Origin of the sequence: Enterobacter soli ATCC BAA-2102, assembly GCF_001654845.1 — a bacterium.
Lineage (GTDB): Bacteria > Pseudomonadota > Gammaproteobacteria > Enterobacterales > Enterobacteriaceae > Enterobacter > Enterobacter soli.
The window spans coordinates 1-56,445 of sequence record NZ_LXES01000012.1 but is presented as its reverse complement, the minus strand read 5'-3'; the positions used below and the strand labels follow the sequence as shown (position 1 = coordinate 56,445).

Here is a 56,445-nt window from a genome sequence, read left to right as displayed (position 1 = left end):
GGGCTGTACAAAGCCTACCGCGACTTGCGCGATGGCGATCACTATGCGTCACTGAATACCGCGCAGAAGAAATCCGTGGATAACGCGCTGCGTGATTTTGAGCTGTCCGGTATTGGTCTGCCAAAAGAGAAACAGACTCGCTATGGCGAAATTGCCGCGCGTCTGTCTGAGCTGGGCAACCAGTATAGCAACAACGTGCTGGATGCCACGATGGGCTGGACGAAACAAGTGACCGACGAAGCCGAGCTGGCCGGGATGCCGGAAAGCGCGCTGGCGGCAGCGAAAGCACAGGCCGAAGCGAAAGAGCTGGACGGTTTCCTGTTAACGCTGGATATCCCAAGCTACCTGCCGGTAATGACCTATTGCGACAATCAGGCGCTGCGTGAAGAGATGTACCGCGCGTACAGCACCCGCGCGTCCGATCAGGGCCCGAATGCGGGCAAATGGGACAACAGCCCGGTGATGGCTGAAATCCTCGCCCTGCGTCACGAGCTGGCGCAACTGCTGGGCTTTGAAAGCTATGCCTTCAAATCTCTCGCCACCAAAATGGCGGAAAACCCACAGCAGGTGCTGGATTTCTTAACCGACCTCGCAAAACGCGCCCGTCCACAGGGCGAGAAAGAGCTGGCTCAGCTGCGCGCCTTCGCGAAAGCGGAATTCGGCGTGGATGAGCTACAGCCGTGGGATATCGCTTACTACAGCGAAAAACAGAAACAGCATCTCTACAGCATCAGCGATGAGCAGCTGCGCCCGTACTTCCCGGAAAACAAAGCGGTTAACGGCCTGTTCGAAGTGGTGAAACGTATCTACGGTATTACCGCCAAAGAGCGTACTGACATCGACGTCTGGCACCCGGACGTGCGTTTCTTCGAGCTGTACGACGAGAAGAACGAACTGCGCGGCAGCTTCTACCTGGATCTCTATGCGCGTGAAAACAAACGCGGTGGGGCATGGATGGACGACTGCGTGGGCCAGATGCGTAAAGCCGATGGTTCTCTGCAAAAACCGGTCGCTTATCTGACCTGTAACTTTAACCGCCCGGTGAATGGCAAACCTGCGCTGTTCACTCACGACGAAGTGATCACCCTGTTCCATGAGTTCGGTCACGGCCTGCACCATATGCTGACCCGCATCGAAACCGCAGGCGTTGCCGGTATCAGCGGTGTGCCGTGGGATGCAGTCGAGCTGCCAAGCCAGTTTATGGAAAACTGGTGCTGGGAGCCGGACGCGCTGGCGTTCATCTCTGGTCACTTTGAAACTGACGAACCGCTACCAAAAGAACTGCTGGATAAAATGCTGGCGGCGAAGAACTACCAGGCGGCGATGTTTATCCTGCGTCAGCTGGAGTTCGGCCTGTTCGACTTCCGCCTGCACGCTGAATTCAGTCCGGAACAAGGGGCGAAAATCCTCGAAACCCTGGCCGAGATTAAAAAACAGGTCGCGGTTATTCCTGGGCCAACCTGGGGTCGTTTCCCGCACGCGTTCAGCCATATCTTCGCGGGTGGTTACGCGGCAGGTTACTACAGCTACCTGTGGGCCGATGTGCTGGCAGCAGATGCCTTCTCTCGCTTCGAAGAAGAGGGGATCTTCAACCGTGAAACCGGCCAGTCGTTCCTGGATAACATCCTGACGCGTGGCGGCTCTGAAGAGCCAATGGTGCTGTTCAAACGCTTCCGTGGCCGTGAGCCGCAGCTGGATGCGATGCTCGAGCATTACGGGATCAAAGGCTGATTGTTACGTGAAGATCTGCTTAGTAGATGAATCAGGCGCCGGAGACGGCGCCTTATCTGTTCTGGCCGCCCGCTGGGGACTGGAGCACGATGACGAAAATCTGATGGCGCTGGTGATGACGCCAGAACATCTGGAATTACGTAAACGCGACGAGCCGAAGCTTGGCGGGATCTTTGTCGACTTCGTGGGGGGTGCCATGGCGCACCGGCGCAAATTCGGCGGTGGTCGTGGCGAAGCGGTCGCTAAAGCGGTTGGGATCAAAGGCAGTTATCTGCCGGATGTGGTGGATGCCACGGCGGGATTGGGGCGCGATGCCTTTGTGCTGGCGTCGGTTGGCTGTCGTGTGCGGATGCTGGAGCGTAATCCGGTTGTGGCGGCGTTGCTGGACGACGGGCTTACCCGTGGCTATGCAGACCCGGAAATTGGCTCGTGGTTGCAGGAGCGTTTGCAGCTTATTCACGCCTCCAGCCTGACGGCGCTGACGGATATTACGCCGCGTCCGCAGGTGGTCTATCTTGACCCGATGTTCCCGCATAAGCAGAAAAGCGCGCTGGTGAAAAAAGAGATGCGTGTGTTTCAGTCGCTGGTGGGGCCGGATTTGGATGCTGATGGTCTGCTGGAGCCTGCCCGTCTGCTCGCGACAAAGCGTGTGGTGGTGAAGCGCCCGGACTATGCGCCACCGTTGGCGGATGTTGCTACGACCAATGCGGTGACCACCAAAGGGCACCGGTTTGATATCTACTCAGGTACGCCGGAATAAAAAAAGCCGGGTGGCGGCTTCGCCTTACCCGGCCTACGTCCTCGATCTATCCCCTCTCCCTTTGGGAGAGGGTTAGGGTGAGGGGAATTTAACGCACTTACTCTTCTTCTTCGTCACGCAGTGGAACAATCAGCATATCCACGTGAACGGTGTTGATCAGCTGACGCGCTGAAGACATCAGCTTGCTCCAGAAGTCCTGGTGATGACCGCAAACCACCAGGTCCATATCGTATTTCTTGATTGCATCAACCAGTACCTGACCCAGATCGCCGCTACCGCTTAAGGTTTCGGTGATAGGGTAGCCCGCATTGGTAGACAGCTCGCTCAGCGCATGGTGAGTCTCTTCGGAGATACGCTTTTGCATATCACCCAGATTCACATCGATCAGACCGGTATAGAGATCGGAGTAATTCACATCAACGTGAATCAAAGAAACTTTCGCGTTATAGGGACGCGCCATGGATACCGCTTTATCAACCAGCACTTTGCTCTCTGGGGAGAGGTCTACCGCGATGAGAATGTGTTTGTAAGCCATAGTGTTACTCCTTCCTTAAGTTATCGATGACTAAAAGAGAAAGCCGTCGTCTATTGCTTTCATTACGGCCCAGTTCAACAAATTTTTCAAGCCTTCGTGTTGATAACGATTAACCTTGTGGCAAAAAAATTAACGGATCTCCTACACTATTTAATGAGCCGTTCGGATATTAAAACGCGAACCGGATCGACTTTTGAGTCATTCTTTCACTGAACTGTCTGTCAGGGCATTGGGGTGCGGTAGCTCAGGAGCCTTGCTTCGTGGGTGGACGCCGGGGAGGATGTATGATTAGCACCGTCGCATTGTTTTGGGCGTTATGCGTAGTTTGCATAGTGAATATGGCGCGCTACTTCTCATCGTTACGTGCGCTGTTAGTGGTACTTCGTGGTTGCGATCCGTTGCTTTATCAGTATGTGGACGGTGGAGGGTTCTTCACCGCGCATGGACAGCCCAGCAAGCAGATGCGTCTGGTGGGGTATATCTATTACCAGCGCTACCGCGATCATCACGATGAAGAGTTTATCCGTCGCTGTGAGCGCCTGCGTCGTCAGTTCATTTTAACCAGCGCCCTGTGTGGCCTGGTCGTGGTCAGTATGATTGCATTGATGATTTGGCACTGAGCATAAAAAAAAGCGGGCCAGTTTCCTGGCCCGCTTTTTTGTTGCGCTTAACGAATTAAATCAGCTTCAGCGCAATCCAGTACAAACCACCAGACAGCAGGATGGATGCCGGGAGTGTGAACACCCAGGCCATCAGAATGTTGGTCACAGTTTTGCGTTGCAGACCACCACCGTCAACAATCATGGTACCCGCCACGGAGGACGAAAGTACGTGGGTCGTGGACACTGGCATCCCGGTGTAGCTCGCCAGACCGATAGAAACTGCCGCTGTCATCTGCGCGGACATACCCTGCGCATACGTCATGCCTTTCTTACCAATCTTCTCGCCGATTGTTGTCGCCACACGGCGCCAGCCAATCATCGTACCGATACCCAGTGCCAGCGCAACCGCCATGATGATCCAGATTGGCGCGTACTCAATGGTATTGAGCATATCGCCTTTCAGTTTCTTCAGCAGTCGCTGGTCGTCAGCGCTTGTGCCAGGCTGTTTCGCCACTTTATCCGTCACATCAGAGATGCAAAGCATAATGCGGCGCAGCTGACCACGCTGCTCAACGGTGAGTTTGTCGTAGCTTTCGATATCGCCCAGCATACCTTTCGCACGTTCCAGCGCATTAATCGCATTTGCCGGGTGGCAGTGGAACTCGCCAGGTGCGGTGGTTGCGCCCGCTTCAGGTGAAGGGATCAGCTGGTCAACACCGGTCGCTTGCTTCAGCAGCTCAGGGTGCTGCTGGAAGTAAATTTCGACGTTGTTCACGGCATCACGGGTACGCGTGATTTCGTAACCGGAAGCATTCATGTTGACCACAAAGCCTGCCGGAGCAACACCAATCAGTACCAGCATCACCAGACCAATGCCTTTCTGACCATCGTTCGCGCCGTGTGAGAAGGCCACGCCGATAGCGGAAAGGATCAGGGCAATACGCGTCCAGAATGGCGGTTTTTTCTTGCCGTCTTTCTTCTCACGCTCTGCCGGTGTCAGGTGAATACGGGAGCGTTTTTTGGTATTGCTCCAGTAACGACGCAGGATGAAAATCAATCCACCTGCTACCACCAGACCCACGATAGGGGAGACGATAAGTGAGGCAAAAATCCCCATCACTTTCGGGATGTTCAGCGCATCAACAACCGATGTACCGGTCATCAGGGCGTTCGTTAACCCAATACCGATAATCGCGCCGATGAGGGTGTGAGAACTGGATGCAGGCAGGCCGAAATACCAGGTACCGAGGTTCCAGATAATTGCAGCAAGCAGCATTGAGAACACCATAGCAAGGCCATGGCCAGAACTAACGTTAAGCAGCAGATCCGTTGGCAACATATGCACGATGGCATACGCAACGCTCAGTCCGCCCAGGAGGACACCAAAAAAGTTAAATACCGCCGCCATAACAACCGCAAGTTGCGACTGCATTGCGCGAGTGTAGATAACCGTTGCTACTGCGTTTGCAGTGTCGTGGAAGCCGTTGATTGCTTCGTAAAACAGAACAAAAACCAGTGCAAGCAATAATAAAAGCCCGGTATGTAAATCCAGGCCAGCAAACAAATGTAGCATAGGACGTTACGCCATTTTGAGGACATGAACGCGGCGCATTATCCAGGACAAATGCGCAACGGGCAAAGTGAAATATAGCTTTTTTTTGATATTCCTTCGGCTTTGTTGGGCTTAGGTAAAGAAATATATTTTATATTTCAAATATATGACTGATATCTGGCTTATTTGCGCTGGTGCGACCACAGCGGAAACTTTACAATCCGCGCAGTTAACGAAGAGGGTTTTGACGTGGAAAGGTTTGATGCCGTTGTGATTGGGGCCGGTGCGGCGGGTATGTTTTGTGCGGCAATGGCCGGGCAAGCGGGCCGTCGGGTGCTGCTGCTGGATAATGGTAAAAAACCCGGACGCAAGATCCTGATGTCTGGCGGTGGCCGCTGCAACTTTACCAATTTGTATGTCGAACCCGCGGCGTATTTGAGTCAAAACCGTCATTTTTGCAAATCTGCGCTGGCGCGCTACACCCAGTGGGATTTTATCGATCTGGTGGGTAAACACGGCATCGCCTGGCACGAAAAAACACTGGGGCAGCTGTTCTGCGACGACTCCGCTCAGCAGATTGTCGATATGCTGGTGGCCGAGTGCGAAAAAGGTGCTGTGGTGACGCGCCTGCGTACGGAAGTGCTGGAAGTATCGCGCGATGAGCAAGGCTATACGCTGCAACTGAACGGGGAAACCGTCAGCGCGGATAACCTGGTGATTGCCAGCGGTGGGCTGTCGATGCCGGGGCTGGGGGCATCACCGTTTGGCTATAAAATTGCTGAACAGTTTGGCCTGAAGGTGCTGCCTACACGCGCCGGACTGGTGCCGTTTACGCTGCATAAGCCGTTACTTGAACAACTTCAGACGCTCTCAGGTGTCTCTGTTCCCTCCGTTATCACTGCCGAAGATGGCACGGTATTTCGTGAAAACCTGCTCTTCACCCATCGCGGGCTCTCCGGCCCGGCGGTGTTGCAGATCTCCAGCTACTGGCAGCCGGGCGAGTTTGTGACGGTCAATCTGGTGCCTGATTGTAACCTGGAAAGCTTCCTGGACGAGCAGCGCAATGCACATCCTAATCAAAGCCTGAAAAATACGCTGGCGATGCAGTTGCCGAAGCGTCTGGTTGAGTGTTTACAGGTGTTAGGGCAGGTGCCGGATGTGTCCCTTAAGCAGCTTAACAGCCGCGATCAGCAGGTGCTGGTCGATACCCTGACAAACTGGCGCGTGCAGCCCAACGGTACCGAAGGCTACCGTACCGCAGAGGTGACGCTTGGTGGCGTGGATACCGATGGGCTTTCCTCGCGCACCATGGAAGCGCGTAACGTGCCGGGTCTCTATTTTATTGGTGAAGTGATGGATGTCACCGGCTGGCTTGGCGGGTATAACTTCCAGTGGGCCTGGGCGAGCGCATGGGCGTGCGCACAGGCTCTGGCAGAGAAATAATCACCCTACGCAATTATTGCACCAACATTTCCCCGGCTTTCCACTAAGCTTCGACTCAGAAAAGCAGTTTCAGGTGCCCCGGCGCGTTCAGCGGGGCAATCTTCTCTTTCTCAGTCCGAGCCCTTTCCATGCAGCTACTCAGCATCATTATTTTGCTCACGCTTACCGTGGTCATCCATTCGCTGTGGATGTTTTGCGTTTTAAAATTCATAAACCTGGAAGTCGATTCCGCGGTGCGTGTTGTGCTGCGCAATGTCGGCATTGTGATTTCAATGATTTTCGCCCACCTTCTCGAAGCTGGGTTATTTGCCGCTTTTTATTTTGTGATAGATGCGTTTAAGGACTGGAACACCAGCTTCTACTTTTCGCTGGTGAGCTACGCCACGGTGGGATATGGCGATGTGACGTTACCGCAACACTGGCGGCTGATTGGCGGGCTGGAAGGGCTGGTGGGCGCCCTGATGGTGGGCTGGTCAGTGGCGGTGCTGGTGGCCGTGCTCCAGCGCCTCCGTGGCATGAGCGCCTAATCGAAAGATGCGCCTACCCCTTGGAGTAAGGTAAAGTACGTTTCCTTGCGCAGCCGATTAGGTTGCGGCTTTGAGGGTGAAAGGCTGATAAACAGCCCGCCCTTTTCTACTTCTGGTTTTAACCAGTCTGCATGGTTAGTGTTTTGTCTTCAAAAAGGGTTGTTTATGTCTTCTGCTCATCTCGGTTTCCCGACTGAAACCGTTGTTGTCTTTGTCGTGATGGCTGTCGGGGCGATGTTTATCGACCTCTTCATGCACCGTCACGATAAACCTGTCTCGCTGAAAAGCGCCGCCATGTGGTCTATTTTCTGGGTCCTGATGGCGATGGCGTTCGCCGGGTTCCTCTATGTGCATCATGGCGCGGAGATGGCGAGCCTGTTCCTGACCGGTTATGCGCTGGAAGAGGTGCTGTCGGTCGATAACTTGTTTGTCATGATGGCAATTTTTGCCTGGTTCGGCGTGCCGGATAAGTACCGCCACCGCGTGCTTTACTGGGGCGTGCTGGGAGCGATTGTCTTCCGCGGTATTTTCGTCGCCATTGGGACCAGCCTGCTGAGTCTGGGGCCCTACGTTGAGGTTATCTTTGCGCTGGTCGTTGGCTGGACGGCACTGATGATGCTCAAACGTAATGAAGAGAGTGATGAGGTTGAAGATTACTCCGGCCATCTGGCCTACCGTCTGGTGAAACGCTTTTACCCAGTCTGGCCGAAAATCAGCAGCAATGCGTTTATCCTGACCCAGAAAGAGGTGGATGCCGAGCTTGAAAAGCCGGAAAACCAGGATGTCATGGTCGGGCGCGTGAAGAAGGCGAAGCGTTACGCAACACCACTGCTGCTCTGCGTGGCGGTTGTGGAGTTGTCTGATGTGATGTTCGCGTTTGACTCGGTCCCGGCGATTATCGCCGTCAGCCGTGAACCGCTCATCATCTACAGTGCGATGATGTTCGCTATCCTCGGTCTGCGTACGCTCTATTTTGTGCTGGAAGCGCTGAAACAGTACCTGGTGCATCTGGAAAAAGCGGTGGTCCTGCTGCTGTTCTTTGTCGCGTTTAAGCTGGGCCTTAATGCTACCGATCACTTCTGGCACCACGGTTACAGCATTGGCGCAACCGCCAGCCTGTTTGTGGTGTTAGGGGTGTTAGCGTTGGGGATCATTGCGAGCGTGATGTTCCCGGGCAAACGTGAGGACTGATGTCCTGTTTTCTCCCTCTCCCTGTGGGAGAGGGCCGGGGTGAGAGCACCAGAGCGCACTAACCCTTAATCGGTGAATTCCGGCGCTTGCGCGGATGGTGGAAGTGTCGCCAGTGCGGATCCTGCGCCGCCGCCAACAGTTCGTGGTCACCACGCGTGTCGCCCCAGGCGCGCAGATGGTAATCGTTCAGATTGCCATACACTTTTTCCAGTCTGGCGACCTTCTGCGCACAGCGGCAGTTGTTACCGGTGATCCGCCCGGTCAGCTTGCCGTTTTTCACTTCAAGCTGTGTCCCGATAAGCTTAATGCCAAGCTTATCGGCCCATGGCTGCAATACCAGCGCCGGAGAGGCTGAACAGATAGTCACTTCTGCACCGGAATTGACCTCTGCGGCAACCGCCAGCACACCCGCCGGGCGCATCAGCTTCGTCCAGTATTTCTCGCAAAACGCTTCAGCCTGCTGGCGCAGCCAGTGTTCATCTACGCCGGTCAGGAAGGTTTTGATCAGCACTTCTTTCAGCTCATCGCGCGTCAGCTTGCGGCGCACACAGTGGAGCGTCGGCAACGCCATACGCACCAGGCGCCCTGCAAAGTAACGTTTACCAAAGGCAAAACGCAGGAAAGGGATAAAGCTGTCGTGGTGCGTCAATGTTCCATCAAAATCAAAGACAGAGAGCACGTTGGACTTGGCCACTGCCTCGTCGGCAATCATATTGGTCATAAATACGTCTTAGCTGAAATACACATTCTGCTCATTAGTTTACCTGCTTTACCCCGTCAGTCCTTCTGTAACGTGCATTTTTTATCAATCTTGCGACCTGAAAGTGAGTCCATTTTTGGCTTCGATAAAGATTGGGTAAAAAGTGAGCTGTCTATATTATCGCCACATCGAAAGATATTTCGGGGGAACATTGGCCCCACGCGTAAGGAAAAATTCACTCACTGCTTCTTTCTTGATATGACTCTTAGATCGCTAATTTCAATACTCTCGTTAAGTTTTGCTTCATTTTCTGCCTTTAGTTTTCAACTGCCCGCGTCGATGTTATCCATGAACAGCGAGCTGGCGACCTCTCCGGCGAAAGCTGCGCTGGTGCATCAGGAAACGGGTCCGCTGCGCTCACGTATTCTTGATCAATATCAGAAGTGGAAAGGGACTCACTATCAGTGGGGCGGCACCACGCATCACGGGGTGGATTGCTCGGCGCTGATGCAACATCTGTTCAGCGATGCGGCGCACCTTGACCTGCCGCGCACCACGGGCGAGCAGATCCATCGCGGTGTGCAGGTGGCGCAATATCGCTTAAAAGCCGGGGATTTGGTGTTTTTCCAGACCAGCCCGACCCGTAAGCATGTTGGCGTCTATATCGGTGACAGCCTGTTCATTCATGCTTCGAGCAGCCAGGGCGTCACGGTTTCAGCGTTGACCGACAACTACTGGCAAGAGCACTTTATTACTGCCCGCCGGGTAGCAGGCAGTTCGGCCTGAGCAAGTCAGATAATATCGTCCACCACGCCGCCATCCACGCGTAATGCCGCGCCGGAGGTGGCGGAAGCCTGCGTTGAACAGACATACACCACCATATTGGCCACCTCTTCAACCGATGCGGCGCGCTGGATAACCGAGCTGGGGCGGTTGGCCATCACAAACTCTTTCGCCAGCTGTTCCAGCGATTTGCCGGTCCTTTCGATTTCGTCTTTCATCATTTCAGCAAAGCCATCGGAGATCGTTGGCCCTGGCAGCACGCTGTTCACCGTCACGCCACTTCCCGCCACGAATTTCGCCAGGCCGCGCGCCAGTGAGAGTTGCGCGGTTTTGGTCACGCCATAGTGGATCATATCAGCCGGAATATTGCAGGCCGATTCCGATGAAATGAAGACCACGCGACCCCAGCCTTTTTGCACCATACCCGGCAGCAGGGCGCGGGAGAGCCGTACACCTGACATCACGTTGGTTTGCCAGTAGCGCTCCCAGGTGGCATCGTCGGTGTCGTAAAAATCCAGCGGGCCGTAAATCCCGGCGTTGTTGACCAGAATATCGACACTGGATGCGACTTTCAGCAGGGACTCAACCCCTTCAGGGGCGCTGAGGTCGGCAATGGCAGCCCGCACCTGGACACCCGGCACTGCCTGCTGGAGTTGCTGTATTCCGTTATTGACCGATTCGGTGCTACGCCCGTTGATGATCACTTCCGCGCCGCCTTCGGCCAGCCCTTTGGCAATGGCAAAACCAATGCCGCCCGTGGAGGCCGTGACCAGCGCAACTTTCCCCGTAAAATCAATTTTCATTGTCTGCTCCTCGTGGTTTTCAAAGTTCAGACCTTAAAGCGTAGCAGTTGGGGGTTACCGGGGTTGGCTAAAAAGGCGCAGTAGTGTTTCAACCTGTTCGTCCAGCGGCGTCAGGGCACGCTTCACGATCAGATGCAGAGGCGTGGCACGGCGCGTGCCGTGGCTCAGCGGCAGTATTTTTAGCACGCCCTGTTCAAGCTGGGTCTGAATGCGTTCTTCCGGCAGCCAGCCATAGCCCACCTGATACATCACGGCCTCAATGGCGGCATCGATGGTCGAAAATGTCCAAGACTCTCCGGCAGCGCTGGCGGCAGGCTGGTTATCTACAATATGAATTAATGGCCACGGACGCAGCATCTCGTCATTTAACGGTGTATTGAGCGCAAATAAGGGGTGATCGCGATGGGCGACGGCAACAAAATCAATGTTCATCAACCATTCGCCAAGCCCGGTGATGTCCTGACGGCGGGTTAACACCATGACATCGGCTTCATTATTGACGATATCTGAGCTGGCATTTTCCAGCACTTCCGTCAGCCGTACCTGTGTCTGCGGGTAAATTTGCTGGAACTGGCGCAAAATGGCGAACAGGCGGCGGCGCGGAAAAATGTTGTCCACGACCAGGTCTAACCGCGTGCGCACCCCGTTGCGCAGCGTTGCGGCTCGTGTTTCAACATATGAAAAGGCCTTGAGCAGGGGTTTTACCTGGTTGAGAAGTAATTCTCCGGCAGGGGTTAATACCGCACGTCGACCTTCCGGCGCCAGAAGCGCGACTCCCAGCCGCTCCTGCAATAAAGACAGGTTATAACTCACGGAGGACTGGCTGCGGGCCGTCTCTTCTGCCGCTTTGGCAAAGCTACCAAGCTCTACCACCTTCTCCAGTAACGACCACTGTTCCAGCGTTGTCTTGTGCATAACGTATCTAAAATTTGAATGAATTTGATTCAAACATAGCGTTATTCATTCATTTTTTGAAGGGGTACGATCGTCTCATCAAAACAGAGGAGACACATTATGAGCACCTTCGACAAACATGATTTGAGCGGTTTTGTGGGTAAACACCTGGTCTACACCTACGACAATGGCTGGAACTACGAGATCTACGTGAAAAATGACACCACACTGGATTACCGCATTCACAGCGGCATCGTGGCGAACCGTTGGGTCAAAGACCAGCAGGCGTATATCGTGAGGGTGGGTGAGAGTATTTATAAAATCTCCTGGACTGAACCTACCGGCACGGATGTTAGCCTGATTGTGAATCTGGGCGACAAACTCTTCCACGGTACGATTTTCTTCCCACGCTGGGTGATGAATAACCCGGAAAAAACGGTCTGTTTCCAGAATGATCATATCCCACTGATGAATACATACCGTGACCAGGGGCCGGCGTATCCTACTGAAGTGATTGATGAGTTTGCGACCATTACCTTTGTACGGGACTGTGGTGCGAACAATGATTCGGTGATTGCCTGTGCTGCCAGTGAATTGCCGGATGATTTCCCTGCTAATCTTAACTAAGCGCGACAATTCACTTATTTAAAAAGTTCCCGGGTGATTTCGTCTTTCAGGCGAAATACCCGGGATTTTTATTTTGGTTGAGATTTCATTTACTTTTCTTATTATTTTCACTGCAATCAAGTGAAATAAAACCGTAATTTGTCGTGAGCATAATCACAAAAAAATTAAAAAAGCAGAGAATTCATCTATCTTGCTGTTGATAAACGGTTTTTTCACTCCCCCTTCTTGCTCGTCTCATTGTAATTTTGCTGTGTCTTAATTTTTTCCTAAGAAAAGAAGACTACTTTGCCTTAGTTGATGGTTTGTTGACATAAGTGAAGCAACGACTAAATTTTATTTGGTCTTTATTTAAAATCTATCTTGCATGATCCCATTGAGCTGCCCATTACGACAGCGCAGTAAAAGATGACGCCTTTAATACAGCAAGGAAATTAATAATGAGTGATTTTCTGCCTTTTTCGCGACCGTCGATGGGCGCTGAGGAAATTGCGGCGCTTCAGGACGTTTTGATGTCGGGCTGGATCACCACAGGGCCGAAAAATCAGGAGCTTGAAGAAGCATTTTGTAAGCTGACGGGGAATCGCCATGCAATTGCGGTTTGCTCTGCAACGGCTGGGATGCACGTCACGCTGATGGCGATGGGCATTGGTCCTGGTGATGAAGTCATTACCCCTTCTTTAACCTGGGTGTCGACCCTCAATATGATTGTGCTGCTGGGCGCAACACCCGTGATGATCGATGTCGACAAAGACACGCTGATGGTAACGCCTGAAGCCATCGAAGCCGCGATTACCCCACGCACCAAAGCTATCATCCCCGTGCATTATGCGGGGGCACCTTTTGATATCGATGCGGTTCGCGCGATTAGCGAACGTCATGGTATCCCTGTGATTGAAGATGCTGCCCACGCAGCAGGTACTTACTACAAAAATCGCCATGTTGGCTGGCAAGGTACCGCTATCTTCTCTTTCCACGCGATCAAGAACATGACCTGCGCGGAAGGCGGATTAGTGGTGACGGATGACGAACAACTGGCGCAACGCATTCGCAGCCTCAAGTTCCACGGGCTCGGTGTTGATGCCTATGACCGCCAGACTCACGGACGTGCGCCACAGGCGGAAGTTATCTCTCCGGGTTATAAGTACAACCTCGCGGATATCAACGCCGCGCTGGCGCTGGTCCAACTGGGTAAATTGAGCGAAGCCAACGCGCGTCGTCGCGAAATTGCTGAACGTTATCTGACCGAGCTTGCGGATACGCCTTTCGAGCCGCTGCGCATTCCGGCCTGGCCGCATGTCCATGCATGGCATCTGTTTATCATTCGCGTTGATGAAGCCCGATGTGGGATCTCACGTGACGCGTTAATGGACGCGCTGAAAGCAAAAGGCATTGGTACTGGCCTGCATTTCCGTGCTGCCCATACGCAAAAATACTATCGCGAGCGTTTCCCTGATGTGTCGCTCCCGAACTCCGAATGGAACAGCGCGCGTATTTGTTCACTCCCTCTTTTCCCGGATATGACGCATGACGACGCAACGCGCGTCATTACCGCGCTCCATCAGCTAGCAGGAAATTGATATGTTCAGCGCACCACCTGTACAAAAAGTCTCAGTCGTAATCCCGGTTTACAACGAGCAGGAGAGCCTGCCTGAACTTATCCGCCGCACCACGGCTGCCTGTGAAACCATGGGCAAGGCCTACGAAATTCTGCTGGTAGATGATGGCAGCAGCGACAATTCTGCTCAGATGCTTACCGATGCCGCTGAGGTTGAGGGAAGCCACATCGTTGCCGTGTTGCTTAACCGTAACTATGGTCAGCACTCCGCCATTATGGCCGGCTTTAGCCATGTAACGGGCGACCTGATCATCACGCTGGATGCCGATCTGCAAAACCCGCCGGAAGAGATCCCGCGCCTGGTAGCGAAAGCTGATGAAGGCTATGACGTGGTCGGCACTGTTCGTCAGAACCGCCAGGACAGCCTGTTCCGCAAGCTGGCGTCGCGCACCATTAACCGTCTTATCCAGCGCACGACCGGTAAAGCAATGGGCGATTACGGCTGCATGTTGCGCGCCTACCGTCGCCACATCGTTGACGCCATGCTGCATTGCCACGAGCGCAGTACGTTCATTCCTATTCTTGCTAATACCTTTGCCCGCAGAGCGACTGAAATTCCGGTACTGCACGCAGAGCGCGAGCACGGGGAATCGAAGTACAGCTTTATGCGCCTGATTAACCTGATGTATGACCTGATCACCTGCCTGACCACCACGCCGCTGCGTTTGTTAAGCGTTTTCGGCAGCGTTATCGCGCTGGCCGGGTTTGCGATTTCCGTTCTGCTGGTCGCGTTGCGACTGATCTTCGGCCCTCAGTGGGCGGCGGAAGGGGTCTTTATGCTGTTTGCCGTACTGTTCATGTTCATCGGTGCCCAATTTGTTGGGATGGGCTTACTCGGTGAGTACATCGGCCGTATTTATAACGATGTTCGCGCACGTCCGCGCTACTTTATTCAACGTGTTGTCCGTCAGGAACACAAAGCATCTCAAGAGGAAATTCACCCATGAAAGCTGTTGTATTTGCCTATCACGATATGGGGTGTACGGGCACGCTGGCCCTGCTGGAAGCGGGTTATGACATTGCTGCAATCTTCACTCACCCGGACGCTGCCGGAGAAAATAACTTCTTTGGTTCCGTGGCGCGTATTGCCGCAGAGCGTGGCATCCCGGTGTACGCCCCTGATGATGTAAACCATCCGTTGTGGGTTGACCGCATTCGTGCGCTTTCTCCTGATGTGATTTTCTCTTTCTATTATCGCAATCTGCTGAGCGACGACATCTTAAGCCTGGCGCCAAAAGGCGCGTTTAACCTGCACGGCTCCCTGCTGCCAGCATACCGTGGCCGCGCGCCGCTGAACTGGGTGCTGGTGAATGGTGAAACGGAAACCGGCGTGACCCTGCATCGCATGGTGCGTCGCGCTGATGCGGGCAATATCGTGGCCCAGCAAAAAGTGGCTATCGAAGCCGATGAAACCGCGCTGCAACTGCATCACAAACTGTGTGGCGCTGCGCAAAACCTGCTGCGCGATGTGCTGCCTTCCATCCAGCAGGGCTCCTTTAAAGAGACCTCGCAGGATGAGAGCAAAGCAAGTTGCTTTGGCCGTCGTAACCCGGAAGATGGCCGTCTGGACTGGGCGAAACCTGCGCGTCAGCTGCACAACCTGGTGCGTGCGGTCACTGACCCGTGGCCGGGCGCGTACAGCTTCGCGGGCGTCAGCAAATTTATTGTCTGGAAATCTCGCGTACGTGACGACATTCCGGCAGCAAAACCGGGCACGGTTGTCTCTGTTTCCCCGCTGGTGGTGAGCTGCGGCGAGCAGGCGCTGGAAATTCTGACCGGTCAAACTGACAACGGCGTATACGTTCAGGGCGCGCAGCTGGCGCAATCCCTGGGTCTGGTTGCGGGCGCAATTATCACCAGCGCACCGGTTGTAGCCATCAAACGCCGCACCCGCGTGCTGATCCTCGGTGTAAACGGCTTTATCGGTAACCACCTGACCGAACGTTTGCTGAAAGACGACAACTATGAAATCTATGGCCTGGATATCGGCTCTGATGCGATCAGCCGTTTCCTGACCAACCCGCGCTTCCACTTCGTTGAAGGGGATATCAGCATCCATTCCGAATGGATCGAATACCACATCAAGAAATGTGATGTGGTGCTGCCGCTGGTGGCGATCGCGACTCCGATTGAATACACCCGTAACCCGCTGCGCGTGTTCGAGCTGGACTTCGAAGAGAACCTGAAGATCATCCGCGACTGCGTGAAATACGATAAGCGCATCATCTTCCCGTCCACGTCTGAAGTGTATGGCATGTGTACGGACAAAAACTTCGACGAAGACACCTCTAACCTGGTGGTTGGCCCAATCAACAAGCAACGCTGGATCTACTCTGTGTCCAAACAGCTGCTGGACCGCGTGATTTGGGCATACGGCGAGAAAGAAGGCCTGCGCTTTACCCTGTTCCGTCCGTTCAACTGGATGGGGCCGCGTCTGGATAACCTGAATGCCGCGCGCATCGGTAGCTCGCGTGCGATCACTCAGCTGATCCTGAACCTGGTCGAAGGCTCTCCAATCAAACTGATCGAAGGCGGTAAACAGAAGCGTTGCTTTACCGATATCTCTGACGGTATCGAAGCGCTGTTCCGCATCATCGAAAACAAAGATGGCCGCTGCAACGGTGAAATCATCAACATCGGTAACCCGGAAAACGAAGCCAGCATTCGTGAACTGGCTGAGATGCTGCTGGCAAGCTTCGAGCGCCACCCACTGCGTGACCAGTTCCCGCCGTTTGCGGGCTTCCGTGAAGTGGAAAGCAGCAGCTACTACGGTAAAGGCTATCAGGACGTTGAGCACCGTAAGCCAAGCATCCGTAACGCTAAGCGCTGCCTGAACTGGACGCCGGAAGTGAAGATGGAACAGACCATCGATGAAACGCTCGATTTCTTCCTGCGCACTGTGGAGCTGTCGGAACAGACATCATGAAAAAAGTCGGCTTACGTATAGACGTCGACACCTTCCGTGGCACGCGTGACGGCGTGCCCAAACTGCTGGAGTTACTGGGCAAGCATGATGTGCGCTCCAGTATCTTCTTCAGCGTGGGGCCGGATAACATGGGACGCCATTTATGGCGTCTGATTAAACCGGCGTTCCTGTTCAAAATGCTGCGCTCACGCGCAGCATCGCTCTACGGCTGGGATATTTTGCTGGCCGGCACCGCCTGGCCTGGCAGGCGCATCGGCGCGGGTAATGAAGACATTATCCGCGAAGCATCGCGTTTGCATGAGGTGGGGCTACATGCCTGGGATCATCATGCGTGGCAGGCCTGGGCCGGGGTGTGGGATATCCCACGTCTGGGCCGTGAGGTTGAACGCGGTATGATGGAGCTGGAAGCCATTACCTGTAAACCGGTGCAGTGCTCTGCGGTGGCAGGCTGGCGGGCGGATCAGCGCGTGGTGAAAGCTAAACAGCCATTCGCGTTTCGCTATAACAGCGACTGTCGCGGCAGCGGACCGTTTTTACCGCAGCTGGGTGAAAACATGTTCGGCACCGTGCAGATTCCGGTAACGCTTCCGACCTGGGATGAAGTGGTGGGGCGCGAGGTGACTGCCGAGGGCTTTAACCGTTACATTCTGGACTGCATTCATCGTGATACCGGTACGCCGGTGTATACCATCCACGCCGAAGTGGAAGGGATTGCGTATCAGCATGATTTTGATGCGCTGCTGACGATGGCCGCAGAGGAAGGTATTCAGTTTTGCCCACTCAGCGAACTGCTGCCTGACGACCTCAGTACATTGCCTGTAGGCAAAATTGTTCGTAAAGAAATGGCTGGCCGGGAAGGCTGGCTTGGCTATCAACAAACCGTGAGCCCGGTATCATGAAAGCAGCCCGTTATGGCTTTGCGCTTTTCGCACTGTTTGTCATTTACTACCTTATTCCCGTCGATATCCGCCTGTTATGGCAGCCTGATGAGACGCGCTACGCGGAAATTAGCCGTGAAATGCTGGCATCAGGGGACTGGGTCGTCCCTCACTTCCTGGGACTTCGCTACTTTGAAAAACCGATAGCCGGATACTGGGTTAACAGTATCGGGCAGATGCTGTTTGGCCATACCAACTTTGCCGTGCGCGCGGGAGCGATATTCTCCACCGGGCTGGCGGCGCTGATGGTGATCTGGCTGGCATGGCGCATCTGGCGCGATAAACGCGTCGCCTTGCTTTCGGGCGTTATCTTCTTAACCCTCTTCCTGGTGTATGGCATCGGTACGTATGCGGTGCTGGATCCGATTATCACACTCTGGCTGGTGTCGGCAATGTGCAGCTTCTGGCTGGCAGCGCAGGCGAAAACCTTCGCCGGTAAAGCGGGCGGCTACGTGCTGCTTGGGCTTGCCTGTGGCATGGGGGTGATGACCAAAGGGTTCCTGGCGCTTGCTGTGCCGGTGATTGGCGTGCTGCCGTGGGTGATTGCCCAGAAACGCTGGAAAGAGGTGCTGCTGTTTGGCTGGCTGGCCATCCTCAGCTGTGTGCTTATTGTTCTGCCCTGGGGGCTAGCAATTGCCCACCGTGAGCCGGACTTCTGGCGCTACTTCTTCTGGGTTGAACATATTCAGCGCTTTGCGCAGAGCGATGCCCAACACAAAGCGCCATTCTGGTATTACATTCCGTTCCTGATTGCCGGAAGCCTGCCGTGGCTGGCCTTGTTGCCTGGTGCCCTGCGTCAGGGCTGGCGTGGCCGACAGGACGAAGGTGGCGGATTGTACCTGCTCGGTTGGGTGGTTATGCCTCTGGTGTTCTTCAGTATCGCCAAAGGGAAGCTGCCGACCTATATCCTGCCGTGCTTTGCACCGCTGGCGATGCTGATGGCGCATTACGCCTGCACCGTGGCGGAAAAGAGCGGCAAAGTGCTGCGCATCAACGGGTGGATCAACCTGGCGTTTGGTGCGATCGGCGTGGTGGCGGCGCTGGTGGTTTCCCCGTGGGGGCTGTCAAAACACCCGGTCTGGACGTCCGTTGAGCTGTACAAAGTCTTCTGCGCGGTGGTGGCTTTCCTGATCTGGGCCGCTGTGGGCTGGTTTACCCTGCGTCAGAGTCAGCAGCGCTGGTGGCTGGCGGCACTGTGTCCGCTTGGCCTGACGCTGCTGATTGGCTTTGCTATCCCGAATCTGGTGGTGGATTCAAAACAGCCGCAGTCGCTGGTGGACACCGTACGTGAGCCGCTTCAGGACAGCCGTTTCGTTCTGGCGAACAACGTGGGCGTCGCGTCTGGCCTGGCATGGGAGCTCAAGCGTAACGATATCGTTCTGTATGGTCAGAGCGGTGAGTTACGTTATGGGCTGGACTACCCGGATGTGAAAGACCGGTTTGTCGGCAAAGACGATTTCCCGCAATGGCTGGAAGAACATCGCCAGCAGGGGCGGATCTCGATGGTGATCCTGTTGTCGAAAAACGACGATCTTGAGCGCCTGAAGCTGCCAAAACCGGACAGCCTGTATATTCAGGGGCGTCTGGCTTACTTGCAGTATCTGCCGCAATGATGACCTGGTTCTGGCTAGTACTGGCTAGCCTGCTGAGCTGCGCAGGACAGCTGTGCCAGAAGCAGGCCACCCGCCCGGCGAAATCCGGGCGGCGTGGCGCGCATATCGTCCTCTGGCTCGGCCTGGCGTTGCTGGCGCTGGGCTTCGGAATGCTGGTCTGGCTGGTGGTGCTGCAACGCCTTCCTGTAGGGATTGCTTACCCGATGCTGAGCCTGAACTTTGTCTGGGTGACGCTGGCGGCAAAAACGTTCTGGCGTGAGAGCGTCGCGGCGCACCACTGGCTCGGCGTAGGGTTCATCATGGTTGGGATCATCCTGTTGGGAGGGAGCCTGTGAAAGGCGCATTCTGGGCGTTGTGTAGCGTGGCGTTAGTCAGCATCGCACAGCTGTTGTTACGCTACGCCATGGTCACACTCCCGCCGGTTGGCGAGGATTTTTCGTTTCTCATCGCGCTGTGGCATTTTGCACCGGGTACCGGGTCGCTGATGCTCGGGCTGATGGGTTATGTGGCTTCAATGGGGTGTTGGTATCTGGCGCTGCATCGTCTGGCGCTCAGCAAAGCCTATGCCTTGCTGAGTCTCAGCTACATCCTGGTGTGGGGCGCAGCTATTCTGCTGCCCGGCTGGGGAGAAACCTTCTCCTGGCACGGGCTGGCGGGGGTCGGATTTATTATTCTGGGAGTGCTGACCATTTTTCTGCCGACGCGTCGTCGGCCGAATGGATCAGAGCCGTCGTAAGGCCAAAGGGTGTGGTCGTGCACACGGCAAGGCTCAGGGAGTCGACCTGGCAGTGGCTTACCGTATGGAGGGTGCTGGCAGCACTGTCGATACTCACTATTTGCCAGGAGTGCGCGCCACGCTGTTTGATGATGGCGCCTTTACGCGTCCAGATACGCCAGAACACGGCAAGCTGACTCTCTGGTTTCTCGTTTTCCATTTCATCATGTTCGGCATTACTGAAGACCGCATTTGCCAGCGTACGCCAGTTATCCTGCGGGCGTATGTGTTCCAGTGAACAACCTACATCACCTTCATCACTGACAATCAGGGCGATATCGTCATCACAATGGCTGATGCTAAACCACAGCGGATAGTCGTCAGCAAAGCCTGGTTTTCCCTGTTCGCTATAGACAATTTCCGGCAAAGGTTGTGGTGCAAACAGGCGGGAAAGCAACCCGCGGCCAGCCAGCCAGCGGTCGCGCTGTTCGCCCGTAGGGGCGTGCAGGGCAAGAGCTTGTGCCCAGCGGTCGGTGCTCAGCGAGGAGATCTTTCCCAGAAAAACCTGGTACATATAACGTCGGGCCTTAAGTCGAAACAGAGATAACCGCAAAGTTGCGCGGCGAAACCAATACTATAATCCAATGCTCATTATAATAGCTAACCGGGATACGGAATTACCCCGGTAATCGGCTTTTGGGGCGCCCTGGTCCGAGCAGAATGGCCAGTTTGCTGCCACCTTTGGTTGTCTCCATCCAGATTTTACACACGCTGGTGAGCGGCACTGAAAGCAGCATTCCCACCGGCCCGAGCAACCATCCCCAGATCAGCAATGATAAAAAGACCACCAGTGTTGACATCCCGAGGCGGTGCCCCATCATGCGTGGCTCGACAATATTGCCGATAAGCATATGCACCACCAGAAACAGCGCGCCTACCAACATGCATTCGTACAGGCCATTAAATAAAAATGCCTGAATCATTGGCGGTACGGCGGAAATCACGGCCCCGATGTTCGGCACATAATTCAGCAGGAAAGCCAGCACACCCCACATTAGCGCGAACTGGATGTCCAGCAGCTCCAGCCCGAGCCAGACAATCACCCCGGTCCACAGGCTCAGCAAGGTTTTCAGCGCCAGATAGTGAGACACCCCTTTCAGCGCGCGATGAAGGCCGGCAATATGGATTTGTGGATTATTCAGTGCAAAGCGCAGCTTATAAGGCACATGGCGCACCTCAAAGAGCATGAATACCACCGTCATCACCAGCAGCAACACGCTGGCCATCGCGCCGGAAAGCTGCGTCATCAGGGTTGTTGCCCAGGTCATGAGCTTTTCTGAATCCATCCGTTGCAGCATCCGCTCCGGGGACATGTGGATGTGCAGGAACGGGAGCGAATCCTGTAGTTGCAGGACCTTGCGGGTGAGCTCTTTGTTGTATTTTGGCAGCAGGGTGGAAAATTCATTCACCGAGGCGGCAAGCACGCCCACCAGCGCGGTAAGCACAATCAGCATAACGATAACCACAATCGTTATCGCCACGGGTCGCGACACGCCACGGCGGATAAACCAGGTCACCAGCGGATTCAGCACGATGGCAAAAAAGAGGGCCAGCAGGAGCTGAACGATGATATCTGCCGCCGCATGGATACCCGCAAGGATAACCACCAGGCTGGCGAGCTTTAACAAAATATGCAGACCTGTCTTGTCGGGCTGGGTGGATGTCATACGGATTCCTTTTGCCGGGAGCCTGTTAAGTGTAGTGCGCGAGTTACGCTTCGTCTGACGTCGTTAATCTGAAAGTCACTGCTGCTTTTCTTAACCCATCGTGGTAATAGTGAAACACTGTTGTAAAAATCCAGGTAGAACCCCATGCCCGAACCTGCCGCCGAACCGGCACTTAGCGGATTACGCCTTAATCTGCGTATTGTTTCTGTCGTTATTTTTAACTTTGCCAGTTACCTGACCATTGGCCTGCCGTTGGCGGTCTTGCCTGGCTATGTCCATGATGTCATGGGATTTAGCGCATTCTGGGCGGGGCTGGTGATTAGCCTGCAATACTTCGCGACGCTGCTCAGCCGCCCTCATGCGGGGCGTTATGCCGATCTGTTTGGGCCAAAAAGCATTGTGGTCCTGGGGCTGTGCGGCTGTTTCCTCAGCGGGTTGAGTTACCTGATGGCCGGGTTGAGCAGCGGCTGGCCGATAGTGAGCCTGGTGCTGCTGTGCCTGGGACGCGTGATCCTCGGTATCGGGCAAAGCCTGGCCGGAACAGGGTCAACACTGTGGGGCGTGGGCGTTGTGGGGGCCCCTCACATTGGGCGAGTGATATCGTGGAATGGCATTGTCACCTACGGGGCGATGGCAATCGGCGCGCCGCTGGGCGTGGTCTGTTTTTCATTCGCGGGGCTAAACGGGCTGGCGTTGACCATTATGGCGGTCGCGCTGCTGGCGATTTTGTTTGCTCTGCCGCGCCCGAAAGTAAAAGCCAGCAAAGGTAAGCCGATGCCGTTTCGTGCGGTGCTTGGCCGCGTGTGGCCTTATGGCATGGCGCTGGCACTGGCCTCGGCGGGTTTTGGCGTCATCGCGACCTTTATAACCTTGTTCTACGACGCAAAAGGGTGGGACGGGGCCGCATTCGCGTTAACCCTGTTTAGCTGCGCATTTGTGGGGACGCGCCTGCTGTTTCCGAACGGCATCAACCGCCTGGGCGGGCTGAATGTGGCGATGATCTGTTTTAGCGTGGAGATTGTCGGGCTGCTGCTGACCGGGATTGCCGCGGCGCCGTGGATGGCAAAAATTGGCGTATTCCTGGCGGGTGCAGGCTTCTCGCTGGTGTTCCCGGCGCTGGGAGTGGTGGCAGTGAAGGCTGTGCCACAGCAAAACCAGGGGGCGGCACTGGCGACCTATACGGTGTTTATGGATATGTCGTTAGGCATTACCGGGCCACTGGCGGGGCTGGTGATGGCGTGGGCAGGCGTGCCGGTTATTTACCTTGCGGCGGCGGGGCTGGTGGCGGTGGCGTTGTTGCTGACGTGGAGGCTAAAAAAATGGCCCCCGGAGCAAGCTTCGGAGGCCACGTCATCATCGTGAGGAATTACTGAATTACGATGGTGTTAATGATGTTTTCAGCGGTGGTCTGCGCTTTCTGCTGATCGTCTGCTGGCAGGGTGATTTGCAGGGTCAGCAGTTTGTTGTCGACCTTGCCAAGCACCACAGAAGAGTAAGCGGTCTGGCCTTTTGCAGAGATGATGCTGTCCAGCTGTTGCATGGCGTGGCCTTTCAGCTCAATGGACTTGTTGGTCACAACCTGCAACTGCGGATCACGGCTGCGCTGCTGATCTTCCAGACGTTTGGACAGAACGCCCAGGTCTTCGCTGGTGTCATCGCCCACAATCACAATCACGGCTTTCTGCCCGGTCGCGTCGGAGTAAACGTGCATATTGTTCGCCTGCGTACCCAGCTTACCGCTCTGATCGGTCATATCTGCTGGCAGAGAGAAACTCAGCTTGCCATCCAGAAGACTTACCGGCTGCCCGGCCGCATTACTTTCAGCTGACGCGCCTTGAGCAGGTGCTTTCGTATCGCTGTTATCACAGGCGGCAAGGCCCACAACCAGCAGGCCAATCCCGACATATTTAACCAGATTGCGCATTGACTTCTTCCTTTCGATAAACGGCCATAACGGCTCATTCGAGCATCTTATCACAACTGTTAAAGCGAACCCTTAACCTGCCTGCAATGCAGAGATTTCAGATTTATCTGCCAGCCTTTTCAGCAGCATATTCAGCAATACGCCGTACATCGGCAGGAAGAACACAATGCTGATAAGCACCTTGAAGCAGTAGTCCACCAGTGCGATTTCCATCCAGTGTTCAGCCATAAACGCATCCGGGCTACGCCAGAAAGCGATAAAGAAGAAGGCCAGCGTATCGCTTACGTTACCAAACAGCGTGGAGGCTGTTGGTGCCATCCACCAGCGATGATTTTGCCGCAGGCGGTTAAACACGTGAACGTCGAGGATTTGCCCCAGGGCATAGGCCATAAAGCTGGCGGTAGCGATACGCGCCACAAACAGGTTGAAGTGCGTCAGCGCCTCAAAGCCCTGCCAGCTTCCCATATAGAACAGGGAAGAAATCACGTAGGAGATGAACAGTGCCGGAAGCATCACCGCAAAGATAATCCGCCGCGCCAGCGGTGCGCCAAAGATACGCACGGTTAAATCGGTCGCGAGGAAGATAAACGGGAAACTGAACGCGCCCCAGGTGGTATGAAAACCAAAAATGGCGATCGGCAGCTGTACCAGATAGTTGCTGGAGGTGATCACCAGCAGATGAAAAAGGGAAAGCCAGAACAACGCTTTTACGCGCTGTGGTTGAGAGAACTGCGTCATATTGTGACCTTTTTGAACGTTGGGGTGAGGGAACCCAATAAAAACCGCTGCATGATACTGCTTTCATTCACCTTTGCAATGGCTAATTTTCACGCAATCGTTAACCTGGTTTGCATTGGTGGCAACGGGGCGTAAACTACAGCCGTTTTTATGTGAACGAGACGAAAATGACCGACCTGTTTTCCAGCCCAGACCATACGCTTGATGCCCAGGGCCTTCGCTGCCCGGAACCGGTGATGATGGTGCGCAAAACCGTGCGTAACATGCAGACCGGCGAAACGCTTTTAATCATTGCCGACGATCCGGCAACCACCCGCGACATCCCCGGTTTTTGTACCTTTATGGAACACGAACTGGTCGCACAGCAGACCGAAGCGCTGCCGTACCGGTATTTGATTCGTAAGGGTTCATAGCGGTCCTCTCCCACAGGGAGAGGGAGCAAACACCGCGTTTACCTCCGGCGCAACAGCCGCAGCGCGTTCGCTGTTACCAGCACGGTCGCCCCGGTATCTGCCAGCACCGCCAGCCAGAGCCCGGTAATCCCAAGCAGCGTGGTCACCAGGAAAATCCCTTTCAGGCCTAGCGCAATCGTGATGTTCTGACGAATGTTAGCGCGAGTGGCGCGCGCCAGGCGGATCATCTGCGCAAGCCCCGTCAGGCGGTTATGCGTGAGCGCGGCATCCGCGGTTTCCAGTGCCACATCGGTGCCGCTACCCATCGCAATACCAATGGTTGAGGCTTTCATTGCCGGGGCATCGTTGATCCCATCACCTACCATCGCCAGCGGTGCACTGCCATTCAGTTGGGTGACTGCCTTCACTTTGTCGGCAGGCAGCAGTCCGGCCTGAAACTCCATGCCTAACTCTGCGGCAATGCTTGCGGCGGCGCGTGGGTTATCCCCGGTCAGGATCACGCCCTGAACGCCAATCTGATGCAGGTCAGCCATTGCCGCTTTTGCATCTTCACGCAGGGTATCGCGCAGCGCCAGCAGACCCAGTGCTGTGCCATCCTGCACCACAATAATCACCGTCTGCCCGGCCTGTTCCAGCTCGTGTACGCGGGCTGCTAACCCGGCCGCAGGGAATTTATTCGCCGCGCTGATAAGCACTTTTTTGTCCCCGACGTGAGCTTCAATCCCTGAGCCCACCAGCGCGCGCTGGGCAGTGGCTGCGGGTAGGGTCAGCCCATGGGACTGCGCTTCACGCACAATCGCCTGCGCCAGCGGGTGCGTCGAACCTTGTTCAACGGCGGCCGCCAGGGCCAGCAAGTCATCTTCACTGATGTTCTGGGGATAAACGCCCGTCACCTGCGGTTTACCTACCGTCAACGTGCCGGTTTTATCAAACGCGATGTGCTGAACCTGGCTCAGTTGCTCCAGCGCGGCACCGCCTTTAATCAACGCCCCGCGGCGTGCTGCAGCGGCAAGGCCTGATGTAATCGCAGCGGGTGTGGAGATGACCAGCGCACACGGGCAGCCAATCAGCAGCAGCGTCAGCCCCTTGTAGATCCAGCCTTCCCACGGCGCACCAAACAGCAATGGCGGGATAATGGTGACCAGCAAGGCAACCAGCATAATGGCCGGGGTGTAAATGCGGCTAAAGCGATCGATAAAGCGCTCTACCGGTGCGCGGCGCTCTTCGGCTTCTTCAATAAGCTTCAGAATGCGGTCGATTGCGCTGTCGCCCGGCTCGGAGAGCACGGTCAATTGCACCAGACGGTCAACGCTGGTGGCACCGGCAGGGACTTTTTCACCCGCGCCACGCTCCACGGGAATTGATTCGCCGGTCAGGGCGCTTTCATCGAAACTGGCCGTCGCGGAAAGTAACGCACCATCGGCAGGGAGTCGGCCGCCTGCGGCCACTTCGATAACATCACCAGGGCGCAGTGCACTGATGGCCACGGTTTTACGCCCACCGTTGACCAGCTGGGTTGCGGTTTCGGGTTTCAGTGCCATCAACGCACTGACACCTTTACGCGCCCGGCTTGCAGCCCAGCCTTCAAGGCGCTCACCAATTAAAAACAGCAGCAGCACCATTGCCGCTTCTGCCGTTGCGCCAATAAAAAGCGCACCAATGGCGGCAACGCTCATCAGGGTTTCGATAGCAAACCAGCTTCCGGTTTTCATCAGACGCAGTGCCTGGCGGGCAATAGGGTACAGCCCGACCAGCGTGGTGGCGATAAAGGCCAAATTACCGAAAGGATGGTTGAACTGCTCCAGCGTCCAGCTTAACGCCATCATGATAATCAGCGTTATCAGCGGAAGATTCTCGCGCAGCGGGCTGACTTTTTCGGACGGGGCATTTTCGCTGCGCAGGGAATATCCTGCGCTGGCTACGGCGGCTTCAACCTGGGCGCTGATATCTGAAGCAGCACTGACCAGCAGTTTTTCGGTGGCGAATAGCACCTGAACATGGTCGACGCCTTTCACCTGCCGGACGGCATTTTCGACTTTACGTGCGCAGGCGGCGCAATCCATACCATTCACCACCCAACTGTAACGATTCCCGTTATCGGGCAATGTCTGTTCAGGCTGAGTTGTGCAGGAGCCTTCGCAGCAGCAATCGTCTTTTGCAGGAAGGGGATTAAGCTTAAGTGCCGAAAATTGTGGCACTTTTTTGTTTGTCTCTGGAGTCGACATGGCATTCTCCGGTAATGATAATTTTCTCATTAGCCGCAGCATACACTCTGGAGTCGACTCCAGAGTCAAGGGTTATTTAGATGTACAGCGATCGTACAATCAGGAAGTGACCGGCAAAGTAACAGGCGGCAGCAATCGCGTTATCCGCGCGAAAACGGCCGCGATAATGACTGCCCAGCCAGACAATATTGCCAATAAGCAGCAGCGATGCGCCGAAGAAGGCCGACATTGCAGCTGATGTTGGACGGAAGAACCACAGCTCACCCGCCAGCCACACCATCACCAGCGTCATTGCGATAAAGGTGCAGATTGGCCAACGCATCTCTTCAAGGCGTGTCCAGATCACTGCGACCAGCAGTGCGCCAATCACCAGCAATACCAGCGGCAGCGGCCAGAAGAAGGAGAGCGTCATCTGACTGGCAAAATAGATGGTGTAAAGCAGATGCGACAGGAAGAATGCCCCTACGGCATAGAGCAATCGCTGACGGGGTAGCAGCGTTAAGGCATCACCAACCAGTGAGGCACACAGGCCTGCAAGTACCAGGTAGCTGACGGCATTGAACATTGGCGCCTGCCAGGCGAGTAGAAGCAGCAGGAGCAGGGTAACGGGTTTAAACAACCAACGCTGCCAGGCAGGCCCGCGATAAGATGCATCGACGAAGAGCCAGCCAGACAAACAGACAGCGATAAATGACCAAAGCATATTAACTCCCTGTATCTGTTATGACTGAATAATCAGTTTCTGATTCAGTGTAGTGACGCGGGCAGGCGTTTGGCAATGTCGGATAAGGCAAGGTATCCTGATTTCCGCATAATCTGATGGGATAAACCAATGAGCAAGATGCCGCTGTTTTTCGTTATCGTGGTGGCCATAATTGTTATCGCCGCGTCGTTCCGTTTTGTGCAGCAGCGCCGCGAGAAGGCCAGTAACGATGCCGCGCCGTTACTGCAAAAACGCGTGGTGGTGAGTAATAAGCGCGAGAAAACCCTTAACGACCGCTGTTCACGCCAGCAGCAAACTGCGCCAGCCGGGACATCCGTGCGGTATGAGGCGAGCTTTAAACCCGAAACCGGCGGGCTGGAAATGACGTTCCGTCTGGAAGCGCAGCAGTACCATCAGCTGACGGTAGGGGAGAAAGGGACGTTGAGTTACAAAGGGTCGCGGTTTGAAGATTTTAGGGCTGAATAACGCTCGTTCGGTTCCCTCTCCCTGTGGGAGAGGGTTAGGGTGAGGGCATCAGGTCGCACCTTACTTCTTCACCTGCGCCTTAAACTTTTTCATCCACACCAGCAGTTCAAACACGCCAAAAATAAACACTCGCAGCTGCTGCCAGCCGGTCATTTGTGGGCCATCTTTTGGCAGGCCGTTTTTCAGCATCACCATCTGCAACGCGTGCATGAATGAGGTAAAGATCAGCGCCACGTTGACGAAAATATTCATCGGCCGTGGGAATGGATGCACCAGGTTCAGGAGCAGAAATGCCCATACGCCCAGCATCAATAAACGCCCCAGATTAATCAGTATCGGCATCGGATTCCCCTTGTACTTGTCGGTGATACAGACGATAGGCCACCTGGCCTGCGACCTTTTCACGGTGTAGATCCCAGTAAACAGGCACTGGCGGTAAACCGTTTTCGACTTCGCTTTCTACGTAGATCAGCGCGCCGTCAGCCAGCCAGCCGTTGTTTTCAAGCAGCGCGAGCGTCTCTTCCAGCAGTCCCTTACGGAACGGCGGATCTACAAATACCACATCATGCGGCGTTCCCGGTTGGGACAGGAAGGAAAGGGTGTTGGTGTTCACCACTTTGGCATTGGCGGCTTTCAGGGTCGCCAGATTTTGCTGAAGTAGCTGAGCAACACCTCGTTCCATTTCGAGCAGCGTGGCGCTGGCGGCATAGCGCGACAGTGCTTCAAGACCTAATGCTCCGCTCCCGGCGAAGCAGTCGAGGCAGCGGGCATCCACCATTGAAGGCGCCAGCCAGTTGAACAGGGTTTCTCTTACGCGGTCAGTCGTTGGGCGCAAACCGGGGCTGTCCGGCACCGGTAATTTCCGGCCTCGCCACTGACCGCCGATAATACGAATTTGCCCGGCCTGGCGGGTAGTTTTCTTCATTTCAGGAAAGCTCTGCTAACAATTGGCCTGCGATTGCAGGCGATGATGTTAATTAAGTTAAGTGATAGACTATTTCATCATTTTTTTAGCTTCCATGTATATAGCGCCGCGAGGAGTGTAGTCGCAGATGGCAAAACAAAAAAAACGTGGCTTCTTTTCCTGGCTGGGCTTCGGTGAAAAAGAGCAAGAAACAGAACAGAAAACCGAAGAACAACAGGCGGTTGAAGAGCATTCGTCGGCTGAAACGCCTGTCGAAACCGCCGCAGTTGTAGAAGCGGAAGAACATTCGCACAGCAAAGAAGAGACAGAAGCCTTTGCTGAAGAGATTGTGGATGTCACCGAACAGGTTCAGGAAAGCGAGAAGCCAGAGCCCGTAGCGGTGGAAGAGGCACCTGAAGCCCTTCAGGTTGACGCTGAGCGTGAAGAAACTATTGAAGAAGCGCCTCAGGCGGTTGTTGAGCATGAAGAGTTACCGCTGCCGGAAGAGGTGAAAGCCGAAGAGATCGCCCCAGAAGAGTGGCAGGCAGAAGCAGAAACCGTTGAAATTGTTGAGGCGGTGGAAGAAGAAGCAGAGCTCGAGCCAGAACTCACTGATGAAGAGCTGGAAGCGCAGGCACTGGCCGCAGAAGCCGCAGAAGAAGCGGTTATCGTCGTGCCGGAGGAAGAGCAGGCAGAAGACGACGTGGCTCAGGAGCAAGAAAAACCGACTAAAGAAGGTTTCTTCGCGCGTCTGAAACGCAGCCTGTTAAAAACCAAAGAAAACTTAGGTTCCGGATTTATCAGTCTTTTCCGCGGCAAGAAGATCGACGATGATCTGTTTGAAGAGCTGGAAGAGCAACTGCTGATTGCGGACGTTGGTGTCGAAACCACCCGTAAAATCATCACCAGCCTGACGGAAGGCGCGAGCCGCAAACAGCTGCGTGATGCCGAAGCGCTGTACGGCCTGCTGAAAGACGAGATGGGCGAAATTCTCGCAAAAGTTGATGAACCGCTTAATATTGAAGGCAAAACACCGTTTGTTATTCTGATGGTTGGCGTTAACGGCGTGGGTAAAACCACCACCATCGGCAAGCTGGCGCGTCAGTTCGAGCAGCAGGGTAAATCGGTGATGCTGGCGGCAGGTGACACCTTCCGTGCGGCAGCGGTGGAGCAGTTACAGGTCTGGGGTCAGCGCAACAACATCCCGGTCATTGCGCAGCACACGGGGGCAGATTCTGCGTCCGTTATCTTTGACGCCATTCAGGCGGCCAAAGCGCGTAATGTGGATGTGCTGATTGCCGATACCGCAGGGCGTTTGCAGAACAAATCGCACCTGATGGAAGAACTGAAGAAAATCGTTCGCGTCATGAAGAAGCTGGACGATGAAGCACCGCATGAAATTATGCTGACTATCGATGCCAGCACCGGGCAGAATGCCATTAGTCAGGCGAAACTGTTCCATGAGGCGGTAGGGCTGACAGGGATTACGCTGACCAAGCTGGACGGTACAGCCAAAGGCGGGGTGATCTTCTCCGTGGCAGATCAGTTCGGCATTCCTATCCGTTATATCGGTGTGGGCGAGCGTATTGAGGATTTACGTCCGTTTAAAGCGGACGACTTTATTGAGGCATTATTTGCCCGAGAGGATTAACAATGATTCGCTTTGAACACGTCAGCAAGGCCTATCTCGGTGGGAGACAAGCGTTGCAGGGGGTAACCTTCCACCTGCAACCGGGCGAGATGGCATTTCTGACCGGCCATTCCGGCGCGGGGAAAAGTACCCTGCTCAAGCTTATCTGTGGGATCGAACGGCCAAGCGCCGGGAAAATCTATTTCAGCGGCCATGACATTAGCCGCCTGAAAAACCGTGAGGTGCCGTTCCTGCGTCGCCAGATCGGTATGATTTTCCAGGATCACCACCTGCTGATGGATCGCACCGTATTTGATAACGTGGCGATCCCACTGATCATTGCCGGTGCCAGCTATGATGATATTCGTCGTCGTGTATCGGCGGCGCTGGATAAAGTCGGGCTGCTGGACAAAGCGAAGAACTTCCCGATTCAGCTCTCTGGCGGTGAACAGCAGCGTGTGGGTATCGCCCGCGCGGTGGTGAACAAACCTGCCGTGCTGCTGGCGGATGAACCTACCGGTAACCTGGACGATGCCCTGTCGGAAGGGATCTTGCGTCTGTTTGAGGAATTTAACCGCGTTGGGGTGACAGTATTGATGGCAACGCACGACATCGGGCTTATCTCCCGTCGTTCGTACCGGATGCTGACCCTGAGCGACGGTCATTTGCACGGAGGCCTCGGTGAATAAGCGTGACGCAATAAACCAGATTCGGCAGTTCGGGAACCGCTTTGACAGGTTCCGCAAACCGCAGGGCGGCGGGGATAACAACCGCAATACGCCAAAGCGTGCGAAAGCTGCGCCAAAACCGAACTCGCGTAAAACCAACGTTTTCAACGAGCAGGTACGCTACGCTTTCCACGGTGCGTTGCAGGATCTGAAAAGCAAACCACTGGCCACGTTCCTGACGGTGATGGTGATCGCCATCTCCCTGACGCTGCCAAGCGTTTGCTACATGGTCTACAAGAACGTGAATCAGGCGGCTTCGCAGTATTACCCTTCACCGCAAATCACCGTGTATCTGGATAAAGCGCTCGACGATAACGCGGCAGCGCAGGTGGTGGGGCAGATCCAGGCTGAGCAGGGCGTTGATAAGGTGAACTATCTTTCGCGCGAAGAGGCGCTGGGTGAGTTCCGCAACTGGTCCGGGTTTGGCGGTGCGCTGGATATGCTCGAAGAGAACCCGTTGCCTGCCGTAGCCGTGGTGAACCCGAAGCTCGATTTCCAGGGAACAGAATCCCTGAATACCCTGCGTGACCGTATTTCGCGCATTAAGGGGATTGATGAAGTGCGGATGGACGACAGCTGGTTCGCGCGGTTGTCAGCCCTGACCGGGCTGGTTGGCCGTGTGTCGGCAATGATCGGTGTGCTGATGGTGGCTGCGGTCTTCCTCGTCATCGGTAACAGCGTGCGCCTGAGCATCTTTGCCCGCCGGGACACCATCAACGTGCAAAAACTGATTGGTGCCACGGATGGATTTATCCTTCGTCCGTTCCTGTACGGCGGCGCATTACTGGGCTTTTCTGGCGCATTTCTTTCATTGATATTGTCAGAAATTTTGGTGATGCGGCTGTCATCTGCCGTGATCGAAGTGGCGCAGGTTTTTGGAACCAAGTTTAATATCAGTGGCTTAGGGTTCGATGAGTGCCTGCTGTTACTGCTGGTTTGCTCTATGATCGGCTGGGTAGCGGCATGGCTGGCGACGGTTCAACATTTACGCCACTTTACTCCCGAATAATAAAAGCGTGATATAATCTTTCCCTGCACCGAGTTGTTCGCTTGCAGGGAAAGAGTCCCTGTTTTCTCTTCCCCCGCATTATCATCTCCATGTCACATTTTGTGCGTAATTTATTCACCGTTGCACCTGGAACTTGTGGATAAAATCACTGTCTGATAAAAGAGTGAATGCTAATCTCGTTGCTCAAACGCTTTGGCATGGTTGTTGCCTGATGGGGATAACCTGGACCAGAAGAAACATTGAGAGGAATGAATGACCAAAGAAATGCAAACTTTAGCTTTAGCCCCTGTTGGTAACCTGGAATCTTACATCCGGGCTGCAAACACCTGGCCGATGTTAACGGCCGAGGAAGAAAAGGAGCTTGCTGAAAAGCTGCATTACCAGGGCGATCTGGAAGCAGCTAAGACGCTGATCCTGTCTCACCTGCGCTTTGTTGTTCACGTTGCTCGTAATTATGCGGGCTACGGCCTGCCGCAGGCGGACTTGATTCAGGAAGGTAACATCGGCCTGATGAAGGCAGTACGACGCTTTAACCCGGAAGTGGGTGTGCGACTCGTCTCCTTCGCCGTACACTGGATCAAAGCTGAAATTCACGAATACGTCCTGCGTAACTGGCGTATCGTGAAAGTCGCCACGACAAAAGCGCAACGCAAACTGTTCTTCAACCTGCGTAAAACCAAGCAGCGTCTGGGCTGGTTCAATCAGGATGAAGTTGAAATGGTGGCGCGTGAGCTGGGTGTGTCCAGCAAAGATGTGCGTGAGATGGAGTCTCGCATGGCCGCTCAGGACATGACCTTTGACATGTCTTCTGACGACGATGTGTCTGACAGCCAGCCGATGGCACCGGTTCTGTATCTTCAGGATAAATCCTCCAACTTTGCTGATGGCATTGAAGAGGACAACTGGGAAGACCAGGCCGCAAACAAACTGACTCATGCGATGGAAGGCCTCGATGAGCGTAGCCAGGATATCATCCGCGCCCGCTGGCTGGACGAAGATAACAAGTCCACATTGCAGGAACTGGCCGACCGCTACGGTGTCTCCGCTGAACGTGTTCGTCAGCTTGAAAAGAATGCCATGAAAAAACTTCGCGCCGCTATCGAAGCGTAATCCTCGCGAAGTACCCGATAACCCCTGGATGTGAATCCGGGGGTTTTGTTTTTTTAGCGCCTCCTCTGGCGAATTCCTCCCCCCTGGCAAACACTTACTGATGCGCTAAGCAGGCGACTTTCTCAGGGGGACAGGGTGAAAAATAAAGAACTGAATGACCGGCGTTTACAGGCAACGCCGCGCGGTATCGGCGTGATGTGTAACTTTTATGCCGATAAAGCAGAGAACGCCACGCTGTGGGATGTGGAAGGTAACGAGGTTATCGACTTCGCCGCCGGGATCGCCGTGCTGAATACCGGGCATCGCCATCCGAAAGTGATTGCGGCCATTGAAAAACAGCTCCACGCCTTTACCCACACTGCATATCAAATTGTACCGTACGAAGGCTACGTGGCGCTGGCAGAACGGATTAACGAACGTGTGCCGATTGACGGCCCGGCAAAAACGGCCTTCTTCTCAACGGGCGCAGAAGCCGTTGAGAACGCGGTGAAAATTGCCCGCGCGTACACCAAACGTCCTGGCGTTATCACCTTCGGTGGCGGTTTCCATGGCCGCACCTATATGACCATGGCGTTGACCGGCAAGGTCGCGCCTTACAAAATCGGTTTTGGTCCCTTCCCTGGCTCGATTTACCACGCACAATATCCCAATGCACTTCACGGCGTGAGCAGCCAGGAAGCGTTAAACAGCGTCGAGCGTATCTTCAAAGCGGATATTGCCCCGGACCAGGTTGCCGCCATTATTCTTGAGCCGGTGCAGGGAGAGGGCGGTTTTAACGTCGCCCCTGCCGATTTCATGCAGTCGCTGCGGGCATTATGCGATACCCACGGTATTTTGCTGATCGCCGACGAAGTGCAAACCGGGTTTGCCCGTACCGGCAAACTCTTCTCGATGGAACACCACTGCGTGAAGCCAGCTCTGATCACCATGGCGAAAAGCCTGGCGGGCGGGATGCCGCTCTCGGCAGTGTCTGGCCGGGCAGAGGTTATGGATGCGCCAGCGCCGGGCGGGCTGGGCGGTACCTATGCGGGTAACCCGCTGGCGATAGCCGCGGCACATGCCGTGCTGGACGTGATTGACGAAGAAGATCTCTGCACGCGTGCGGCGCATCTTGGTCATCATCTGGTGGAAGTGCTCAACAAAGCGAAGGCGGATTGTCCGTTTATTGCCGATATCCGGGCTCAGGGTTCAATGGTGGCGGTGGAATTCAACGATCCGCAAACCGGGCAACCTTCGCCGGACTTTACCCGTCAGGTCCAGGAGCGTGCATTGCAGGAAGGCCTGTTACTGCTGAGTTGCGGTGTGTATGGCAACGTCATTCGCTTCCTTTACCCGCTTACCATCCCCGAAGTGCAGTTCCGTAAAGCGCTGGATATTATCTCTGCCTCGCTGACACGATAAAGCCACTGCCCGGCAGCGAAACGTTGCCGGGCTTAGCATATATACATTTCAAATTAGCTATTCCAAATTCATAAAAATGGGGTATGTTTTAGCAGAGTATGCTGCTTTGGTACGGGCAGTGACCGAAAACATAACTATCATATGCTTTTCTTATGCCTATAAGAAAAATAATGTACCGCACAACAACATCACAACAATTGCAAAAACCATAACAATGGGGATTCTCAGGATGAACAAGAAGGGTAAAGCGTTACTGGCAGGATGTATCGCGTTGGCATTCAGCACGATGGCTCATGCAGATATTAAAGTGGCTGTTGTCGGCGCAATGTCCGGTCCGGTAGCACAATACGGCGACCAGGAGTTCACTGGCGCAGAACAAGCGGTTGCAGACATTAATGCCAAGGGCGGTATCAAAGGCGAAAAACTGCAAATCGTAAAATATGACGATGCCTGCGATCCGAAACAAGCGGTAGCTGTTGCGAACAAAGTGGTAAACGACGGGATTAAATACGTTATCGGCCACCTGTGCTCCTCTTCCACTCAGCCAGCGTCTGATATCTACGAAGACGAAGGTATTCTGATGATCACCCCGGCGGCAACTGCACCGGAACTGACCGCGCGTGGCTATAAGCTGACCCTGCGTACCACCGGTCTGGACTCTGACCAGGGCCCAACCGCAGCGAAATACATTCTGGAAAAAGTGAAGCCGCAGCGTATCGCGATCGTTCACGATAAACAGCAATACGGTGAAGGCCTGGCGCGTGCCGTACAGGACAACCTGAAGAAAGCGAACGCTAACGTGGTGTTCTTCGACGGTATCACTGCCGGTGAGAAGGACTTCTCCACGCTGGTGGCGCGTCTGAAGAAAGAGAATATCGACTTCGTTTACTACGGTGGCTACCACCCGGAAATGGGCCAGATCCTGCGCCAGGCACGTGCTGCCGGCCTGAAAACTCAGTTCATGGGTCCAGAAGGTGTGGCAAACGTGTCTCTGTCTAACATCGCTGGTGAGTCTGCTGAAGGCCTGCTGGTGACCAAACCGAAGAACTACGACCAGGTTCCTGCGAACAAACCAATCGTAGACGCCATCAAAGCGAAGAAACAGGATCCAAGTGGTGCGTTCGTCTGGACCACCTACGCGGCACTGCAATCATTGCAGGCGGGCCTGAACCAGTCAGCCGATCCGGCTGAAATCGCGAAATACCTGAAAGCGAATACCGTAAATACCGTTATGGGACCGCTGTCATGGGATGAGAAGGGCGATCTGAAAGGCTTCGAGTTCGGCGTGTTTGACTGGCACGCAAACGGTACGGCGACTGACGCCAAATAAAAGCAAAAAAGGCAACGTAAGTTGCCTTTTTTTATGTGTTCTCCCTCTTGGGAGAGGGCCGGGGTGAGGGCATCAGGCCGCACATATCAGGCCGCACAAGAGAAACCTAGCGCTTTTCCCACCCATTTTCCTGCGCCGTAAACCCTAACGCCTGCATAAACGCGGCCATCACGCTGCGGTCTTCTACGCCCACGTCGGCCATCCACCAGGAGGTCACGCTCGGGTTTTCGCGGATCACTTCTTCAATTAAATACTGCCCCACACCGCGACGGCGGGTGACGTCACGCACGCGCAGGGAATCGAGCGCCCCTTCTGTCCCGCTCAGCGTCACGCGCACGGCGGCGAGCAGACGCTCGTTAAAGCGTGCGGCATAAATACGGTGCGTCTCGTCAACGGTCAGTGACGAAGGGGAATATTCCGGCCAGATCTTGCCCAGGTCGATATGATCCTGATCGCTAAAGGTCACCAGACGGATGATAGTCAGTTTCATTAGCTGCTTGTCCAAATCAAAAAGAGTACGGGCAGTGTACTCAATTTATTCAGCCAGCGGCTTCCTCTTATTAAACCATTTACCAGGCGATTAGTTTTTCGGCGTCACAATGTGCAGTTCGAAAACGCATGGATCGAAAAACAAGCAGAATTTTAACCTAAATAGCAGTGTTTTATTCGGCGCTTTGTACCGTTATTTTATGCTGCAAACCGTACTTTTATTTGTTTATCTCTGCCTGATTTCAGAATATTATCTTTGCTTAATCGCCTGAAAAATAGAGATTTTAGTCTGGTTTTTGACAAAAAACTGCGCTAAACCATTAAAGGCACTGGTAAAAATAGCGTTGTTCATTAAAAGTACAGAATGCTTTTTAACCATAATAAAACAAAATATATACATAACATCACGAATGGGGATTCAGAGATGAAAAGGAACGCGAAGACGTTAATCGCGGGGATAGTTGCACTGGCGATTTCACATGCAGCTATGGCGGAAGATATTAAAGTTGCTGTGGTAGGCGCAATGTCCGGTCCGGTTGCCCAGTGGGGCGATATGGAGTTCAACGGCGCGCGCCAGGCGATTAAAGACATCAATGCCAAAGGCGGTATCAAGGGCGACAAACTGGTCGGGGTGGAATATGACGATGCCTGCGATCCGAAACAAGCTGTCGCGGTCGCCAACAAAATCGTTAACGACGGCATTCAGTACGTCATCGGCCATCTTTGCTCCTCATCCACACAACCTGCGTCTGATATCTATGAAGACGAAGGCATTCTGATGATTACTCCTGGTGCGACGAACCCGGAACTGACTCAGCGCGGTTACCAGCACATCATGCGTACCGCCGGTCTGGACTCCTCCCAGGGGCCAACGGCCGCCAAATTTATCCTCGAAAACGTCAAGCCAAAGCGCATTGCCATTATTCATGACAAGCAGCAATACGGCGAAGGCCTTGCGCGCTCCGTACAGGATGGCCTGAAAAAAGGCGGCGCGAACATTGTGTTCTTTGATGGCATTACCGCAGGTGAGAAAGACTTCTCCGCGCTGATTGCCCGTCTGCAAAAAGAAAATATCGACTTCGTCTATTACGGTGGCTACTACCCGGAAATGGGCCAGATGTTACGCCAGGCGCGCGGCACCGGTCTGAAAACCCAGTTTATGGGCCCGGAAGGGGTAGGCAACGCGTCACTCTCTAACATCGCAGGTGATGCGGCGGAAGGGATGCTGGTGACGATGCCAAAACGCTATGACCAGGATCCGGCGAATAAGACTATCGTAGATGCACTCAAAGCGCAGAAGAAAGATCCGAGCGGTCCGTATGTGTGGATCACCTATGCTGCCGTGCAGTCTCTGGCAACCGCACTGGAACGTACCGGCAGCAAAGAACCGCTGGATTTAGTGAAAGATTTAAAAGCGCACGGGGCGAACACCGTGATTGGGCCGCTGAACTGGGATGAGAAAGGCGATCTGAAGGGATTTGAGTTTGGTGTCTTTAAGTGGCACGCCGACGGTTCGTCTTCGGTCGCCAAATAATTATCCCACCGCCCGGGCGTCCGGGCGGGTATAAAAAGGTTTGCATATGTCCGAGCAGTTTCTCTATTTCTTGCAGCAGATGTTTAACGGCGTCACGCTGGGAAGCACCTACGCGCTGATCGCCATCGGTTATACGATGGTTTACGGTATTATCGGCATGATCAACTTCGCCCACGGCGAGGTGTACATGATCGGTAGTTATGTCTCCTTTATGATCATCGCCGCGCTGATGATGATGGGTATCGACAGTAGCTGGCTGCTGGTCGCTGCCGGGTTCGTGGGGGCGATTGTGATTGCCAGCGCTTACGGCTGGAGCATTGAGCGGGTGGCCTACCGGCCGGTGCGTAGCTCCAAGCGTCTGATTGCGCTGATCTCTGCCATCGGGATGTCCATCTTCCTGCAAAACTACGTCAGCCTGACCGAAGGTTCGCGCGATGTGGCGCTGCCAAGCCTGTTTAACGGCCAGTGGATTGTCGGGGCAAGCGACAACTTCTCTGCGTCGATTACCACCATGCAGCTGGTTATCTGGATTGTCACCTTTGTTGCGATGCTGGCACTGACCTTGTTCATTCGTTATTCCCGCATGGGGCGCGCCTGCCGTGCCTGTGCGGAAGACCTGAAAATGGCGAGCCTGCTTGGCATCAACACTGACCGCGTGATTGCACTGACCTTTGTGATTGGTGCGGCGATGGCGGCGGTGGCTGGTGTACTGCTCGGCCAGTTCTATGGTGTTATCAACCCGTACATCGGCTTTATGGCTGGGATGAAAGCCTTCACCGCAGCGGTACTGGGCGGTATCGGCAGTATTCCTGGTGCGATGATTGGCGGCCTGATCCTCGGCGTGGCTGAAGCACTCTCCTCGGCGTATCTGAGCACTGAATATAAAGATGTGGTGTCGTTTGCCCTGCTGATTCTGGTTCTGCTGGTAATGCCTACCGGTATTCTGGGTCGTCCGGAGGTAGAGAAAGTATGAAACCGATGCATTTTGCAATGGCGCTGCTCTCTGCCGCCATGTTCTTCGTACTGGCGGGCGTCTTTATGGGCGTTCAGTTAGAGCTGGATGGCACTAAGCTGGTGGTGGATACCGCCGCCGACATCCGGTGGCAGTGGGTGTTTATCGGCACGGCGGTAGTGTTCCTGTTCCAGCTGCTGCGTCCGGTATTCCAGAAGACACTGAAAAACGTCTCTGGCCCGAAATTCGTTCTGCCGGCTATCGACGGTTCAACCGTTAAGCAGAAACTGTTCCTCGTGGCGCTGCTGGTGGCGGCTGTCGCGTGGCCGTTTGTGGTATCGCGCGGTACGGTAGACATTGCCACCCTGACTATGATCTACGTGATTCTCGGCCTGGGTCTGAACGTGGTTGTAGGTTTGTCTGGCCTGCTGGTACTGGGTTACGGCGGTTTCTATGCCATCGGTGCCTACACCTTTGCGTTGCTGAACCACTATTACGGCCTGGGATTCTGGACCTGTCTGCCACTGGCGGGGCTGGTCTCTGCTGCTGCGGGCTTCCTGCTGGGCTTCCCGGTACTGCGCCTGCGCGGTGACTACCTGGCGATTGTGACCTTAGGCTTCGGCGAAATCGTCCGTATCCTGCTGCTCAACAACACCGAAGTGACCGGTGGCCCGAACGGTATCAGCCAGATCCCGAAACCGACCTTCTTTGGTCTGGAATTCAGCCGTTCTGCCCGCGAAGGCGGCTGGGATACCTTCAGCAACTTCTTCGGTGTGAAATACGATCCGTCTGACCGTGTCATCTGGCTCTATCTGGTGGCGTTGCTGCTGGTGGTCATTACACTGTTCGTGATTAACCGTCTGCTGCGGATGCCGCTGGGCCGCGCGTGGGAAGCGTTGCGTGAAGATGAGATTGCCTGTCGCTCTCTGGGCCTGAACCCGACCCGCATCAAGCTGACGGCATTTACCATCAGCGCCGCGTTTGCCGGTTTTGCCGGAACGCTGTTTGCTGCGCGTCAGGGCTTTGTCAGCCCGGAATCCTTCACCTTTGCCGAATCTGCCTTCGTGCTGGCGATTGTGGTGCTCGGCGGGATGGGCTCGCAGTTCGCCGTTATCCTTGCAGCCATCCTGCTGGTGGTGTCGCGTGAGCTGATGCGTGACTTTAACGAGTACAGCATGTTGATGCTGGGTGGTTTAATGGTGCTGATGATGATCTGGCGTCCGCAGGGCTTGCTGCCGATGACCCGTCCACAGTTGAAGCTGAAAAACGGGCAAGCTAAAGGAGAGCAGGCATGAGTCAGCCATTATTATCCGTTAACGGTCTGATGATGCGTTTTGGCGGCCTGCTGGCGGTCAACAACGTCTCTCTGGATCTGCACAAAAAAGAGATTGTCTCCCTGATTGGCCCGAACGGCGCGGGGAAAACCACGGTCTTCAACTGCCTGACCGGTTTTTATAAACCAACGGGCGGCACCATCATGCTGCGTGACCAGCACCTTGAGGGGCTGCCGGGCCAGCAGATTGCGCGTATGGGCGTGGTGCGTACCTTCCAGCACGTGCGTCTGTTCCGCGAAATGACGGTGATTGAAAACCTGCTGGTGGCGCAACATCAGCAGCTGAAATCCGGTCTTTTCTCCGGTTTGCTGAAAACGCCAGCCTTCCGCCGCGCGCAGAGCGAAGCGCTCGACAGAGCGGCCACCTGGCTTGACCGTATCGGCCTGCTTCAGCACGCTAACCGTCAGGCGAGCAACCTGGCCTACGGTGACCAGCGTCGTCTTGAAATCGTTCGCTGCATGGTGACCCAGCCGGAAATCCTGATGCTTGATGAACCGGCGGCCGGTCTGAACCCGAAAGAGACTAAAGAGCTGGACGAGCTGATTGCCGAGCTGCGCGATCATCACGACACCACAATCCTGCTGATTGAGCATGATATGAAGCTGGTGATGGGCATTTCCGATCGTATCTACGTGGTAAACCAGGGCACGCCGCTGGCAAACGGGACGCCGGAACAGATCCGCAACAACCCGGACGTGATCCGCGCATACCTTGGTGAGGCATAAGATGGAAAAAGCGATGTTAACGTTCGACAAGGTCAACGCGCATTACGGCAAGATTCAGGCGCTGCACGATGTCAGCCTGCATATCAATCAGGGCGAAATCGTCACCCTGATTGGTGCCAACGGCGCGGGTAAAACCACGTTGCTCGGCACCCTGTGTGGCGATCCGCGTGCAACCAGCGGGCGGATTGTGTTTGATGGCAAAGATATTACCGACTGGCAGACCGCCAAAATCATGCGAGAAGCAGTGGCGATTGTCCCTGAAGGGCGTCGTGTGTTTTCGCGTATGACGGTGGAAGAGAACCTGGCGATGGGTGGCTTCTTTGCCGATCGTGACCAGTATCAGACCCGCATTAAGTGGGTGTACGAACTCTTCCCGCGCCTCTGGGAGCGCCGTATTCAGCGTGCGGGCACCATGTCCGGCGGTGAACAGCAGATGCTGGCAATTGGCCGTGCGCTGATGAGCCAGCCACGTTTGCTTCTGCTTGATGAACCGTCGCTCGGTCTTGCGCCGATCATCATCCAGCAGATTTTCGACACCATCGAACAGCTGCGTAAAGAAGGGATGACCATCTTCCTTGTTGAGCAGAACGCCAACCAGGCGCTGAAGCTCGCTGACCGCGGCTACGTGCTGGAGAACGGCCACGTCGTGCTATCCGATACCGGCGATGCGCTGCTGGCCAACGAAGCGGTGCGGAGTGCGTATTTAGGCGGCTAATCGCGTTTCCCCTCACCTTAACCCTCTCCCTCGGGGAGAGGGAACCGATCGCTGTTCTCCCTCTCCCCGTGGGAGAGGGCCGGGGTGAGGGCACCAGACCGCACCTAACCACGCACCCAATCCCCTTCACACAACCATCATCCCTCTGACGCTTTGTTGTCATCATTCTGTAAATAAACAGTTATTTTTCTGTCATTCGAGCATGTCATGTTACCTCGCGAGCATAAAACGCGTGATATCGCGCATCCGGCACAATAAGAGAGATGACAATGACATCGTTACGACACACAGCTTTGGGTCTGGCAATTGGTCTGGCTTTTGCGACGAACGCAATGGCTGTCACCACCATTCCGTTCTGGCATTCCATGGAAGGGGAGTTGGGTAAAGAAGTTGACTCCCTGGCGCAACGTTTCAACGACACCCACCCGGATTACAAAATTGTGCCGGTGTACAAAGGTAACTACGAGCAGAGCCTGAGCGCGGGTATCGCTGCCTTCCGTACCGGTAACGCACCTGCACTGTTACAGGTTTATGAAGTGGGCACCGCCACCATGATGGCCTCTAAAGCCATTAAACCAGTGTATGAAGTGTTCAAAGACGCGGGTATCAACTTCGACGAATCCCAGTTCGTGCCGACCGTTTCCGGTTACTACACCGATTCCAAAACCGGCCACCTGCTGTCTCAGCCGTTTAACAGCTCCACCCCTGTTCTGTACTACAACAAAGATGCCTTCAAGAAAGCCGGTTTAGATCCAGAGCAGCCACCAAAAACCTGGCAGGATCTGGCTGAGTACACCGCGAAGCTGAAAGCCGCAGGGATGAAGTGTGGTTATGCGAGCGGCTGGCAGGGCTGGATCCAGATTGAGAACTTCAGCGCCTGGCATGGCCTGCCGGTTGCTACCAAAAACAACGGTTTCGACGGCACTGACGCGGTACTGGAGTTCAACAAACCAGAGCAGGTGAAACACATCGCTCTGCTTGCCGATCTGAACAAGAAGGGCGATTTCAGCTACTTCGGCCGTAAAGACGAATCCACCGAGAAGTTCTACAACGGTGACTGCGCCATTACCACTGCCTCTTCCGGCTCGCTGGCGGATATCCGTCATTACGCCAAATTCAACTACGGCGTGGGCATGATGCCATACGACGCTGACGTGAAAGGCGCACCGCAGAACGCCATCATCGGCGGGGCAAGCCTGTGGGTGATGCAGGGTAAAGACAACGGGACTTACAAAGGCGTTGCCGAGTTCCTGGACTTCCTGGCGAAGCCAGAAAATGCCGCCGAATGGCACCAGAAGACCGGTTATCTGCCAATCACCAAAGCCGCGTATGAGCTGACCCGTCAGCAGGGCTTCTATGACAAGAACCCGGGTGCGGATATCGCCACGCGTCAGATGCTGAACAAGCCGCCATTGCCGTTCACCAAAGGTCTGCGTCTGGGCAACATGCCGCAGATCCGTACCATCGTCGATGAAGAGCTGGAAAGCGTGTGGACCGGTAAGAAAACGCCACAGCAGGCACTGGATTCAGCAGTAGAGCGTGGTAACCAGCTGCTGCGCCGCTTTGAGCAGTCGACTAAATCGTAATTAATACTAATCCCCCTCACCCTAACCCTCTCCCCTTTGGGGAGAGGGCCGGGGTGAGGGGCCACCTAACGCTGAGCTAAACTATGTCCTCATCCCGTCCGGTGTTCCGTTCGCGCTGGCTGCCCTATCTGCTGGTCGCGCCGCAACTGGTCATCACCGTTATCTTCTTTATCTGGCCTGCGGGCGAAGCGCTGTGGTACTCGGTACAAAGCGTTGATCCATTTGGACTTTCCAGCCAGTTCGTTGGCCTGGATAACTTCGCTACCCTGTGGCACGACAGCTACTACATCGACGCCTTCTGGACGACGATCAAATTCAGCACCCTGGTGACCGTGAGCGGCCTTGTCGCCTCGCTGTTCTTCGCCGCACTGGTGGATTACGTGGTGCGCGGCAGCCGTATTTATCAAACCCTGATGCTGCTGCCATACGCCGTTGCACCCGCCGTGGCCGCCGTATTGTGGATCTTCCTGTTTAACCCAGGGCGCGGGCTGATTACCCATTTCCTGGCGGAATTTGGCTACGACTGGAACCATGCGCAGAACAGCGGCCAGGCGATGTTCCTGGTGGTGTTCGCCTCCGTGTGGAAGCAGATCAGCTATAACTTCCTGTTCTTTTTTGCTGCGCTGCAATCCATTCCGCGCTCGCTGGTTGAAGCGGCCGCGATTGATGGCGCAGGCCCGATCCGTCGCTTCTTTAAGCTGGCGCTGCCGCTGATCGCCCCGGTGAGTTTCTTCCTGCTGGTGGTCAACCTGGTTTACGCCTTCTTCGACACCTTCCCGGTGATCGATGCCGCCACTGCCGGTGGCCCGGTGCAGGCGACGACCACGCTTATCTATAAGATCTACCGCGAAGGTTTCGCGGGCCTGGATCTCTCGGCCTCCGCCGCGCAGTCCGTCGTGCTGATGTTCCTTGTCATCATCCTCACGGTGGTGCAGTTCCGTTATGTCGAAAGTAAGGTGCGCTACCAATGATTGAGAACCGTCGCGGGCTGACGATTTTCAGCCATACCATGCTGATTCTGGGCATCATCGTCATTCTGTTCCCGCTGTACGTGGCCTTTGTCGCCGCCACGCTCGATACCAAAGCGGTGTTCGACACTCCAATGACGCTGATCCCGGGCGGGCATCTGTTCGAGAACATGAAAACCATCTGGACCCAGGGCGTGGGCGCCAATAGTGCGCCATTCTGGCTGATGATGCTCAACAGCTTCATCATGGCGTTCGGCATCACGGTGGGCAAAATTGTGGTGTCGATGCTCTCGGCCTTTGCCATCGTCTGGTTCCGCTTTCCACTGCGTAACCTGTTCTTCTGGATGATCTTCATCACCCTGATGCTGCCGGTGGAAGTGCGTATCTTCCCGACGGTGGAAGTGATCGCCAACCTGAAGATGCTGGACAGCTACGCGGGCTTAACCCTGCCGCTGATGGCCTCGGCGACCGCCACCTTCCTGTTCCGCCAGTTCTTTATGACCCTGCCGGACGAACTGATTGAAGCCGCGCGTATCGACGGTGCTTCGCCGATGCGCTTCTTCCGCGACATCGTGCTGCCGCTGTCGAAAACCAACCTCGCGGCGCTGTTTGTGATCACCTTTATCTACGGCTGGAACCAGTACCTGTGGCCGCTGCTGATTATCCAGGACGTCAACCTCGGCACTGCCGTGGCGGGTATCAAAGGCATGATCGCTACTGGCGAAGGCACCACCCTCTGGAACCAGGTGATGGCGGCAATGCTGCTCACCCTTATCCCCCCGGTCGTTATCGTTTTAGCCATGCAACGTGCGTTTGTGCGTGGTTTAGTGGACAGTGAGAAATAAGATGGCAGGCTTAAAATTACAGGCAGTAACCAAAAGCTGGGACGGCAAAACCCAGGTTATTCAGCCGTTAACGCTCGACGTGGCGGACGGAGAATTTATCGTGATGGTCGGCCCGTCCGGCTGCGGTAAATCGACGCTGCTGCGTATGGTAGCGGGGCTTGAGCGTGTGACATCCGGTGATATCTGGATTGACCGCCAGCGTGTTACCGAGATGGAGCCGAAAGACCGTGGCATCGCGATGGTGTTCCAGAACTACGCGCTCTATCCGCACATGAGCGTGGAAGAGAACATGGCCTGGGGGCTGAAAATCCGCGGTATGGGTAAAAGCCATATCGATGAGCGCGTCAAAGAAGCGGCCCGTATTCTGGAGCTGGATGGCCTTCTCAAACGCCGCCCGCGCGAGCTTTCCGGTGGCCAGCGTCAGCGCGTGGCAATGGGCCGTGCCATCGTGCGTGACCCCGCGGTTTTCCTGTTTGATGAACCGCTCTCAAACCTGGATGCCAAGCTGCGTGTGCAGATGCGCCTTGAGTTGCAACAGTTGCACCGTCGTCTGAAAACGACGTCCCTGTACGTGACCCACGACCAGGTTGAAGCGATGACGCTTGCCCAGCGCGTGATGGTGATGAACAAAGGTATTGCTGAACAGATTGGCACCCCGGTGGAAGTGTATGAAAAACCGGCCACCCGCTTTGTGGCGAGCTTTATCGGCAGCCCGGCAATGAACCTGCTGGAAGGGCGTATCAGCAGCGCGGGTACCCATTTTGAACTGGAAAGCGGTATGGCATTGCCCGTCAACTGGTACTATCGTGGCTACGCCGGGCGTAAAATGACGCTCGGGATCCGCCCGGAGCATATTGGCTTAACCTCTCAGGCGGAAGGCGGCGTGCCGCTGGTGATGGACACGCTGGAGATGCTGGGTGCAGATAACCTGGCGCACGGACGTTGGGGCGAGCAAAAACTGGTGGTGCGTCTGGCACATCAGGAACGCCCTAAAGCAGGCAGCACTCTGTGGCTGCATCTGCCGGAAAATCACCTGCACTTATTTGACGGTGAAACAGGACAACGTATATGAGTAACTGGCCTTATCCCCACATCGTCGCCCACCGTGGCGGCGGTAAACTTGCGCCGGAAAACACCCTGGCGGCCATCGACACCGGAGCGCGTTACGGTCACACGATGATCGAGTTCGACGCCAAGCTGTCGAAAGACGGTGAAATTTTCCTGTTGCACGATGACAACCTGGAGCGCACCAGCAACGGCTGGGGCGTGGCGGGTGAGCTGCCGTGGCGCGACCTGCTGAAAGTGGATGCCGGAAGCTGGTACAGCGGCGAGTTCAAAGGCGAACCGCTGCCGCTGCTGGCGGAGGTGGCTGACCGCTGTCGTCAACACGGGATGATGGCCAACATTGAGATCAAACCGACCACCGGCACCGGGCCGATAACCGGCAAGGTGATTGCCCTGGCCGCACGCGAACTGTGGGAAGGGATGACCGCGCCGTTGCTCTCGTCGTTTGAAATTGACGCGCTGGAAGCGGCTCAGGCAGCCGTACCGGAACTGCCGCGCGGGTTACTGCTGGATGAATGGCGTGATGACTGGCACGAGCTGACCACGCGTTTAGCCTGCGTGTCAATTCACCTGAAACACAGGCTGCTGAATGAGGCGCGGGTGAAGATGTTAAAAGCGGCGGGGCTGCATATTCTGGTCTACACCGTCAACAAACCCCAGCGTGCAGCCCAACTGCTGCGCTGGGGTGTGGATAGCATCTGTACCGATGCCATTGACCTGATTGGCCCGGATTTTAATTCTGCGGATTATTAAGCATACTGCCGTTCGACTGCGACGGCAGCATATGCTGCTGTCCGCTACTCTGCGTTGTTCCCCCGCCTAACATGCCGCCGTTTTGATTTGGTAGCGGTTGTTCACGAACCTGACCCTGCTGAATGCGCTGAGTATTGGCATTCATTTGATTTTGCAGGCTCTGCTGCTGGATCTGGGTTTGCGTTTTCAACTGCTGGTTGAGCATCCCCTTTTGTTGCTGCTGTTGGCCCATCATCTCGGTTTGCATACGCTGCTGGCTCGGAATGACATAGCCCGGTTGGTTCGGGTTATTCATGGTGTTGAGTGGCTGTGCAAGTGCGGCAAAAGGTAATAATGCGGCCAGGATCATTAATCGTTTCATGGTTGTTTCCTCCCTCTGAGGCTTTTCTTAAGTTTACCTCGGATCCAGCATAACAATGATTTTTTAGGAGTTGTGAACCAGGCTTAACCCGGGAATATGGATCCCATCACCTGGAGAACAATAAATATGAAACCAACGTATTTGCGCTGGATTGCAATCGCGGCGTTAATGGCAGGCGGCACATTTAGCGTGGCGGCAAACCCGCCAGCCGCTCCGCCAGTGTCCTACGGCGTGGAAGAAGATGTGTTTCATCCCGTGCGGGCGACGCATGGCATGGTGGCATCAGTTGATGCGATGGCCACGCGAGTCGGCGTGGATATTCTCAGGCAGGGTGGGAACGCGGTAGATGCCGCGGTGGCGGTGGGTTACGCGCTGGCGGTGACGCACCCGCAGGCCGGTAACCTGGGCGGCGGCGGCTTTATGATGCTGCGCACCAAAGACGGTAAAACCACGGCCATCGACTTCCGCGAAATGGCGCCGAATCAGGCTTCCCGCGATATGTTCCTTGATGACCAGGGCAACCCGGACAGCAAAAAATCGCTGACGTCGCACCTGGCATCCGGCACGCCGGGTACGGTGGCGGGCTTCTCCCTAGCGCTGGAAAAATATGGCTCGATGCCGCTCAATAAAGTGGTGCAGCCTGCCATTAAGCTAGCGCGAGACGGCTTTGTCGTGAACGATGCACTGGCTGACGACCTGAAAACTTACGGCAGCGAAGTGATCCCGAATCATGAAAACAGTAAGGCCATCTTCTGGAAGGACGGCGAGCCGCTGAAAAAGGGCGACAAGCTGGTGCAGAAAAATCTGGCGAAAAGCCTGGAGCTGATTGCCGAGCACGGGCCGGATGCTTTCTACAAAGGGGCAATCGCTGACCAGATTGCCGAAGAGATGCAAAAGAACGGCGGGCTAATCACCAAAGCGGATCTGGCTGAGTACAAGGCGGTTGAGCGTGAGCCGATTAGCGGAAACTATCGTGGTTATCAGGTGTTCTCTATGCCGCCGCCGTCTTCTGGCGGGATCCACATCGTGCAGATCCTCAACATTCTTGAAAACTTCGATATGCACAAGTTTGGTTTCGGCAGTGCTGATGCCATGCAGGTGATGGCGGAGGCGGAAAAACGCGCCTACGCCGACCGTTCGGAATATCTCGGTGACCCGGACTTTGTGAAGGTGCCGTGGCAGGCGCTGACCAACAAAGCCTATGCCAAATCCATTGCTGATGAGATTGATATCAATAAAGCCAAACCGTCGAGCGAAATCCGCCCTGGCAAGCTGGCACCGTATGAAAGCAACCAGACCACCCACTTCTCGGTGGTGGATAAAGACGGCAACGCGGTGGCGGTGACCTATACGCTCAACACCACCTTCGGCACCGGGATTGTGGCGGGTAACAGCGGCATCCTTCTGAATAACGAGATGGATGACTTCTCCGCCAAACCGGGCGTGCCAAACGTCTACGGACTGGTGGGCGGCGATGCTAACGCCGTCGGGCCGAAGAAACGTCCGCTGTCGTCGATGTCTCCAACTATCGTGGTAAAAGACGGTAAAACCTGGCTGGTGACCGGCAGCCCTGGCGGTAGCCGCATTATCACGACCGTGCTGCAAATGGTGGTGAACAGTATCGACTTTGGGATGAACGTGGCGGAAGCCACTAATGCTCCGCGTTTCCACCATCAGTGGCTGCCGGATGAGCTGCGCGTCGAGAAAGGCTTTAGCCCGGACACCATCAAACTGCTTGAGCAGCGCGGACAGAAAGTGGCGGTGAAAGAGGCGATGGGCAGCACCCAGAGCATTATGGTTGGGCCGGACGGTGCGTTGTTTGGGGCATCGGATCCGCGTTCGGTGGATGATTTAACGGCGGGGTACTGATTGTTCCCCTCACCCCAAAGGGGAGAGGGGATTGCACGGTGCGATCTTTTCCCCCTCGCCCCTTTGGGGAGAGGGCTGGGGTGAGGGGGAAATGAGCTACTTCATTCGCGCCATATAATACGCATCCACATACTCGCCGTTACGCAGCGCGAATTTCTTGCCCGTACCCTCAATTTCAAAGCCAAATTTCCGGTACAACGCCAGCGCTGGCGGATTATCAGCAAACACCGTTAACTCAATACGGTCGATGCGCATCCAGTTGTCGCAAAGGTTGATCATCTCACGCATTAATGCACTGCCGACTCCGCGCCCCTGAGCCTGCGCGGCAACGCTGATACCAAAGGTTGCCACGTGGCTGCGGCGTGGGCTGGCTTCCACCTGAAGCGCCAGATCGCCGACAATCTTCTCATCGATACAGGCCACCAGACGCTTCTGGCCAGGCTTAGGATTAAGGCGCTCCTGCCAATGCTCAAGGGAAGGATGAGGTAGTTGTAGCGTGTCGTGATACACCTCCGGATGCATATAGTTGTGGCGTAATGCTTCGGCATCTTTCGGTTCAGCGTGGCGTATCACTATCTCACTCATTCCTTCGTCCTCTGTGGGTTAATGTCTCTTTCAACATCTGTGACTTTAAAATTTGAGTCAACCGCTATTTTTTGCAAAAAGTATTGGACAAGTGCGAATGAGAATGATTATTATTGCTCTGCATTCAGGAAGACCGCTACGGGAACCTGAAAGCACGACATTGCTCACATTGCTTCCAGTATTACTTTAGCCAGCTTCTAGCTGGCTTTTTTTTTGGGGTTTTGTTTCAGCCTGGCTTACTTGCCATTTTGCTCCCGGGAAGTGCTCGCAATCCTCACGTACTCTGTGTACGTTCCGGTTGCTGCGCGCTTGCCGTGAGCAAACTGCCTGCGACGCCGACGGCTGATGCGCGAACATCTGAAAGCTAGGGTGAGGGCAAAACTTGCGCTATGGTTGCACTCAGTAACCTTCCAAAAGGACTGAGCCATGACCCTACATTGCGCATTTATTGGATTTGGTAAAAGCACCACCCGGTATCACCTGCCGTATGTTCTCAACCGTAAAGACCGCTGGCACGTTGCCCACGTCTACCGCCGTAGCGCGAAACCTGAAGAGCAATCCCCGCAGTATTCCCATATTCATTTCACCAGCGATCTTGATGAAGTCCTAAACGATCCGCAGGTCAAACTGGTGATCGTTTGTACCCATGCTGACAGCCATTTCGACTACGCGAAACGCGCGCTGGAAGCCGGGAAGAACGTGCTGGTGGAAAAACCGTTCACCCCAACGCTTGCCGAAGCGAAAACCCTGTTTGCGCTGGCGAAAAGCAAAGGGCTGACCGTCACGCCATACCAGAATCGCCGTTTTGACAGCTGCTTCCTGACGGCGAAAAAGGCCATTGAGAGCGGTAAGCTCGGCGATATCGTTGAGATTGAAAGCCATTTCGATTACTTCCGCCCGGTGGCGGAAACCAAACCCGGCCAGCCGCAGGATGGCGCGTTCTATGGCCTGGGCGTACACACCATGGACCAAATCATCTCCCTGTTTGGCCGCCCGGGTAACGTGGCGTATGACATCCGCAGCCTGCGTAATAAAGCCAACCCGGACGATACTTTTGAAGCACAGCTGTTTTACGGCGACCTGAAGGCCATCGTCAAAACCAGCCATCTGGTGAAAATCGACTATCCGAAATTCATCGTTCACGGCACGAAAGGGTCGTTTATCAAGTACGGCATTGACCAGCAAGAAACCAGCCTGAAGGCCAATATCATGCCAGGCGACCCTGGGTTTGCCGCGGATGATTCCGTAGGCGTGCTGGAGTATGTGAACGACGACGGCATAACGGTCCGGGAAGAACTGACGCCTGAAATGGGCGACTATGGCCGCGTGTACGATGCCTTGTTTGACACCCTCAGCAACGGTGCGCCGAATTACGTCAAGGAAACTGAAGTTCTGACCAACCTTGAAATCCTTGAGCGGGCTTTTGAACAGGCTTCTCCTGCCACGATAACCCTCGCCAGATAAGTAAAAAAGGCTCCTCTGTGCTTGTTCATATTTTTTGAACAGAGGAGTCAATTTTCACCCTCTATGATCCCAGGCCGTTTGCGTCCACACTTACTCCATCGAAACGAACTGAGGGTGAAAACAATGATCTACTTACGCAAAGCAAACGAACGTGGTCACGCGAATCATGGCTGGCTGGACTCATGGCATTCATTCTCGTTTGCCGATTACTACGATCCGAATTTCATGGGCTTCTCGGCACTGCGCGTGATTAACGACGACGTGATCGACGCAGGCCAGGGCTTCGGTACTCACCCGCACAAAGACATGGAAATCCTGACTTATGTGCTGGAAGGGGCGGTTGAGCACCAGGACAGCATGGGCAACAAAGAACAGGTTCCGGCGGGCGAGTTCCAGATTATGAGCGCGGGTACCGGGGTGCGTCACTCTGAGTACAACCCAAGCAAAACGGAAAAACTGCACCTGTATCAAATCTGGATCATTCCAGAAAAAACCGGCATCACGCCGCGTTACGAACAGCGTCGCTTTGACGCAGAGCAGGGCAAACAGCTGGTGCTGTCCCCGGATGCGCGTGAAGGTTCGCTGAAAGTGAACCAGGATATGGAACTGTATCGCTGGGCACTCGCGAAAAACGAACAGTCTGTGCATCAGATTGCCGCCAACCGCCGCGTGTGGATCCAGGTGGTGAAAGGTGAAGTGACCATTAACGGTACCAAAGCCACCACGGCTGATGGTCTGGCAATCTGGGATGAGCAGGCACTGTCCGTTCATGCCGACAGCGAAAGCGAAATTCTGCTGTTCGATCTGCCGCCGGTTTAATAATTCATAAATAATTGCCCATCCTTCCCTGTGAAAGGGGAAGGATGGGCTTTGTCCGTGATAAACTGAGAAAATCTATCACTTAAGATTTCTCAGGACGATGAAAAAGAAACGCCCCGTACTTCAGGATGTAGCCGATCGCGTCGGTGTGACCAAAATGACGGTCAGCCGCTTTTTACGTAACCCGGAACAGGTTTCCGTGGCGTTGCGTGGCAAGATTGCCGCTGCCCTCGATGAACTGGGTTATATCCCCAACCGCGCACCCGATATTCTCTCCAACGCAACCAGCCGCGCGGTAGGTGTCCTGCTTCCTTCCTTAACCAACCAGGTTTTCGCCGAAGTATTACGCGGTATCGAAAGTGTGACCGATGCGTTTGGTTATCAGACCATGCTGGCACACTACGGGTACAAGCCAGAACTGGAAGAAGAACGTCTTGAATCAATGCTTTCCTGGAACATCGACGGCCTGATTTTAACGGAACGTACTCACACCCCGCGCACGCTGAAAATGATTGAAGTGGCCGGCATCCCGGTGGTGGAGTTGATGGACAGCCAGTCTCCTTGCCTCGATATTGCCGTCGGGTTTGATAACTTCGAAGCGGCGCGTCAAATGACGGCGGCGATCATCGCCCGCGGTCATCGCCATGTGGCCTACCTGGGTGCGCGTCTTGATGAACGTACTATCATCAAACAGAAGGGATACGAGCAGGCGATGCTCGACGCAAACTTAATCCCGTACAGCGTGATGGTAGAGCAATCCTCTTCCTACACCTCGGGTATTGAGCTGATGCGCCAGGCACGACGCGAGTATCCGCAACTGGACGGTATTTTCTGCACCAACGATGACCTCGCGGTGGGGGCGGCGTTCGAATGTCAGCGTCTGGGGCTGAAAATCCCTGATGATATGGCGATTGCCGGCTTCCACGGCCATGACATTGGTCAGGTGATGGAGCCGCGTCTGGCGAGCGTCCTGACACCGCGTGAGCGCATGGGGCGTATTGGCGCAGAACGCCTGCTGGCGCGCATTCGTGGCGAGGTCGTGACCCCTAAAATGTTAGATTTAGGTTTCACCTTGTCACCGGGTGGATCTATTTAACCTGACAAATTTGAAGTAGCTCACACTTATTCACTTCGCGCACGTTTGGATATTGCTTCTGTTTTGCCCCGGCAGGACAATGTTACCGATAACAGTTACCCGTAACAATTGACTGAGGGACTCCCTTTGAGCACGACTAATCATGATCACCACGTTTACGTCCTGATGGGCGTTTCCGGTAGCGGTAAATCTGCCGTCGCCAGCGAAGTGGCGCATCAACTTCATGCCGCGTTTCTTGATGGCGACTTCCTCCATCCGCGCAGCAACATCACCAAAATGGCCGCAGGCGAACCGCTGAATGACGACGACCGCAAACCGTGGTTGCAGGCGCTGAACGACGCCGCGTTCGCGATGCAGCGCACCAACAAAGTCTCTTTGATTGTGTGTTCCGCGCTGAAAAAAACCTACCGCGACCTGCTGCGTGACGGTAACCCGAACCTCTCTTTCATCTACCTGAAAGGTGATTTCGAGGTGATTGAAAGCCGCCTGAAGGCGCGCAAAGGTCACTTCTTCAAAACCCAGATGCTGGTGACGCAGTTTGAAGCGTTGCAGGAGCCGGGCGCGGATGAGAAAGATGTTTTAGTGGTTGATATCGATCAGTCACTGGAAGGTGTTGTTGCCAGCACCATCGAGGTTATTAATAAAAGGCAGTAAGTTGTGAGTACATTAACGCTTGTTTTAACAGCAGTAGGTTCTGTTTTGCTGCTGCTGTTTTTAGTGATGAAAGCGCGTATGCACGCTTTCGTTGCTTTGATGGTGGTTTCTATTGGTGCAGGTCTGTTTTCCGGGATGCCGCTCGACAAAATCGCAGCGACCATGGAAAAAGGGATGGGCGGCACGCTGGGCTTCCTGGCGATTGTCGTGGCACTGGGTGCGATGTTTGGCAAGATTTTGCATGAGACGGGCGCAGTCGATCAGATAGCCGTCAAAATGCTGAAATCCTTCGGGCACAGCCGCGCGCACTATGCAATTGGTCTGGCCGGTCTGATTTGCGCGCTGCCGCTGTTCTTCGAAGTGGCGGTGGTGCTGCTGATTAGCGTGGCATTCTCGATGGCGCGCCATACTGGCACCAACCTTGTGAAGCTGGTTCTTCCGCTGTTTGCGGGCGTGGCAGCTGCCGCAGCGTTCCTGCTGCCGGGGCCTGCACCGATGCTGCTGGCTTCCCAGATGCACGCTGACTTTGGCTGGATGATCCTGATTGGCCTGTGCGCGGCAATTCCGGGGATGATTATTGCCGGCCCGCTGTGGGGCAATTTCATCAGCCGTTACGTTGAGCTGCACATTCCTGATGACATTACCGAGCCGCATCTTGGCGAAGGTAAGATGCCGTCCTTCGGTTTCAGCCTGTCACTGATCCTGCTGCCGCTGGTGCTGGTGGGCCTGAAAACCATTGCTGCGCGCTTTGTTCCGGTCGGATCTTCCGCCTACGAATGGTTTGAGTTTATCGGCCATCCGTTCACGGCGATCCTGGTGGCGTGTCTGGTGGCGATTTACGGCCTGGCGATGCGTCAGGGGATGCCAAAAGACCGCGTGATGGAGATCTGCGGCGCGGCGCTGCAACCGGCGGGTATCATTCTGCTGGTGATCGGTGCCGGTGGCGTGTTCAAGCAGGTGCTGGTGGATTCCGGCGTGGGCCCGGCTCTGGGCGAAGCGCTGACCGGTATGGGTTTGCCGATTGCGGTAACCTGCTTCGTGCTGGCGGCTGCGGTGCGTATCATTCAAGGCTCTGCGACTGTGGCGTGTTTAACCGCCGTGGGCCTGGTGATGCCGGTGATTGAACAGCTGAACTACTCCGGTGCGCAGATGGCAGCGCTGTCTATCTGTATCGCGGGTGGGTCTATCGTGGTGTCTCACGTGAATGACGCAGGCTTCTGGCTGTTCGGTAAATTTACCGGCGCGACTGAAGCGCAAACCCTGAAAACCTGGACGCTGATGGAAACTATCCTCGGCACAACAGGTGCGATTGTCGGGATGATTGCGTTTACGTTGTTGAGCTAACTCCGGTTTTCTCCCTCTCCCTGTGGGAGAGGGCCGGGGTGAGGGCATCAGGCCGCAGAGATTGGATTTTGTCGGGTGGCGGCTTCGCCTTACCCGACCTACAAAAACCCTACGTCCTGTAGGCCGGGTAAGCGCTAGCGCCACCCGGCTTTTTTACAGCTGCACGATGCCTTCCGTTGTGCGCAGCCAGCGCGGCGCTTTCAGCGTATCGCTGTATAACCCCACTAAGCCCTGCAACAAATCACCCGCCACTCTTTCATCACTTTTTGACAGCGTTCGAGCTAACAGCAACTGCGTTAGCAGCTGGCAGTATCTCCCCAGTTGATCCAATTCCGGCTCGAAGACCGGTACATCCAGCGGCAGGTCATCCACCGTCAGTCTGGCTTTTACATGTTCCGGAACAGGTTCAAGCAGCGTGGGCTGGAGCAGAGCGAGGCAGGCAGAGAGCCGTCCGCATAGCGCCATCTTTTGTGCCGGATCTTCACATTCAACCAGCACATCTACGAATCGCTCGCAGTTGTCCGCCAGCGCGGTGAAATCGGTGGTGTGATCGAATGGGGTGGTGAATAAAGAGTGAGAAAAGCCAGGGGTAGTAGTCATATGACCGCCTCCAAAGAGTAGTTTTTATCCACCACTGGAGAGGCTAATCTCGCTGGTGGCGGAACCGAGCAGGGTTAGCCTTACCGGCCTCTTCGGATACCGGCGCGTCTTGCGACGCCCCCGCTCGGCCCACCCTTGGAGTGTAGCTAAGCGTGCGACACAAAAATACTTGCGTCACCGAAGAAGTAAGGCAGGAGGCTAATCCTGACGCCTGATTTTGCAGGCGCGGCAAGAAGATACTGCTTTGCCATAAGGGTGGCAAGAGAGGCTCTGGAAGGCGGCTCGCAAAACGAAGGATTATTATTGATGAGTGCGGTCTGGTGCCATTACCCCGGCCCTCTCCCACAGGGTTGAGGAATCCCCACAAAAATACGAGCACGGACAACTCCCTCTCCCCTTGGGAA

57 protein-coding genes (1 of these 57 only partly in view) are annotated in these 56,445 nt (G+C 55.0%); 40 read left to right on the top strand and 17 right to left on the bottom strand.

The features are described from left to right. Both prlC and rsmJ read left to right on the top strand, forming a co-directional pair. Positions 1-1,731, top strand: the 3' portion of a protein-coding gene (prlC, locus tag M987_RS04485) for an oligopeptidase A (RefSeq protein ID WP_014072199.1). 312 nt of this gene lie to the left of the window's left edge; 1,731 of the gene's 2,043 nt are visible here — the last part of the coding sequence; its start codon lies beyond the left edge, outside the window; it ends in the stop codon at positions 1,729-1,731. A 7-nt stretch (positions 1,732-1,738) separates the two neighbouring features. Continuing rightward, entirely contained in the window at positions 1,739-2,491 is a 753-nt protein-coding gene (gene rsmJ, locus M987_RS04480; protein WP_041162153.1) for a 16S rRNA (guanine(1516)-N(2))-methyltransferase RsmJ, read from the top strand. A 97-nt stretch (positions 2,492-2,588) separates the two neighbouring features. On the opposite strand, the gene uspA is transcribed toward rsmJ, so the two are convergent. Next, positions 2,589-3,026, bottom strand: a complete 438-nt coding sequence (gene uspA, locus M987_RS04475) for a universal stress protein UspA (protein ID WP_014072197.1) — start codon at positions 3,024-3,026, stop codon at positions 2,589-2,591. Positions 3,027-3,310: 284 nt separating this feature from the next. Between uspA and uspB the strand changes: the two genes are divergently transcribed. Continuing rightward, on the top strand, positions 3,311-3,646 hold the full coding sequence (gene uspB / locus M987_RS04470) for a universal stress protein UspB (protein ID WP_014072196.1): 336 nt from the start codon (positions 3,311-3,313) through the stop codon (positions 3,644-3,646). Positions 3,647-3,701: 55 nt separating this feature from the next. On the opposite strand, the gene pitA is transcribed toward uspB, so the two are convergent. Beyond that, on the bottom strand, positions 3,702-5,201 hold the full coding sequence (gene pitA, locus M987_RS04465) for an inorganic phosphate transporter PitA (protein ID WP_014072195.1): 1,500 nt from the start codon (positions 5,199-5,201) through the stop codon (positions 3,702-3,704). A gap of 228 nt (positions 5,202-5,429) precedes the next feature. On the opposite strand from pitA, the gene M987_RS04460 reads away from it, so the two are divergent. From M987_RS04460 to M987_RS04450, 3 genes are all read left to right on the top strand, one after another. Further along, positions 5,430-6,623 (top strand): BaiN/RdsA family NAD(P)/FAD-dependent oxidoreductase, encoded by a 1,194-nt coding sequence (locus M987_RS04460; protein ID WP_014072194.1) that lies wholly within the window; start codon positions 5,430-5,432, stop codon positions 6,621-6,623. A gap of 128 nt (positions 6,624-6,751) precedes the next feature. Next, entirely contained in the window at positions 6,752-7,150 is a 399-nt protein-coding gene (locus M987_RS04455; protein WP_014072193.1) for a potassium channel family protein, read from the top strand. A gap of 165 nt (positions 7,151-7,315) precedes the next feature. Then, positions 7,316-8,341: a TerC/Alx family metal homeostasis membrane protein gene (locus tag M987_RS04450; RefSeq protein WP_014072192.1), complete on the top strand. Its 1,026-nt coding sequence runs from the start codon at positions 7,316-7,318 to the stop codon at positions 8,339-8,341. 58 nt (positions 8,342-8,399) lie between these two features. On the opposite strand, the gene M987_RS04445 is transcribed toward M987_RS04450, so the two are convergent. Then, entirely contained in the window at positions 8,400-9,062 is a 663-nt protein-coding gene (locus tag M987_RS04445) for an HAD family hydrolase (protein WP_014072191.1), read from the bottom strand. Between the two features lie 237 nt (positions 9,063-9,299). Here M987_RS04445 and M987_RS04440 point away from each other — a divergent pair, with 237 nt between their 5' ends. After that, complete coding sequence (locus M987_RS04440; RefSeq protein ID WP_041162152.1) at positions 9,300-9,827, top strand: NlpC/P60 family protein; 528 nt, start codon at positions 9,300-9,302, stop codon at positions 9,825-9,827. 5 nt (positions 9,828-9,832) lie between these two features. Here M987_RS04440 and M987_RS04435 read toward each other — a convergent pair whose 3' ends face one another. Beyond that, positions 9,833-10,627 carry an SDR family NAD(P)-dependent oxidoreductase gene (locus M987_RS04435; RefSeq protein WP_014072189.1) on the bottom strand — a complete coding sequence of 265 codons (795 nt, stop codon included), beginning with the start codon at positions 10,625-10,627 and terminating at the stop codon, positions 9,833-9,835. Positions 10,628-10,681: 54 nt separating this feature from the next. Further along, complete coding sequence (locus M987_RS04430; RefSeq protein WP_014072188.1) at positions 10,682-11,542, bottom strand: LysR family transcriptional regulator; 861 nt, start codon at positions 11,540-11,542, stop codon at positions 10,682-10,684. A 99-nt stretch (positions 11,543-11,641) separates the two neighbouring features. Between M987_RS04430 and M987_RS04425 the strand changes: the two genes are divergently transcribed. The 8 genes from M987_RS04425 to arnF all read left to right on the top strand — a co-directional run bounded on the left by M987_RS04425 (position 11,642) and on the right by arnF (position 19,976). After that, the gene (locus tag M987_RS04425; RefSeq protein WP_014072187.1) at positions 11,642-12,148 is read left to right on the top strand and encodes a phenolic acid decarboxylase; all 507 of its coding nucleotides are present in this window, start codon (positions 11,642-11,644) and stop codon (positions 12,146-12,148) included. A gap of 437 nt (positions 12,149-12,585) precedes the next feature. Beyond that, positions 12,586-13,725: a UDP-4-amino-4-deoxy-L-arabinose aminotransferase gene (arnB, locus tag M987_RS04420; RefSeq protein WP_014072186.1), complete on the top strand. Its 1,140-nt coding sequence runs from the start codon at positions 12,586-12,588 to the stop codon at positions 13,723-13,725. Between the two features lies 1 nt (position 13,726). Beyond that, positions 13,727-14,710: an undecaprenyl-phosphate 4-deoxy-4-formamido-L-arabinose transferase gene (gene arnC, locus M987_RS04415; protein ID WP_014072185.1), complete on the top strand. Its 984-nt coding sequence runs from the start codon at positions 13,727-13,729 to the stop codon at positions 14,708-14,710. Then, a complete protein-coding gene (arnA, locus tag M987_RS04410; RefSeq protein ID WP_014072184.1) occupies positions 14,707-16,689 on the top strand; it encodes a bifunctional UDP-4-amino-4-deoxy-L-arabinose formyltransferase/UDP-glucuronic acid oxidase ArnA in 1,983 nt (660 codons plus the stop codon). Before arnC ends, arnA begins: the two co-directional genes overlap by 4 nt. Continuing rightward, on the top strand, positions 16,686-17,588 hold the full coding sequence (arnD, locus tag M987_RS04405; RefSeq protein ID WP_014072183.1) for a 4-deoxy-4-formamido-L-arabinose-phosphoundecaprenol deformylase: 903 nt from the start codon (positions 16,686-16,688) through the stop codon (positions 17,586-17,588). The genes arnA and arnD overlap by 4 nt, the downstream gene beginning before the upstream one ends. After that, positions 17,585-19,240 carry a lipid IV(A) 4-amino-4-deoxy-L-arabinosyltransferase gene (gene arnT / locus M987_RS04400; RefSeq protein WP_014072182.1) on the top strand — a complete coding sequence of 552 codons (1,656 nt, stop codon included), beginning with the start codon at positions 17,585-17,587 and terminating at the stop codon, positions 19,238-19,240. The genes arnD and arnT overlap by 4 nt, the downstream gene beginning before the upstream one ends. Then, positions 19,237-19,575, top strand: coding sequence for a 4-amino-4-deoxy-L-arabinose-phosphoundecaprenol flippase subunit ArnE (arnE, locus tag M987_RS04395; protein ID WP_014072181.1), 339 nt, complete (start codon positions 19,237-19,239; stop codon positions 19,573-19,575). Before arnT ends, arnE begins: the two co-directional genes overlap by 4 nt. Then, a complete protein-coding gene (gene arnF, locus M987_RS04390) occupies positions 19,572-19,976 on the top strand; it encodes a 4-amino-4-deoxy-L-arabinose-phosphoundecaprenol flippase subunit ArnF (RefSeq protein ID WP_014072180.1) in 405 nt (134 codons plus the stop codon). Before arnE ends, arnF begins: the two co-directional genes overlap by 4 nt. Here arnF and acpT read toward each other — a convergent pair. Together acpT and M987_RS04380 are read right to left on the bottom strand one after the other, a co-directional pair. Further along, the gene (acpT, locus tag M987_RS04385; RefSeq protein ID WP_014072179.1) at positions 19,909-20,529 is read right to left on the bottom strand and encodes a 4'-phosphopantetheinyl transferase AcpT; all 621 of its coding nucleotides are present in this window, start codon (positions 20,527-20,529) and stop codon (positions 19,909-19,911) included. The two genes, arnF and acpT, sit on opposite strands and share 68 nt — an antisense overlap. Before the next feature lie 103 nt (positions 20,530-20,632). After that, positions 20,633-21,682, bottom strand: coding sequence for an AI-2E family transporter (locus M987_RS04380; RefSeq protein ID WP_014072178.1), 1,050 nt, complete (start codon positions 21,680-21,682; stop codon positions 20,633-20,635). Between the two features lie 144 nt (positions 21,683-21,826). Between M987_RS04380 and M987_RS04375 the strand changes: the two genes are divergently transcribed. Further along, a complete protein-coding gene (locus tag M987_RS04375) occupies positions 21,827-23,044 on the top strand; it encodes an MFS transporter (protein ID WP_014072177.1) in 1,218 nt (405 codons plus the stop codon). A gap of 4 nt (positions 23,045-23,048) precedes the next feature. Here the strand turns inward: M987_RS04375 and M987_RS04370 are convergent, their stop codons facing one another. Next, a complete protein-coding gene (locus tag M987_RS04370; RefSeq protein ID WP_014072176.1) occupies positions 23,049-23,606 on the bottom strand; it encodes a DcrB family lipoprotein in 558 nt (185 codons plus the stop codon). Positions 23,607-23,678: 72 nt separating this feature from the next. Beyond that, the gene (locus M987_RS04365; RefSeq protein WP_014072175.1) at positions 23,679-24,344 is read right to left on the bottom strand and encodes a 7-cyano-7-deazaguanine/7-aminomethyl-7-deazaguanine transporter; all 666 of its coding nucleotides are present in this window, start codon (positions 24,342-24,344) and stop codon (positions 23,679-23,681) included. Between the two features lie 167 nt (positions 24,345-24,511). Here M987_RS04365 and tusA point away from each other — a divergent pair, with 167 nt between their 5' ends. After that, entirely contained in the window at positions 24,512-24,757 is a 246-nt protein-coding gene (gene tusA, locus M987_RS04360) for a sulfurtransferase TusA (RefSeq protein ID WP_014072174.1), read from the top strand. A 38-nt stretch (positions 24,758-24,795) separates the two neighbouring features. On the opposite strand, the gene zntA is transcribed toward tusA, so the two are convergent. Both zntA and M987_RS04350 read right to left on the bottom strand, forming a co-directional pair. Next, entirely contained in the window at positions 24,796-26,982 is a 2,187-nt protein-coding gene (zntA, locus tag M987_RS04355) for a Zn(II)/Cd(II)/Pb(II) translocating P-type ATPase ZntA (RefSeq protein ID WP_014072173.1), read from the bottom strand. A 76-nt stretch (positions 26,983-27,058) separates the two neighbouring features. Beyond that, positions 27,059-27,685 carry a lysoplasmalogenase gene (locus tag M987_RS04350; RefSeq protein ID WP_014072172.1) on the bottom strand — a complete coding sequence of 209 codons (627 nt, stop codon included), beginning with the start codon at positions 27,683-27,685 and terminating at the stop codon, positions 27,059-27,061. A gap of 129 nt (positions 27,686-27,814) precedes the next feature. On the opposite strand from M987_RS04350, the gene M987_RS04345 reads away from it, so the two are divergent. After that, a complete protein-coding gene (locus tag M987_RS04345) occupies positions 27,815-28,171 on the top strand; it encodes a DUF2500 domain-containing protein (protein WP_014072171.1) in 357 nt (118 codons plus the stop codon). 60 nt (positions 28,172-28,231) lie between these two features. On the opposite strand, the gene M987_RS04340 is transcribed toward M987_RS04345, so the two are convergent. Beyond that, positions 28,232-28,507 (bottom strand): DUF1145 family protein, encoded by a 276-nt coding sequence (locus M987_RS04340; RefSeq protein ID WP_162271215.1) that lies wholly within the window; start codon positions 28,505-28,507, stop codon positions 28,232-28,234. Next, positions 28,497-29,096 (bottom strand): 16S rRNA (guanine(966)-N(2))-methyltransferase, encoded by a 600-nt coding sequence (rsmD, locus tag M987_RS04335; RefSeq protein ID WP_014072169.1) that lies wholly within the window; start codon positions 29,094-29,096, stop codon positions 28,497-28,499. Before rsmD ends, M987_RS04340 begins: the two co-directional genes overlap by 11 nt. A 127-nt stretch (positions 29,097-29,223) precedes the next feature. Here rsmD and ftsY point away from each other — a divergent pair, with 127 nt between their 5' ends. The 6 genes from ftsY to livJ all read left to right on the top strand — a co-directional run bounded on the left by ftsY (position 29,224) and on the right by livJ (position 36,283). Continuing rightward, positions 29,224-30,726, top strand: coding sequence for a signal recognition particle-docking protein FtsY (ftsY, locus tag M987_RS04330; protein ID WP_014072168.1), 1,503 nt, complete (start codon positions 29,224-29,226; stop codon positions 30,724-30,726). Positions 30,727-30,728: 2 nt separating this feature from the next. Then, a complete protein-coding gene (ftsE, locus tag M987_RS04325; protein ID WP_014072167.1) occupies positions 30,729-31,394 on the top strand; it encodes a cell division ATP-binding protein FtsE in 666 nt (221 codons plus the stop codon). Beyond that, positions 31,387-32,442 (top strand): permease-like cell division protein FtsX, encoded by a 1,056-nt coding sequence (ftsX, locus tag M987_RS04320; RefSeq protein ID WP_014072166.1) that lies wholly within the window; start codon positions 31,387-31,389, stop codon positions 32,440-32,442. The genes ftsE and ftsX overlap by 8 nt, the downstream gene beginning before the upstream one ends. Before the next feature lie 252 nt (positions 32,443-32,694). Further along, positions 32,695-33,552 carry an RNA polymerase sigma factor RpoH gene (gene rpoH, locus M987_RS04315; RefSeq protein ID WP_014072165.1) on the top strand — a complete coding sequence of 286 codons (858 nt, stop codon included), beginning with the start codon at positions 32,695-32,697 and terminating at the stop codon, positions 33,550-33,552. Positions 33,553-33,687: 135 nt separating this feature from the next. Continuing rightward, positions 33,688-34,953: a 4-aminobutyrate--2-oxoglutarate transaminase gene (locus M987_RS04310; protein WP_014072164.1), complete on the top strand. Its 1,266-nt coding sequence runs from the start codon at positions 33,688-33,690 to the stop codon at positions 34,951-34,953. Between the two features lie 229 nt (positions 34,954-35,182). After that, positions 35,183-36,283 carry a branched chain amino acid ABC transporter substrate-binding protein LivJ gene (livJ, locus tag M987_RS04305; RefSeq protein WP_074392736.1) on the top strand — a complete coding sequence of 367 codons (1,101 nt, stop codon included), beginning with the start codon at positions 35,183-35,185 and terminating at the stop codon, positions 36,281-36,283. A gap of 106 nt (positions 36,284-36,389) precedes the next feature. On the opposite strand, the gene panM is transcribed toward livJ, so the two are convergent. Next, entirely contained in the window at positions 36,390-36,773 is a 384-nt protein-coding gene (gene panM / locus M987_RS04300) for an aspartate 1-decarboxylase autocleavage activator PanM (protein ID WP_014072162.1), read from the bottom strand. Positions 36,774-37,196: 423 nt separating this feature from the next. Between panM and livK the strand changes: the two genes are divergently transcribed. From livK to ugpQ, 10 genes are all read left to right on the top strand, one after another. Continuing rightward, on the top strand, positions 37,197-38,306 hold the full coding sequence (gene livK / locus M987_RS04285; protein ID WP_014072161.1) for a high-affinity branched-chain amino acid ABC transporter substrate-binding protein LivK: 1,110 nt from the start codon (positions 37,197-37,199) through the stop codon (positions 38,304-38,306). A 46-nt stretch (positions 38,307-38,352) separates the two neighbouring features. After that, positions 38,353-39,279 carry a high-affinity branched-chain amino acid ABC transporter permease LivH gene (livH, locus tag M987_RS04280; protein WP_014072160.1) on the top strand — a complete coding sequence of 309 codons (927 nt, stop codon included), beginning with the start codon at positions 38,353-38,355 and terminating at the stop codon, positions 39,277-39,279. After that, positions 39,276-40,553 (top strand): branched chain amino acid ABC transporter permease LivM, encoded by a 1,278-nt coding sequence (gene livM / locus M987_RS04275; protein ID WP_014072159.1) that lies wholly within the window; start codon positions 39,276-39,278, stop codon positions 40,551-40,553. The genes livH and livM overlap by 4 nt, the downstream gene beginning before the upstream one ends. Continuing rightward, entirely contained in the window at positions 40,550-41,317 is a 768-nt protein-coding gene (livG, locus tag M987_RS04270; protein ID WP_014072158.1) for a high-affinity branched-chain amino acid ABC transporter ATP-binding protein LivG, read from the top strand. The genes livM and livG overlap by 4 nt, the downstream gene beginning before the upstream one ends. A gap of 1 nt (position 41,318) precedes the next feature. Then, on the top strand, positions 41,319-42,032 hold the full coding sequence (gene livF, locus M987_RS04265; protein WP_014072157.1) for a high-affinity branched-chain amino acid ABC transporter ATP-binding protein LivF: 714 nt from the start codon (positions 41,319-41,321) through the stop codon (positions 42,030-42,032). 269 nt (positions 42,033-42,301) lie between these two features. Further along, on the top strand, positions 42,302-43,618 hold the full coding sequence (gene ugpB / locus M987_RS04260) for a sn-glycerol-3-phosphate ABC transporter substrate-binding protein UgpB (RefSeq protein WP_014072156.1): 1,317 nt from the start codon (positions 42,302-42,304) through the stop codon (positions 43,616-43,618). Positions 43,619-43,701: 83 nt separating this feature from the next. Continuing rightward, positions 43,702-44,589 carry a sn-glycerol-3-phosphate ABC transporter permease UgpA gene (gene ugpA / locus M987_RS04255; RefSeq protein ID WP_014072155.1) on the top strand — a complete coding sequence of 296 codons (888 nt, stop codon included), beginning with the start codon at positions 43,702-43,704 and terminating at the stop codon, positions 44,587-44,589. Further along, positions 44,586-45,431, top strand: a complete 846-nt coding sequence (ugpE, locus tag M987_RS04250) for a sn-glycerol-3-phosphate ABC transporter permease UgpE (protein ID WP_014072154.1) — start codon at positions 44,586-44,588, stop codon at positions 45,429-45,431. Before ugpA ends, ugpE begins: the two co-directional genes overlap by 4 nt. Position 45,432: 1 nt before the next feature. Then, positions 45,433-46,503, top strand: a complete 1,071-nt coding sequence (locus tag M987_RS04245; protein ID WP_014072153.1) for a sn-glycerol-3-phosphate import ATP-binding protein UgpC — start codon at positions 45,433-45,435, stop codon at positions 46,501-46,503. Then, positions 46,500-47,249 carry a glycerophosphodiester phosphodiesterase gene (gene ugpQ, locus M987_RS04240; RefSeq protein WP_014072152.1) on the top strand — a complete coding sequence of 250 codons (750 nt, stop codon included), beginning with the start codon at positions 46,500-46,502 and terminating at the stop codon, positions 47,247-47,249. Before M987_RS04245 ends, ugpQ begins: the two co-directional genes overlap by 4 nt. On the opposite strand, the gene M987_RS04235 is transcribed toward ugpQ, so the two are convergent. Beyond that, complete coding sequence (locus M987_RS04235; protein ID WP_014072151.1) at positions 47,230-47,610, bottom strand: DUF2756 family protein; 381 nt, start codon at positions 47,608-47,610, stop codon at positions 47,230-47,232. The genes ugpQ and M987_RS04235 overlap by 20 nt on opposite strands. A 126-nt stretch (positions 47,611-47,736) precedes the next feature. Between M987_RS04235 and ggt the strand changes: the two genes are divergently transcribed. Further along, positions 47,737-49,479 (top strand): gamma-glutamyltransferase, encoded by a 1,743-nt coding sequence (ggt, locus tag M987_RS04230; RefSeq protein ID WP_014072150.1) that lies wholly within the window; start codon positions 47,737-47,739, stop codon positions 49,477-49,479. A 96-nt stretch (positions 49,480-49,575) separates the two neighbouring features. Here the strand turns inward: ggt and yhhY are convergent, their stop codons facing one another. Further along, positions 49,576-50,064, bottom strand: a complete 489-nt coding sequence (gene yhhY / locus M987_RS04225) for an N-acetyltransferase (RefSeq protein ID WP_014072149.1) — start codon at positions 50,062-50,064, stop codon at positions 49,576-49,578. 426 nt (positions 50,065-50,490) lie between these two features. Between yhhY and M987_RS04220 the strand changes: the two genes are divergently transcribed. The 5 genes from M987_RS04220 (at position 50,491) to gntU (ending at position 55,441) form a co-directional block, all read left to right on the top strand. Continuing rightward, positions 50,491-51,528 carry an oxidoreductase gene (locus M987_RS04220; RefSeq protein ID WP_014072148.1) on the top strand — a complete coding sequence of 346 codons (1,038 nt, stop codon included), beginning with the start codon at positions 50,491-50,493 and terminating at the stop codon, positions 51,526-51,528. Between the two features lie 123 nt (positions 51,529-51,651). Then, entirely contained in the window at positions 51,652-52,347 is a 696-nt protein-coding gene (locus tag M987_RS04215) for a pirin family protein (RefSeq protein ID WP_014072147.1), read from the top strand. Positions 52,348-52,447: 100 nt separating this feature from the next. After that, positions 52,448-53,443, top strand: coding sequence for a gluconate operon transcriptional repressor GntR (gene gntR / locus M987_RS04210; protein ID WP_014072146.1), 996 nt, complete (start codon positions 52,448-52,450; stop codon positions 53,441-53,443). A gap of 126 nt (positions 53,444-53,569) precedes the next feature. Further along, positions 53,570-54,097, top strand: coding sequence for a gluconokinase (gene gntK / locus M987_RS04205; RefSeq protein WP_014072145.1), 528 nt, complete (start codon positions 53,570-53,572; stop codon positions 54,095-54,097). A 3-nt stretch (positions 54,098-54,100) separates the two neighbouring features. Next, entirely contained in the window at positions 54,101-55,441 is a 1,341-nt protein-coding gene (gntU, locus tag M987_RS04200; protein ID WP_014072144.1) for a gluconate transporter, read from the top strand. Between the two features lie 153 nt (positions 55,442-55,594). Here gntU and M987_RS04195 read toward each other — a convergent pair whose 3' ends face one another. Further along, entirely contained in the window at positions 55,595-56,041 is a 447-nt protein-coding gene (locus tag M987_RS04195) for a hypothetical protein (protein WP_014072143.1), read from the bottom strand. Between the last annotated feature and the right edge of the window lie 404 nt (positions 56,042-56,445).

Bases quoted from the DNA above. Each gene is read 5' to 3' on its own strand.
- M987_RS04380 (WP_014072178.1), bottom strand. From the start codon at position 21,682: ATGACATCCACCCAGCCCGACAAGACAGGTCTGCATATTTTGTTAAAG.
- M987_RS04345 (WP_014072171.1), top strand. From the start codon at position 27,815: ATGAGCAAGATGCCGCTGTTTTTCGTTATCGTGGTGGCCATAATTGTT.
- livJ (WP_074392736.1), top strand. From the start codon at position 35,183: ATGAACAAGAAGGGTAAAGCGTTACTGGCAGGATGTATCGCGTTGGCA.
- ugpE (WP_014072154.1), top strand. From the start codon at position 44,586: ATGATTGAGAACCGTCGCGGGCTGACGATTTTCAGCCATACCATGCTG.
- livH (WP_014072160.1), top strand. From the start codon at position 38,353: ATGTCCGAGCAGTTTCTCTATTTCTTGCAGCAGATGTTTAACGGCGTC.
- ftsY (WP_014072168.1), top strand. From the start codon at position 29,224: ATGGCAAAACAAAAAAAACGTGGCTTCTTTTCCTGGCTGGGCTTCGGT.
- M987_RS04235 (WP_014072151.1), bottom strand. From the start codon at position 47,610: ATGAAACGATTAATGATCCTGGCCGCATTATTACCTTTTGCCGCACTT.
- M987_RS04370 (WP_014072176.1), bottom strand. From the start codon at position 23,606: ATGCGCAATCTGGTTAAATATGTCGGGATTGGCCTGCTGGTTGTGGGC.
- yhhY (WP_014072149.1), bottom strand. From the start codon at position 50,064: ATGAGTGAGATAGTGATACGCCACGCTGAACCGAAAGATGCCGAAGCA.
- arnC (WP_014072185.1), top strand. From the start codon at position 13,727: ATGTTCAGCGCACCACCTGTACAAAAAGTCTCAGTCGTAATCCCGGTT.
- M987_RS04245 (WP_014072153.1), top strand. From the start codon at position 45,433: ATGGCAGGCTTAAAATTACAGGCAGTAACCAAAAGCTGGGACGGCAAA.
- M987_RS04425 (WP_014072187.1), top strand. From the start codon at position 11,642: ATGAGCACCTTCGACAAACATGATTTGAGCGGTTTTGTGGGTAAACAC.
- arnA (WP_014072184.1), top strand. From the start codon at position 14,707: ATGAAAGCTGTTGTATTTGCCTATCACGATATGGGGTGTACGGGCACG.
- panM (WP_014072162.1), bottom strand. From the start codon at position 36,773: ATGAAACTGACTATCATCCGTCTGGTGACCTTTAGCGATCAGGATCAT.
- arnE (WP_014072181.1), top strand. From the start codon at position 19,237: ATGATGACCTGGTTCTGGCTAGTACTGGCTAGCCTGCTGAGCTGCGCA.
- M987_RS04435 (WP_014072189.1), bottom strand. From the start codon at position 10,627: ATGAAAATTGATTTTACGGGGAAAGTTGCGCTGGTCACGGCCTCCACG.
- ugpA (WP_014072155.1), top strand. From the start codon at position 43,702: ATGTCCTCATCCCGTCCGGTGTTCCGTTCGCGCTGGCTGCCCTATCTG.
- M987_RS04215 (WP_014072147.1), top strand. From the start codon at position 51,652: ATGATCTACTTACGCAAAGCAAACGAACGTGGTCACGCGAATCATGGC.
- ugpB (WP_014072156.1), top strand. From the start codon at position 42,302: ATGACATCGTTACGACACACAGCTTTGGGTCTGGCAATTGGTCTGGCT.
- M987_RS04350 (WP_014072172.1), bottom strand. From the start codon at position 27,685: ATGCTTTGGTCATTTATCGCTGTCTGTTTGTCTGGCTGGCTCTTCGTC.
- livF (WP_014072157.1), top strand. From the start codon at position 41,319: ATGGAAAAAGCGATGTTAACGTTCGACAAGGTCAACGCGCATTACGGC.
- M987_RS04440 (WP_041162152.1), top strand. From the start codon at position 9,300: ATGACTCTTAGATCGCTAATTTCAATACTCTCGTTAAGTTTTGCTTCA.
- arnD (WP_014072183.1), top strand. From the start codon at position 16,686: ATGAAAAAAGTCGGCTTACGTATAGACGTCGACACCTTCCGTGGCACG.
- M987_RS04455 (WP_014072193.1), top strand. From the start codon at position 6,752: ATGCAGCTACTCAGCATCATTATTTTGCTCACGCTTACCGTGGTCATC.
- zntA (WP_014072173.1), bottom strand. From the start codon at position 26,982: ATGTCGACTCCAGAGACAAACAAAAAAGTGCCACAATTTTCGGCACTT.
- livG (WP_014072158.1), top strand. From the start codon at position 40,550: ATGAGTCAGCCATTATTATCCGTTAACGGTCTGATGATGCGTTTTGGC.
- pitA (WP_014072195.1), bottom strand. From the start codon at position 5,201: ATGCTACATTTGTTTGCTGGCCTGGATTTACATACCGGGCTTTTATTA.
- tusA (WP_014072174.1), top strand. From the start codon at position 24,512: ATGACCGACCTGTTTTCCAGCCCAGACCATACGCTTGATGCCCAGGGC.
- livK (WP_014072161.1), top strand. From the start codon at position 37,197: ATGAAAAGGAACGCGAAGACGTTAATCGCGGGGATAGTTGCACTGGCG.
- M987_RS04220 (WP_014072148.1), top strand. From the start codon at position 50,491: ATGACCCTACATTGCGCATTTATTGGATTTGGTAAAAGCACCACCCGG.
- ftsE (WP_014072167.1), top strand. From the start codon at position 30,729: ATGATTCGCTTTGAACACGTCAGCAAGGCCTATCTCGGTGGGAGACAA.
- rpoH (WP_014072165.1), top strand. From the start codon at position 32,695: ATGACCAAAGAAATGCAAACTTTAGCTTTAGCCCCTGTTGGTAACCTG.
- M987_RS04430 (WP_014072188.1), bottom strand. From the start codon at position 11,542: ATGCACAAGACAACGCTGGAACAGTGGTCGTTACTGGAGAAGGTGGTA.
- M987_RS04445 (WP_014072191.1), bottom strand. From the start codon at position 9,062: ATGACCAATATGATTGCCGACGAGGCAGTGGCCAAGTCCAACGTGCTC.
- uspB (WP_014072196.1), top strand. From the start codon at position 3,311: ATGATTAGCACCGTCGCATTGTTTTGGGCGTTATGCGTAGTTTGCATA.
- M987_RS04195 (WP_014072143.1), bottom strand. From the start codon at position 56,041: ATGACTACTACCCCTGGCTTTTCTCACTCTTTATTCACCACCCCATTC.
- M987_RS04375 (WP_014072177.1), top strand. From the start codon at position 21,827: ATGCCCGAACCTGCCGCCGAACCGGCACTTAGCGGATTACGCCTTAAT.
- ggt (WP_014072150.1), top strand. From the start codon at position 47,737: ATGAAACCAACGTATTTGCGCTGGATTGCAATCGCGGCGTTAATGGCA.
- M987_RS04365 (WP_014072175.1), bottom strand. From the start codon at position 24,344: ATGACGCAGTTCTCTCAACCACAGCGCGTAAAAGCGTTGTTCTGGCTT.
- rsmD (WP_014072169.1), bottom strand. From the start codon at position 29,096: ATGAAGAAAACTACCCGCCAGGCCGGGCAAATTCGTATTATCGGCGGT.
- gntR (WP_014072146.1), top strand. From the start codon at position 52,448: ATGAAAAAGAAACGCCCCGTACTTCAGGATGTAGCCGATCGCGTCGGT.
- acpT (WP_014072179.1), bottom strand. From the start codon at position 20,529: ATGTACCAGGTTTTTCTGGGAAAGATCTCCTCGCTGAGCACCGACCGC.
- arnB (WP_014072186.1), top strand. From the start codon at position 12,586: ATGAGTGATTTTCTGCCTTTTTCGCGACCGTCGATGGGCGCTGAGGAA.
- ugpQ (WP_014072152.1), top strand. From the start codon at position 46,500: ATGAGTAACTGGCCTTATCCCCACATCGTCGCCCACCGTGGCGGCGGT.
- M987_RS04450 (WP_014072192.1), top strand. From the start codon at position 7,316: ATGTCTTCTGCTCATCTCGGTTTCCCGACTGAAACCGTTGTTGTCTTT.
- arnT (WP_014072182.1), top strand. From the start codon at position 17,585: ATGAAAGCAGCCCGTTATGGCTTTGCGCTTTTCGCACTGTTTGTCATT.
- livM (WP_014072159.1), top strand. From the start codon at position 39,276: ATGAAACCGATGCATTTTGCAATGGCGCTGCTCTCTGCCGCCATGTTC.
- uspA (WP_014072197.1), bottom strand. From the start codon at position 3,026: ATGGCTTACAAACACATTCTCATCGCGGTAGACCTCTCCCCAGAGAGC.